Origin of the sequence: Faecalimonas umbilicata, from assembly GCF_004346095.1 — a bacterium.
Lineage (GTDB): Bacteria > Bacillota > Clostridia > Lachnospirales > Lachnospiraceae > Faecalimonas > Faecalimonas umbilicata.
Genome location: NZ_SLZV01000021.1, coordinates 1 through 57,671, shown reverse-complemented (window position 1 = coordinate 57,671; position 57,671 = coordinate 1). Strand labels below are relative to the sequence as shown.

The following is a 57,671-nucleotide window of genomic DNA, read 5'->3' as shown; positions in this document are numbered from 1 at the left end:
TGGAATCCTGATCGCGGGAGATATCTATGATAAGGCAGTGCCGTCGGCAGAGGCGGTAAAAGTATTTGACACTTTTTTAAGTGAACTGGCTGACCGGGGGCTTTCCGTCTTTTTGATCAGTGGAAATCACGATTCGTCTGAGCGGATTCATTTTGCAAGCCGGATTTTGCAGAAAGAAAATATTTTTATCAAGGGGATTTTTGACGGGAAACTGGAGCCGGTAGAACTCAACAAGGATGGGCAGAAAGTTTCTGTTTATTTACTTCCTTATATAAAGCCGTTTGATGTGCGTCCGTATTATCCGGAGGAAGAGATTGACAGTTATGACCGGGCGGTGCGAACAGTCCTTTCTCATGTAGATATCAACCCGGAGGCTGTGAATATCCTTGTCGCTCATCAGTTTATTACCGGGGCAGTTTCTTCTGAGTCGGAGACTGTGATGGTTGGAGGGCTTGACAATATCGGTGCCGATGCATTTGATCTGTTTGACTATGTGGCTCTTGGACATCTTCACCGGGCACAAAAAGTAAAACGGGAGACTATCCGGTACTGCGGGACATTATTCCCGTATTCATTTGATAAAAATGAGGGCGAAAAATCAGTGACAATGCTCACAATCGAACAAGGAAAAGAGATTGTGGTGGATACACTTGCAATCCATCCACACCATGGACTTTGTACAGTATCTGGATCATTGCAGGAGGTTCTTGGTGGAGAAGGGTGCGAAGAGTATGTGAAGGTAGTACTGACTGACGGGGAAGATCAAGTGGATGTAGTACCAAGACTTCGAGTGAAATATCCGAATCTGCTGACAGTAGAATTTGAAGGAAGGACACGTGCCGCTTTAGAAGGGATCAAAAATGCAGAGCAGATTGCAGACCGCTCGCCGATGGAGTTGTTTGCGGAGTTTTTTGAAGAGCGAAGCGGGGAGAAGCTGGCGGAAGAAGACCGGACGCTTGTGGAGCAGATGATGAGAGAACTTTTAGAGGGAGGAGAGAGCTGATAATGAGACCGATCACACTGACGATGAATGCATTTGGAACTTATCTGGAAGAGACGACGATTCCGTTTGAGCAGTTTGGGACGAGCGGACTTGTTTTGATCACGGGAGATACCGGTGCGGGGAAGACAACGATTTTTGATGCTATTTCCTATGCGCTTTATGGGGAGACCAGCAGCGGAAATAAAAGGCGGAAGCCAGAGATGCTGCGAAGTGATTATGCAGATGCGAAAAACAAAACGTATGTGAGCCTGACATTTGAACACCAGAATGAGCAATATACGATCACGCGCTCTCCTGCATATTTTCGGGATGGATATGCGACAAAGACTGCTGCCACGGTGGAGATGCTACTTCCGGATGGAACTCGGTTAAAGACGGCAAAAGATATCGATGGGGAGACAAAGGGAGGAACTATCCTATTTCCTGGGAAGATACGAGAATTGCTTGGAATCTCACTAGAACAGTTCAGACAAATTGCCATGCTTGCACAGGGAGATTTTTTGAAATTGCTACATGCAGAGACAAAAGAGCGGGAAAAGATTTTCCGGACTATTTTTAATACACAGATTTTCTTTGATCTTCAGGAAAAGATTTCTGCAACTTACCTTGATAGGAAACGGAGATACGAAAGCCTCCGACAAGGGGCAGAGGAGCAATTAGGAGAAATACGGCTTTCGGAGGAAGAAACTTACGAGAAGAAGCAGCCAGAGGCAGAAGAATGTTGGGAGCGCTTAAAAAGGAATGTGAAGGAAAGAAGACTGGAAGTGCTAGACGAGATTATTCGTGATCTGAAAGTAGTCAATGCCGTTGATGTAGCAGAATTAAAAAAACTTCGTGCTGCGGAAGAACGTATGAGAGAGCATCTGACAAAACTGCAGGATTATGACAGAGAAAAAGAACGCCAGAGGAGAAATCAAGAAGACTGTGAGAAGTTTTTTCAAGAGAGGGAGCGTCTGACCGTGCAGGTACAGTCTGCACAGGAAGCTTATCAGCAAGCGGCAGGTATCGATCAGACACCATGGATCGCAGAGAAAGATCAGATTCAGAAGCAGCTGGAGATCCATGGAAAATTAGAAATGATTAGAAGCAACTGTAAAAAAAGCGAGGCAGACTGGAAGAACAAGGAAGCACAGATCCGGCAGGAAAAACTATCAGCGGAAAAGATGGCAGAAGAAAAGAAGAAGATTATAGAACAGTTGAAATTGTGGGAAACACTTCCAATCCGTCAGGAACAAAACAGACAGCGCAGAGAGCAGTGGAAGGCGCAGGAAGAAATTTTAAAACGCCTTCGATACATGCAGGAAGAAATCTACAAGAAGGAGACAGAGTTAGGAAAAATTCGCAAACGATTGCTAGGAGAACTTTGCAGGAAAGATGAGGCAAATCAGAAGTACAATGAATTGGATACGAAGAGCAGGGCGCATATGGCGGGAATTTTTGCAGCAGAATTGATAGATGGAAGTCCTTGCCCTGTTTGTGGTTCTATTTCTCATCCATCTCCGGCAGGAAAGGTGAGTGGTGTGCCGACTGCGGAGGAAGTGAAGCGGGCGCAGAAAGAACTTGAGCGGGCAAAGGAAGCCTGCGATCATACACAAGAACAGATTCAGAGAACAGAGGCGGCTGTGGAAACCGAGAAAAATCATCTGAGACAGCGTTTGAGTGAATTGTCAAAAGCATCGTGGGAGACGAAAAGATTTGAAGAGATTGCGGATTATCTAGAGCAGCTTACTGAAAAAATCACAAACCGGATAGAAGAGTTAGCGAAGGAACATGAGGAATTAGAGAAGCAAAAAGAAAAACAAGAGGCATGGAACGCACAGCTGGAAATGATTGAAGCAAGGCAAAAGGGACAGGAAGAGAGACAAAAACAGCTGCAGGAAGACAGAGAGCGGCTGCTTGGAAAGTATTTGTCTGATAAAAGTACACTGGAAGTGATGGAAAAGCAGGTGACATCCGCGAAAGAGCAGTTGGAGTCCCAGCTTACTGTGTGTATCAAAACGCTGGAGAAAATCCGAAGAGATACCGAAGCTGCACAGAAGCAGTATTTGGCATCGAAAGAATTGGCGGATAAGACAGAAGGACAACTTCGGGCAGCGAAAGAAGAAGGAGATCGTCTGCAAAATCTCTTGGAGGAACAGGAGAAAGAGCTCTTCCGGTTGGAAATCTTATCCGGAACAGAACAGGAAGGGGAGAGAGCAGAGAAGGAAGCTTTTATGAAGGAAGCTTGTGCACAGTTCCACGAAGCGTATGAGGTTTACTTACTTCGGTCCGATAAAAATGCGGAGTGTGTCCGCAAACTGGAAAAGCGGGAAAAAGAGCTGGGACAGGCGGAGACAGAGTTTGTCCAGATCCGTCGGATCCATGCAGCGGCAAATGGAAATTACAAATTTGAGACGTACATTCAAGGGGTATATTTTGACCAGATCATTGCGCAGGCAAATAAGCGGCTGACCATGATGATGCATCAGCAGTTTGAGTTGAAACGCGGAGAAAAAACTGTGGGAAACAGAGGGTTGGATCTGTTTGTTTATGATTACCGAACTGCGAAAAACCGAGATGTGCGGACACTGTCCGGCGGAGAGTCATTTGTAGCATCTCTGGCGATGGCGTTGGGATTGTCTGATATTGTGCAGCAGCATAATGGAGGGGTGAAGCTGGAAACTATGTTTATTGATGAAGGGTTCGGTTCTCTGGATGCGGATACACTGGAGCAGGCAATTCGCACTTTGAATCAAATGTCAAAAGGAAAGTGCCTGATCGGTATTATTTCCCATGTGGAAGAACTTAGAAAGCGCATTGATAAAAAAATTTATATTCATAAAACAAACCAGGGAAGTCAGGCGGAACTGGTAGTGTAGGAGGAAACATGCAGAAAGAAACAGAACAGAAAAAAAGAAAACAGATGGAAAGGTTTGATATGCTCGGAAAACATCCTGGGAGAGCGCTGATATTTTTTGCGGTGCCTATGATCCTGGGAAATCTGCTCCAGCAGTTTTACAATATGGCGGACTCTGTGATTGTCGGCAGATTTGTCGGGGAAGATGCACTTGCAGCCGTTGGCGCCTCGTACTCATTGACGACCGTGTTTATTATGATCGCCATTGGAGGCGGGGTAGGAGCCTCAGTCATTATTTCCCAATATCTCGGGGCGAAGGAATATACGAAGATGCAGACTGCAATTTCTACCGCACTTTTGACATTTCTTGCAATCAGTGTGATACTTGCAGGGTTTGGACTGTTTGCGAACAGGGCGATTTTGTCTTCGTTAAAGACGCCGGCAAACATTTTGGAAGATGCTGTGTTGTATCTGAATATTTATTTTATGGGGCTTCCATTTTTATTTATGTACAACGTACTTTCGTCAATCTTCAATGCGCTGGGAAAATCAAATATCCCGCTGTATTTGTTGATGTTTTCTACAGTACTGAACATTGCGTTGGATCTTGTGGCGGTAATTGTATTCCAGAAGGGAGTCGCGGGAGTGGCAGTGGCAACCGTGTTTGCCCAGGGAATTGCCTCGGTGCTTTCCTTTTGGATCCTGCTCTGCAGACTGAAAGAATATGAGGGGGAGGATACTCCGAAAAAATACGACGTGGAAATTCTTGGAAATATGGTAAAAATAGCAATTCCTTCCATTATTCAGCAGTCAATCGTATCTATCGGAATGTTACTTGTGCAGTCAGTTGTGAATGGATTTGGATCATCCGTTGTGGCAGGATATTCTGCGGGGATGAGGATTGAGTCCATCTGCATTGTGCCGATGATTGCAATGGGAAATGCTATTTCTACTTTTACTGCCCAAAATATCGGCGCAGGACAGACCGATCATGTAAAGAAAGGATATCGGACGGCACACGGGATTGTATTTGCATTTGCAGTAGTAATCTGTGTGACATTACTTCTGCTGAAAAAGCAGATTATTTCCATGTTTGTGGGAGGCAATGAAAGCTCTCTTGCATTTCAGACAGGAAGTTCGTATCTGTCTTTTATCGCATATTTCTTTGTATGTATTGGGCTGAAAGCGCTGACGGATGGGGTGCTGCGAGGTGCAGGAGATGTGGTTGTATTTACACTTGCTAATCTCTGCAATCTTGCAGTCCGTGTGAGTATTGCCTTTATTTGTGCGCCGCTCTGGGGCGTTCAGGCAGTGTGGTATGCGGTTCCGCTTGGATGGATGACAAACTACATCATATCCTTTGCGAGATATCTGACTGGAAAATGGGAGAGAAAGAGGTTGATCTGACGCTAGACAAGAACAGAAAGGAAAAGTGGTTATGAGACAGGAAAAATTTAAGATGGAACGGCAAGGACTTGTGGAAGAAGGTCAGAAAGTGAAAGTGACGGAGAGGGTCAATGGAAGCCTGTACAGCTATGTAGTGGAGCCGGCGGTGGCAATGTCTGGTATTTACAGAAGCAATGCCAGGATTCAATCCAGAGAAGGGATTATCCGGGAAATTCAGCAAAATGACAGAGGATTTTATCTTCTCGTAGAATTTGAGGAATAGATGACAAGTGGAAAAACCTGTGCTATAATAAATTTTGTTGTAAAAATGTCGCTAGATATGTATTAGGAGGAAATCAAAATGGTAGCAAGAAAAGCAGCAAGAAAAATGAACAATAAGAACAATACAGAACAGAGAAAAGCGACTGCAAAAAAAGCAACGGAAGCTGCAGTACAGAGTGCAGAAGAAGTTGTGATGGCAACAGAGGAAGAGACAGTAGAGGAAAAAGCAGTTGAGACAGTAGAGAAAAAAGATGCCGTGGAAGAAAAGAAGACAGAAGAGAAGAAAGTAGTAAAAAAAGCAGCTCCGAAAAAGGAGATGAAGACTTCTGTAGTAGTAGAATACAAGGGAAAACAGGTAGAAGAAAAAGAGATGATCGCGGCAGTGAAAAAAGCGTGGACAAAATCTGGACGTCGGATCGGTGAGATCAAGACAATGACACTTTATGCAAAACCAGAGGAAAATGCGGTGTACTACGTGATCAATGGAATCGATACAGGAGCAGTTCCTTTTTAGAATGTGGGACGTATCTGCAAAGTGATTTAGCAGATATGTCCTTTTTAACAGAAAACAATTAGATAAAAACTATAAAAATAGAAAAAATAGAAAATAAGTTCAAAAAATCTGAAAAAAGCATTGACAAATCTGAAAAGTATGTTATTATATAGTCATAAACATAACAAGTATAAATAAGAAACAGAAAGGAAATTGAAAGACCTGTCATTATTTTTATTTCTTATGTGGAACGGATATAACTTTAACGGACGGAGTTATATAATAGTAGAAGCAAAGATGCTTGCACAATCTAAGATAAGGAGGTACGGACCACCAGAAAGAGTAAGAAAATCTGACAAATGATAAAAAGTTGGATGTATACCCGAAAGAAGATCAGAAAGTCAGACACAAAAGAACGGAAGCTATGTATCAGTTGAGATTCAGATTTTTGGATGGTGTGCTGTATGAATAGAAGATTTGTATGACGCATTATCGGAAGAAAAGAAGGATTAAGACTACACAGTATTCAGAAAATGAGGTAAAATGAATGATTGAAGAATCAAAGTAAGAGTAGGTATTGATTAGCAAAATGATTGATACCTACTCTTACTATGTAAAAATGAGAGCAGGAGAAGGAACGATGATAAAAGCAGTTATATTTGATATGGATGGCGTATTGATCAATACGGAAAAATATCTTGTGAAATATTGGTGTCAGGCAGCGGAAGAATTGGGAATGCCGATGAAGAGAGAGCATGCATTGATGATTCGCAGTTTTTCGGGAAAATTTGCAGAGCCGTGGTTAAAAGGAATATATGGGGAGACATTTGATTACGTTGCTGTGAGGGAGAGAAGAAAAGAGATCATGGCGGAGCATTTGGCAAAGAATGGGGTGGAGATCAAGCCGGGAGTCAAAGAGACTTTGAACTATTTAAGGGAAAAAGGATACAAACTCGCAGTGGCAACTGCGACGGACCGAGAACGGGCAGAAGCATATCTGGATGAAATTGGAATTACAGAAATGTTTGACCGGATTGTCTGTGCCAACATGGTAGAGAACGGGAAGCCAATGCCGGATATTTATCTGTATGCTTGCGATCAGATCGGGGTGAAAGCAGAAGCATGTGTGGCTGTGGAAGATTCCCCTAATGGAGTGAAATCGGCGTATGGGGCAGGCTGCCGGGTAGTTATGATACCGGATCTGACACTTCCGGATGAAGAGACAAAAGGTTATCTTTGGAAACAAGTAGAAAAAATGAATGATTTGCAGCAGATTTTATAAAGACAAATCTACACATTTACTAAAATTTTACATCGATTTAACTTGTAATTGACAGTGTGAAATTAATTATGATACTCTTGAATTACAGAAGTCATAGAGAATCATAGAGAGTCAGTGACAGGGAGGCAGTGCCATGAAGAAAAGAACAAAAGCTGTTTTGACAATTTTCTTTTTGTCATTGCTTTTTTTTGTGGAAATAAATGTAGAGGCGAGAAGTGTCAGAAACATGTCGGCATATCCGGCAAAGCATGGTCAGTCTTTTGTACAGAGTGTGTGGATGGAGCAGAAGGAAGTCTTTGATGTCAGCTTGTACCGGGCGGTACTCCGTACCAAAGATATGAAACAGAAGAAAAGCAATGAAGGAAGTTTTTTACAACAATATATACCATTACAACAATGGCTCACAGGAGTTCTTTTATGGTCCATGTGCAGTGTCTGGGTGATTCCCGATATTATAGGGGTTCAGAAGAGAAAAGTCTGGTATCATCAGACGCGGATGGAGATCATACATTTGGGAGATGGAAAAAGCAGGATTCCGATGAATAGATAGGAAAAGAGATTTGCAGGCATTTTAGAAATGTCTGGAGAAAAGAAATGAGATATATTCGGAGGAAACAAAAGAAATGAGAATGGAAGATATTTTAATGTTGCTTGGAGGTTTGGCGCTGTTTCTATACGGAATGCAGATGATGAGTAACGGGCTCGAGACGGCAGCGGGCAATAAGATGAAAAGTATTTTGGAGAAGCTGACATCCAATAGGATCAAAGGTGTTGTAGTTGGGGCTGTGATCACAGCCGTGATTCAGTCTTCATCTGCTACAACTGTTATGGTGGTAGGATTTGTCAATTCGGGGCTGATGACACTGAATCAGGCAGTCTGGGTGATCATGGGAGCAAATATCGGTACAACGATCACAGGACAGCTGATCGCACTTGACATCGGAGCAATCGCACCGCTGATCGCATTTGGAGGTGTCGCAGCGATTACATTTGTGAAGAATGAACGAGTACGCCATATTAGTGAGATTTTTGCCGGACTTGGAGTGTTGTTCATCGGTATGGGAATGATGGGAGATGCAATGCAGCCGCTCCAGCAGTCCGAGACATTTGTCAACTTTATGACAAAAGCAAGTAATCCGGTTGTAGGTATTTTAGTAGGAGCAATCTTTACGGCGGTCATCCAGTCTTCCTCTGCTTCGGTAGGAATTTTACAGGCATTGGCAGGGACAGGTGTGATTCCGCTATCAAGTGCTGTTTATGTATTATTTGGACAGAATATCGGAACTTGTATTACAGCAGTTCTGGCATCTATCGGTACAAAGACAAATGCAAAGCGCGCGACCGTGATCCATTTGATGTTCAATATTTTTGGTTCGATCTTATTTACATTTATCAGTATGCTGACACCGTTTGTGTCATGGGTGGAGGCACTTTCGCCGGGCAACACGGTAGCGCAGATTGCAAATGTTCATACAATCTTTAATATTGTGACAACACTGATCTTACTTCCAGTTGGAACTTATATGGCAAAATTGGCAGTATTGATCCTTCCAGAGGGAAAAGAAGAGACAATAGAAGAACGAGGACTTAAACATATCAAAGTATTTGAAAACAGCTATTCAGTAGGAAATGAGGCTCTTGCACTCGCAGAATTGGAGCAGGAAGTGGATCGGATGCGCGGGATGGTTGCTCAAAATATCGAGGAAAGTTACGATGCAGTCTTGACTGGAAATTTAGGAGCATGGGATTCTTTAAAAGAGAGAGAAGAGTATATTGATTATCTGAATGCAGAAATTTCAAAATACATTGTTCGCCAGATGTCCGGAGAAAAGTCGGTTGCAGGATCTAAGAGTATGAGCAGTTACTATATTATTGTAGGCAATATTGAGCGGATCGGAGATCATGCAATGAATATTTTAGGATATGCAAAGAATCTGAACGAATGGGGAATCCAGCTGTCACAAGAAGCTTTGGAGGAAGTAAGACAGATGAAGAAAATTTGCGAGAAAGCGTTGGCAGATATCAGTATGCACAATGGAAGCAGAAAGGAATTTCTTGAGAAGGCTGCGCGGAATGAGCAAAAGATCGATGATCTTGAAGAAATGTACCTTAAGAAACAGATTGAGAGAATGAAGTCAGGATCCTGCAATGCAGAGGCAGGAATTCTGTTCTCGGAACTGTTGACAGACTTTGAAAGAATCGGCGATCATGTGTTGAATATTGCGGAACAGTATCAGCATATGGCGCGATAGAGTGAAGTTGTGATCAATTAGGATGCGAGTGAGGAACATAACATTCAACCAATAAAAATATTAATAAGAATCAGGATAAATTGGGAAAAGACAGAACAGTTTATCCTGATTTTTTAGTTTTTTAATCTTTCTAATATTTTTGTTCTATCATTGAACTTTACAGAAAAAAGGGTATAATAAAAGTAGATAGTAAGACAAGGAGGCAGGCTTATGAAGATTGATATGCATTGTCACGTAAAAGAAGGTTCTGTGGATAGTAAGGTAAGTCTGGAAGAATATATTACCCTGTTGAAAGAGAAAGGTTTTGACGGGATGTTGATCACAGATCACAACACATACAAGGGGTACCGATACTGGAAGGAACATATCAAAGGGAAAAAACATACAGATTTTGTTGTCCTGAAAGGAATTGAATATGATACAAGTGATGCGGGACATATTATTGTAATCATGCCGGAAGGAGTTAAGATGCGGATGCTGGAGATGAGAGGACTTCCGGCAGCAGTCTTGATTGATTTTGTACATCGAAATGGTGGAATTTTAGGACCGGCACACCCGTGCGGAGGAAAATATTTGAGTTTTACGAATACGAAACGATATTTTAAGAATCCGGAACTGATCAAGAGATTTGATTTTATGGAAGCGTTTAATGCGTGCGAATCGGTGGAGTCGAATGAGGGAGCACTGCGGCTTTCGCAGAAGTATCAGAAGCCGGGAATCGGAGGCAGTGATGCCCACAAGCCAGAATGTGTCGGAAAAGGAGCGACCATTCTTCCGGAGAGGGTTACTTGTGAGACAGAGCTGATTTCTTTGATCCGTAAGAAAGGTCCTTTAGAAGCAGGTGGAACACTCTATAATAAGACGACAAAAGAAAAGATGGGAAAGGCTGGAAAACTTCTCACGTATTCTTTTTGGATTTATAACAAAGGCGGAGGGCTTTTGAAATATTATAAAAGAAAAGTAAAAGGAAAAGAGGAGAATCCGATCGATCCGATCGATCCGATCGAGCTCCATTATTTGAATAAATAAAGCTTTTGTTCAGAAAGTCAGATCAATCGTTTGCAAGGAGGGACGATGAAGTTTTTTAATCAAATGATCATCACAGGGATGCTGACAAAAATTGCAGTCACAGATTGGAAAGAACAGAAGATTTTCAATCAGGATGTCACAATATTGTTCTGTTATTGTCTCATGCAGTTATTCTTTTGCCTGAATCAAGGTGAATGGGGAAGACTTCTTTTTTATGTGATTTCCGGAGTGTGTTCTGCCAGTGGGGTGCTTGTGCTGATTACGATTTTAAGGCCTGGAGCCTTTGGAGGAGGAGATATCAAATTAATGGCAGCAGTGGGAAGTTTGCTGGGGCCTGTAAAAAGCCTGTATTCCCTGACTGCTGCCATTATTTTATGTGGGATCTATATTCTTGCCGGGATGGCAAGTGGTAAGATCAAACGAAATTCAGTTGTTGCATTTGGACCATTTCTCTGTGCTGGAATCTTATACCATCTGTGGAGCATGCCCATCTGATCTTATCAGATGGACTGTCATTTCAACTACACCTATCTAGAAAATTTCCATATTTTTGAAAAATTAAAATAACAGTCCGATATGGTATACGAGGAAACTCATAACCCATGCGACAGCAAACTGGAAGAAAATGATCAGTGCTGTCAGTTTTTTGCTCTCTACTTCCCGGTTGATCGTTGCGATGGTAGCAGTACACGGGATATAAAGAAGGCAAAATACCATTAGTGCATAGGCATTTGCTGCCCCGAATCCAAGAGCGCCGAGTGTTGCAACCATGGTACTCATACCATCTGTAGTTGTAATGTTTTGTACCCCGAATAAAACGCTGCAGCTTGATACAACGACTTCTTTTGCTGCAATTCCTGCAATCAGGGCAACGACAATCTGCCAGTATCCGAGTCCGACTGGTGCAAAGAGAGGAACAGCTGCTTTCCCGATGATAGATCCAAAGCTGTTTGAAATATCTGTCACATATCCGGAAGGACCAAAGTTTAATAATCCCCATAAGATAACGGAAGCAACAAAGATGACTGTTCCGGCTTTCGTGAGGTAGTCCTTTACTTTCTCCCAGACATAGATTGCGATTGTTCTGGCATTTGGAGACTTATATTCCGGAAGTTCGATCAAAAGTGCATGTTCGGCTTTGCTTCCATCTAATTTGGATAAGACAAAAGCAGTAGTGATCGCAACGATGATTCCGAGCAGATACATAGAGTAAGATACAAGCATTGCATGTTTTGGAAAGAACATCTGCGAAAACAATACATAGATTGGAAGTCTTGCACTGCACGACATAAACGGTGTGATCAAAATAGTTTTTAACCGGTCCTTGCGGTGTTCCAGTGCACGGGAGGCCATGACGGCAGGAACAGAACATCCAAATCCGAGCAGAAGCGGAATGAAAGCACGTCCGGAAAGTCCGAGATGTCCCATAATATCATCCATGACGAAGGCGACACGAGCCATGTAGCCGCTGTCTTCCAAAAAGGCAAGCGCGAGAAACAGGATGAAAATGTTTGGCAGGAAAGTCAGAATTCCGCCGACACCGGAGATGATACCATCTACAACCAGGGAAATCATCATGTCGCCTACATGTAGGGAGGTAAGTCCGCTTGTCACTGCTGCCGAGAAGGATTCCAAAAAGATTTCAAAATATCCTTTGAGCCAGTCGCCGACGGTAAAGGTCAGCAGAAAGACAAGTGCCATAATTCCGAGAAAGAGTGGAAGTCCCCAGATCCTGTGTGTGAGAAAGTGGTCTAATTTCTCGGTAAAAGCTTCTTTTTCTGATTTGTTGACCAGTATCTCCTGAATGATCTCCTCGATAAAATCGTATTTTTGATTGATGATCTCCTGTTCATAGCTGCGGTCGATGATCTTCTCAAGATCTGGAAGAGGAAAGGCCGCTGTGACAGATTCATCTTTCTCAAGCAGCTTGATTGCATGCCATCGAGGGTTTTCAAGCGTTGGGTAGGAGCAGGCGAGTGCATCCATGATCACATCAATCTTATCTTCAAGGGCATCCGAATAGACCATCGCATATTCTGTATGATGATTGTGTTCATGACGGCTCTGTTTGTCGTGATGATGATGAATCAGAGGATTCTGGATCGCATGGTCTGCATGATGGGATACTGCGTGCATCAGAACAGAGAGCCCGCTTTTTTTTCGTGCAGAAACCGGAATGGCAGGAATGCCGAGCATTTCCGGAAGTCTGTGCAGATCAATTTCCATTCCACGTTCTTCGACAATGTCCATCATGTTCAGCGCAAGAATGACCGGTTTCCCAAGCTCGATCAGCTGAAGCGTCAAATACAGGTTGCGCTCGAGACACGAGGCATCTACTACGTCCACAATGACGTCAATCTCATCGCTCATGATGCATTCGCGTGAAACTTTTTCTTCCATTGTATAGGAAGTTAGACTGTAAATTCCCGGGAGATCTACCAGTTTGAACTGTTCTCCTTCATAAGTTGTGTAGCCTTCTTTTTTCTCGACCGTGACGCCAGGCCAGTTTGCCACCTTGAGGTTCGCCCCGGTAAAGGCGTTAAAAAGTGTGGTTTTCCCACAGTTTGGGTTGCCGATGAATCCGACATTGATCGTTTTACTCATGGGAAGCTGCCTCCTTTACTGTGATATGGTCTGCAATCCGCTTTCCGACAGCAAATCTTGTGCCGCGGAACTTTACAGTCATGGAGCCACGTTTTTGATTATTTAAAATAGTGATGCGGGTTCCGGGGGTCAGACCAAGTGCTTCCAGCCGACGTTCCAGTGGAAGTTCCAGATCCATCGCCTCTACAATGTAAGTCGTGTTATCTTTTCCTTGTTTTAACTGCATAGGATCATGTTTCTCCTTTTGTAATTGTGTTAATGATAATGATTATTCATTATCATTATAATAAAGAACCGGGGAAAGTACAAGAATTTCTGAATGGAAATTGCAAAAAGATATTTACAGAGAAGAAGTTCCTCTATATAATGAAATTTATCTTTAAGGCAGAATGCTGCTGAACGTGTGAGATGGTAAGCAGCAGAAGGAAAAGAAAGGGTGAGAGTATGTCGGTTTATTTTATCTTGCTATATTTTTTTGTATATGGATTTCTTGGGTGGTGTACGGAAGTTGCATTTGCAGGCGTTAAGGAAGGAAAGTTTGTCAACAGAGGATTTCTAAATGGTCCGATCTGTCCGATTTATGGAGTAGGGGTGGCTGTTGTTGTGTCCTGTCTGGATGGGCTCAAAGACAATCTGATCCTGCTATATATTTCTTCCGTTGTACTTGTGACAGCGTTGGAGTGGTTTACCGGATTTATTTTGGATAAACTGTTTCATAATAAGTGGTGGGATTATTCTTCCATGCCACTGAATCTGAATGGATATGTGTGTCTTTTGTTTTCTTTGATCTGGGGTGTGGCATGTGTACTGATCGTGAAGATTTTACATCCGTTGATCCATAAAGCACTGGACTTTTTGCCGGAATTTGTGGGCTGGACATGCATTGTGTTGTTTGGGGTGACTTTGTTTGTAGATTTGTATGTGACAGTGACAGATATTTTGAAGATGAATCGAAAGCTGGCCAAGATGAATGAAATTGCCACAGAACTTCATCGGATCTCAGATGAGATTGGGGAAAATATTTACGAAGATGTCACAGAGGCATTGGAACTGAAAGAAGAGATGGCGGACCGTCTGAAAGAGCGGGCAGCAGAGTTCCATGAGAGAAGAAAGGATCTTTCAGAAGATATGCGGGAGCAGATCATTGAACTGCGCAAACATTATCGGGAGTTGATTTTGAGAAATCCGGCGCATATGAAGCGAATCATCCGGGCATTCCCGAAGCTGGAGTCTAGAAAGTACAAAGATGCATTGGAAGACCTTCGTGAGTACATTCGGAAAAATGGAAAGAAGAAATAGAATAGAAAGAGAAAGAAGGATTTTGCAGATCTTCATTGAGAAGATTTTGCAAAATCCTTTTTTTGAATGAATAGGAACGGTGTTTTGCTGCGTTGCTAAGAGAAATTCTGCCTTTTTAATTTTTTCATGGTAGAAATGTAAAGAGGAACGAGGATGATATTTGCTGCGATCCATGCTGCCGGATTCGCAAAACAGATGGCAGTGTAACCGAAAGCGGATGACAAGAATGCAACGATTGTCCGGGCAAGCATTTCAAAAAGCCCAGCTCCCATAGCAATCACACTGTGTCCAAGTCCCTGTAGCGTATTTCTGAAAATCAGCAGGGAAGCAAGCGGAAAGAAAGTACAGCTGTTAAAGAACAGAAGCTTCTGGATGCATTCTGTGATATACGGAGTCATATCACTCTGCTTCATAAAGAGCAGAGACATCGGCAGACAGACAAGATTGATCAGAATCATCAGCACGATAGAGCAGACGACAGAGAAAATCATAGAAATTTTCACGCCATTTTGAATTCGGTCAATTTTGCCGGCTCCGAGGTTTTGACCGGAGTAGGTCGCAAGTGTTGCGCCAAGAGCTTCAAACGGCTGTGTAAAGATCATCAAGATCTTCATAGCAGCATTGACTGCCACAACGGCATCGGCGCCGAGCAGGTTTACTGCACTCTGGAGGACAACACTTCCGATTGCTGTGATAGAAAACTGCAGTCCCATTGGGATTCCGATGATCGTGGACTGACGGATGGAATGGAGGTCAATTTCCCATTCTTCTTTTTGGAATGTGAGGATGTCGTACTTCTTTTTCAGATAGACGATGCAGAGAATACCGGATAATGCCTGAGAAATCACGGTTGCGATCGCGGTTCCGGAAACGCCCATATGAAAGATACAGACAAAAATCAAATCCAGAATGACATTCATAAATGCGGAAAACAACAAAAAGTACAGTGGAATTTTGCTGTCGCCCAGTGCACGAGAAATATTGGCAGGTACATTATAAAGAAGCGTGGCAGGAATCCCGAGAAAAATGATAAAGATGTAAGTGTAAGCATCCTTATAAATACTGTCCGGTGTCTGCATCAAGCGTAAAAGTGCTCCTGTAGAGCAGGCGATGACGATAGTCAGCCCAATGCCGAGCACGATAGAAATTTGCACTGCGGCAGCGATCTTTCTGCGCATGTCCGATAATTTATTTGCACCATAGCGTTGTGCAACGGGGATGCAGAGACCGCTGCTTAACCCGAGCACAAATCCGATAATGAGAAAGTTTAACGAACCTGTGGAGCCTACTGCGGCAAAGGCATCCTTTCCGACAAAACGGCCGACGATAATACTGTCTGCCATATTATAGAGCTGTTGAAATACATTCCCGATGAAAATCGGAAATGCAAAAATTAAAATACGTTGAAAAATATTTCCGGTTGTCAGATCTTTTTCCATAAAAATTTCCTTTCTGAATGATATGATTGGTATTGCAAGTGATAGAATAGAACAAAGTTTTCATTTTGTACATGTAAAATAACGCATAGTTCTTGTAAAATAGCGATATTTTAGATATCCTTGGAAATAGAAAATCATATGGAGAAAAGTTGAAAGGAGCATGATATATATGTATTTTTGCCTGAACACAGATCAGATTCCGAAGATATCATACATGAACAAAACCGATATGCAGGAAGGCTGGATACATTTTCTGCGGACAGCAGAGGAATATATTTTGTATTTTGTCAGACGTGGGACGATGTACTTAAGAGAGGGAGACAGAAAGTATGAAATCCGGGAAGGAGAATATATTTTATTGCAGCCCGGTATGACTCATGTTGGTTACAGAGAATCAGAATGTTCCTATTATTATATTCATTTTGGGGCGGAAACGTTACAGGAACTTTCCTGTACGGAAGAAGGAAAAATCAGAGAAGTATTATCAGAAAACCGCAAGTTGTTCTATCAATGCGATCCGCTTGGATATGAATTTTATGAAAAATCAAAATTGATTTTTCCGAAGACCATGCGGATAGAAAGTCCGGGGATCCGGCAGAAGATCCAGAGGCTGATCGAGGAGGCAATCGATGCATTTGTCTATCGGAAAGAACATTTTAAGTTGATTTGTTCCTGCAAATTGATCGAGGTACTTACTGAAGTGGGCGCATACTATTCGCATACGGTATTCAATGAAAGAGAAGATGACCCGATTCAAGTGCAGCACAGAGAGAAAGTTCAGTTGATCCTAAATTTTCTATATGGCGCTTATGGACAGAAGATTACCGGGAAGCGGATTTCGAATTTGTGCAGTATGAGTTTTGACTATCTAAATCGAATGTTTAAAAAGCAGACGGGAATTACAATTTTTGAGTATCTGAACCGAATACGGATCAACAAAGCAAAGGAGCTTCTGCTCACAGGAACGATGAAATCCAGTGAGATTGCGGCGGCAGTCGGATATTGTGATGAATATCATTTCAGTAAAGCATTTAAAAAGGCTGCCGGAGTATCTCCGCGGAAATACCTGGAGGGAAATCATGTCTTGACATCCGAAAAGAAAGAAGATATATTGTATTAAAACAATAATACAAATGAAGTAAGAGTGACAGAGAGTGCATGGGAGACTAGAGAGAAAGGGTGGAAAAGAAAGTATGTTGCGGATCGAACATTTTTCAAAAAGATATAAAGGTGGAAAAAAGGCGGTGGATGATCTGAATCTTTTTGTGGAGGCAGGAGATATTTATGGATTCATCGGACATAACGGAGCCGGGAAAAGTACCACGATCAAATCGGTGGCAGGTGTGCTGGAGTTTGAGGAGGGAACGATCACGATTGACGGGATAGACATCAAAGAGAATCCGGTTGCTTGCAAAAAGTGTATGGCATACATTCCGGACAATCCGGATCTTTACGAACATCTGACAGGAATTCAGTATCTGAACTTTATCGGGGATATTTTTGAGGTGGAAGCGTCTGTGAGAAAAGAGCGGATTCAGAGGTATGGGGATCAGTTTGCATTGACGGGTGCGCTCGGAGATCCGGTGGCATCCTATTCTCATGGAATGAAGCAGAAACTGGCAATTATCTCGGCGTTGATTCATGAGCCAAAGTTAATGATTTTGGATGAACCATTTGTTGGGCTGGATCCGAAGGCAACGCTGCTTTTGAAAAACACGATGCATGAGATGTGTCGAAGAGGAGCGGCTATTTTTTTCTCCACCCATGTACTGGATGTGGCGGAGAAACTCTGCAACAAGGTTGCGATCATCAAAGATGGAAAACTGGTTGTTTCTGGAGAGATGGAGTCGATCCTGAAAGATGCATCCCTCGAACATCTCTTTATGGAGGTGACGGAGCATGAGAAGTAAATGTCTTCTGTTAGTGAAAATACAGATTCAGAATCTAGGCCTAAAAAAGAAGTGGGGAGTAAAACAGATCTTTCTGGCAGCGATATATGTGATACTTCTTGCAATGCTGGCATCTTATTCCTTTGGTTTGGCGTTTGGACTTGGATTCCTTGGAATGGAAGAACTGGTTCCCGGATGTGCGGTCATACTGCCGGGGATCGTGACATTTTTTTTCTCAATGCTGAAGACGAACGGGATATTGTTTGCTTATAAGGATTATGAGATGCTGATGTCCCTTCCAGTGCCGACACGGACAGTCATCGCGAGCCGTTTTCTCCTCATGTATCTGTTTCATCTGGGGATGACAGCATTTGTGCTTGTACCGATGGGGATTGGATATTTTCTTTGGGCAGAGAGCTCTGTCATGGCAGTTCTGATATGGATTACCGGAATCTTTTTGATTCCTCTGATTCCGACAGCGGCAGCGACACTTGTAGGAGCCGGAATTATATTTATTTCAGCGAGATTTCGCCGTGCAAATGCAGTGTCCACAGTTCTTACAGTATTGCTTACTATGTCAGTACTGATTGCCTCTTTTGGAAGTACAGCTGTGATTCCAGAGGAAGGATTTACACCAGAACAGATTGGAATGATCGGTAAAGCACTGAGAGACAGTATCTATCAAATGTATCCCCCGGCGAATTGGTTCTTCAGAGGCGTGACAGGGGCGGGGCTGATGGATTTCTTTCTGTTTGCTGCTTTGTCAGTGGGAGTGTATCTGATTTTTGTTGTGCTTGTATCAAAAAATTACAAAAAAATGAATACCGCATTGATGACACATCGGACAAAGGGGAATTATCAAGTAGAGAAAATTACAGCAAAACATCCGGTGACGGCGATCTGCCAAAAGGAGATAAGACGGTTTTTTGGTTCTACCATTTACTGTGTGAATATGGGAATCGGTGTGCTCATGAGTCTGATGTTGGCAGTGGCGTCATTCTTTGTGTCAGATGCAGATCTAAAGCGGATGCTCGGAGTGCAGATTCCAGAACAGATGTTGAAGGGAATCCTCCCACTGATTCTTGGGGCATTGATCATGATGACATGTACGACAAGTGTTTCCCTGTCCCTGGAAGGGAAAAATCTGTGGATTCTCAAATCACTTCCAATTACGAAGGAAGAAATCTATAAAGGAAAAATGTTGTTCAATTTGTTGCTTCAGATTCCGACAGCACTGATTAGTTCTGCACTTCTCGCAGTACGGTTTCGTGTTACGGGAATGACACTTATCACACTGTTTGTCTATCCGGTGGCGGCAGCTTTTGCGGGGACCGTGTGGGGATTGTTTATCAATTTGAAGCTGCCGGTTTATAACTGGACAAATGAGACAACCGTAGTCAAGCAGAGTGCAGCTTCCTTTTTTGCCTTGATTTTTGGAATCATTGTGAGCATTCCGTTTATGGGACTCATATTTTTTGTGGGAGATGTTTCGGTGGGAGTTCTTGGAGTGGCAGAAGCAGGGGTGCTGCTCCTGATTGCAGCGGGACTTTGGAGTTATTGCAGGAGAGTGGAATTTTAACACTCTCCTTTTTGCTTGACATTTAGTTTTCAGGGAAATAAGATAGAGGAAAGGCAATGAATGGAAAGGATAGAAGGAAACATGTTATATACCGTGCCGCATTATTATAGAAAGTTTCAGTGTACCGCATCTGCGTGTACAGACACTTGCTGTGCCGGATGGCAGATTATGATCGATGACAAGTCACTTAGAAAATATAAAAAGATACCAGGCGCATTTGGAAACCGTATGAAAAATTCTGTGGACTGGAAGGAAGGCGCTTTTTTACAATATAAGGGAAGGTGCGCTTTTTTAAATGAGGAAAATCTGTGTGATCTGTACGCGGAGAAGGGAGAACAGATGCTTTGCCGGACTTGCAGAATGTATCCCCGCCATATCGAGGAATATGAGGGGATCCGAGAAATCTCTCTTTCCCTCTCATGTGTGGAAGCGGCAAAGATTATACTTGGCGGCAAAGAACCGATTCGTTTTTTGAACAAAGAAGATGACAGAGAAGAAACGTATGAATCCTTTGACTTTTTCTTATTTACAAAACTGATGGATGTTCGGGAGGCGATGATCGGTATTCTCCAAGATCGGAAGGAGTCAATGGAAGTTCGGATCGGGAAGGTGCTGGCGATCGCCCATGATGTACAGCGAAGAATCCGGGGAGAAGCTCTTTTTGAGATTGATCAGCTGCTTGAGCGTTATCAAAAGGAGAAGAATCGTGAGAGGTTCAGAGAAAAATTAGAGAAAATTAGACCAAAAAGCAGATCACGTTATGAGATAATGAGTCAGATGTTCCAAGTCTTTGGAAAACTGGAAGTATTAAAGGCGGATTGGAAGCCTTATATAGAATCTGTGGAGCAGAAGCTGTTTGGACAAGGTGAGGCATTTTATCAGGAAGCATTTGCGCGGTTTGAAAGAGAAGTTTGTAAAGAAGAGCGTTGGGAAATTTATCTGGAACAGCTGATGGTATATTTTCTCTTCACATATTTCTGCGGAGCTGTTTATGATGAGATGGCATACGAGAAGGCGAAATTCGCAGTTGCCAGCACACTGTTGATTCAGGAGATGGTGTTTGCCTCCTTCCTTTCACATGGGAAATTTCCACAGGTGGAAGAGGTGGCAGAGATTGCACACAGGTATGCCAAGGAAGTGGAGCACTCAGATACGAATTTAAAACGGTTGGAAGAACTTTTTCAGAAAGAAAAATCGTTCCATCTGTTATCGCTTCTGGCGGTAGTATAGATCGAGAAGTAAAGCAGAATAAAAAAGGGGTTAGAAGTAAATGGCGACATTGACAAAGGAGATGAAGATTTTTTCCTATCAGACAAGTCCGGTTGTGGGTTGGGAAGGCGAGTACGGTGGATTTTCCCTGGAACTTTTTGGAAATGGAAATCTGAGATATTGTACTTATAAATTGTTTGATGATATTCAGCTGATGCAGATGTTTAAGGTGGATCGAGATACTGTATACGGAATTTATGAACTGATCCAGGAGACGAAAGAAGAAATTGGGGAGATACCGAGGAATCTTGATAATGGTTCTCATGAAGGTTGGATCAATGAGTTTCATTTTATTGGGCAGGAAAAGATCGTGGCTCGAAATATTAAGACATCACTGCCGAAACTTACGATGTTCACAAAGCGTTCTTATTACGAAAAATATAGGGAGAACATGGCAAATGAGAACAGTGTGTTGCGGATCTTTCATGAAATTTGCCGTCTGTTGCGTACCCAGGGGGTGCGTCTGTCTCTGGGACAGTGCAAAATTGATCAAGATTTTAAGCTGAAGGTGACATGGTAAGAAAGTGAAAAGCAGGACATACAAAGGAGGAGAGGCGTATGAAATGGATTCGCAGAATACTGGTAGGGATGCTTCTGATCATTGTCTGTGCAGGGGGATTTGTTGCCGGGAAGGGATATCGGATGTATCAGGAGGCGCTGGAAGAGAAGAGTCTTGTGCAGATCCGGAAGGAAACAGTGGAAGATGAAAATTTCGTATCGGCAGAGCAGCTCCCGGATATTTACAAGAAAGCAGTTGTGTCAGTGGAAGATAAACGGTTTTACAGACATAAAGGAATTGATCCTATTGGAATTGCGCGGGCATTCTATCACAATATCCGTGCGAGAAAGCTTTTGGAGGGAGGAAGCACGATTACTCAACAGGTGGCAAAAAATTTCTATTTTGACATGGATCAAACAGTTGAGCGGAAGATTGCCGAGATATTTATGGCAATTGCGATGGAAAAAGAATTTACAAAAGAGGAGATTTTAGAACTATATGTAAATCATATTTACTTTGGGGATGGATATGACTGTGTAAGAGAGGCAAGTCTTGGATATTTTCAAAAAGAACCCGGACAGATGAATGACTATGAGAGTACGTTGCTGGCGGGAATCCCAAATGCACCATCAGTTTATGCGCCGACTAAAAATCCGGAACTTGCCAAACAGAGACAGCAGCAAGTGTTAGAGACGATGGTAAAAAATGAGATGCTCACGGAGGAAGAGAAAAATGAGATTCTGGCGCAGGCAGAATAGAGAAAAGCGTTTGTAGAAAAGGGATTGACAATTAAATACTACAAATGTAATATAAAAGAAAGGAAAGCGGAGCGCTTTCTTATCTTTTTACGACAAAATATTACAAATGTAAGAATAGCAACCGTATAGGGTCAAAGGAGCTGGTGGCGATGATTTGTTCTGAAAAGACAGTGGAAAAAGAAAGGGGAGATAGAAATGGAGACAGGACAAGGAAAAAAGAGAAAGAAGCGGTGTGTGTGCAAGTGTGTTTTACTGTTTTTGACAATACTTCTTCTGTCTGTCTGCGTGCAGGGATGTGATCGCACAGATGAGAAGGCAAAAGTAGAAGTGTCCGGGGAGATTACGAAATCAGAGCAGGAGATTCTGCTTGCGGAAGCAGAAACAGCGGCAAAAGATTATCAGAAGATTTATAAGGAAAAGCCGGAGATTTCTTTGAAAGAGATGGTAGAAAAAATGGGGAAACGGGGGTATATTATAATAGATGAAAATAATCAGACCAATTTGCAGAATCCGAAGAAGCTAAGAAAGTTCTGCGAAGAGATAGCATCCGGCAGAGAGGGAACCGTACGGTTTTACCGAGCGCTGGAAAGAAACGGAATCCGGCAGACCGATCTGACTTTTGATGGAACAAACCTGATCATAACGAATGTTGTCCTAAGCAGAGAGAAAGAAGATCAGTTTATCTCGTATATGGAGCGTTATGCAGCAAAGGAGTGGAAGGTAACCGAGAAAGGATATTTAATCTATAAGAAATATCGTCCGGCAGGTTATGATGGAGAGGATGCAGTCGATGCAGTTCGGATGGAACCGATTCCGGATGAGTTAAGAGAAGTGTGTAAACGTTATGTTCCACAAAGTGGGTACTACAACGGAGGGTTATTTTTTGAGGAGTGGAATGAGAAGAATTATGACAGACTGGATTTTCGGTCGTTGTTTGAAGAGTTTTACCGGATACAGAATGGAAATTATCCGGCAGATGATGCATATCCGGAGGGAATTCCGGCGCAGGAATTTGAGTCGGTAGTGCAGAGTTACCTTTCGGTTCCGGTAGAAATTCTTCGGGGAAGGCAGGAGTATCAGAAAGAAAAGAACTGTTATAAACGGGAAGAAATGTTGTATCGAAGATATAATATTACAAATGTGCCGGTGCCGGAGGTGACAGCTTATAAGGAAAATCCAGATGGAACATTGACCATAACGGTGGAGGCGGTCTGGAAAGAACGGATGACAGATTGTGCGTTCATACATGAAGTGACCGTAAGGCAACGAGGGGAGAGAAGTTTCCAGTATATTGGAAATAGGATCATTCAGTCGGAGGAGAATATGCTTCCAACTTATATGGAAGAGGCTGAGAAAAAGTAGAAGGGAGTATTCATGTCAGAGAAGAGAACACAAAATAAGGGTACAAAAAAACAACAAGAGATACAGAATTACAAAAGGAAAGAGAAAAGCTTCAATTGGGTGTGGCTCGGGATTTCTGTGCTTTTGGTTATTGGAGTGATCGCAACCGGAGTGATGTTGAATGTTGCAGACATCCGACAGACTCCGAAGATGGTTATGAAAGAATATTTTGAATTACTTTCCAAAGGAAAGTATGAAGAGATGTATACGTTTGTCAGTGACACAAGCGGAATAGAAAAGAAAGCTTTCCTTGAGAAAAACAAAAATATTTATGAAGGAATCCAGATGAGTGGACTTCAAGTGAAGTTTGACAAGGAGAAGAAAAAGAAGGACAAAGAGAAGACAGCTGTAGTATCTTATCAGACGAAGATGGAAACGGTGGCAGGAGAAAAAGCATTTTACAATGAAGCAAGTCTGGTCAAAGAAAAAGGCGGTGACTGGAAACTTGTATGGGAACCGTCATTGATTTTCCCGGAATTGAGGGAAGATGACAGAATTGTCGTGTCCACGGTTTCGGCACGCAGGGGAAATATATTGGATCGGAATGGAAATGGGCTTGCAGTCAATGGAACGATACTTCAAGTCGGTGTGGTCCCGGGAAAGATGGATGAGGATAAGACGGGAGCGATTGAAAAAATTGCAGCAGAAATGGATATGACAGAGGAAGAGATAGAAACAAAGCTCAGCGCTGCGTGGGTGACAGATGACGTGTTTGTGCCATTAAAGTCGATGGCAAAAGGGAATGAAGAAAAAGAACAGCGTCTGCTGGGAATCAAAGGAGTTATGATCTCTGAGATGGAAGGAAGAGTCTATCCTCTTGGAGCGGCAGGAGGACATCTGACTGGCTATGTGCAGCCGATCAGTGCAGAGGAACTGGAAGAAAAACAGTCGGAAGGGTATCATGAAAATAGTGTGATTGGAAAATCAGGTTTGGAACTTGCCTATGAGAAAACACTAAAGGGTTCCGATGGCTATGAAATCTACACAGCAGATCAGAATGGCAAGACGAAGATTCTTTTAGCTGCGAAGGAAAAAGAAGATGGACAAGATGTGGTGGTGACTATCGATGCTGCAATCCAGCAGAAAGCGTACGAACAGTTTCAAGGAGATCCTGCAATGGCTGTTTCCATAAATCCAAAAACAGGGGAAGTGATGGCACTTGTGAGCACGCCGGCATATGACCCGAATGAGTTTGTCTATGGAATTTCCGATCGGAGATGGACAGAATTAAATGAAGATCCAAACCGACCGCTTTTGAACCGATTCTATGCGGCTCTTGTGCCAGGATCTACGTTTAAACCGATCACGGCAGCAATTGGCATGGATGCAAGGAAGCTTGATCCAAATGAAAACAAAGGATATGTGGGGCTAAGCTGGCAGAAAGATGCAAGTTGGGGAGAATATATGGTTACAACACTGACCGATTATGGAAGCGAGGTCAACTTGCAGAATGCGCTTGTCTATTCAGATAATATTTACTTTGCACGTACAGCGCTTGATATTGGGGCGGATACGATGATCGAGGGCATGCGCCGGGCAGGATTTGAAGAAGAACTGCCATTTGATATCGGTGCACAAGTATCTACATTTGGAACAGACAGTAAGATTTCTTCTGAAATTCAGCTGGCAGATACAGGATATGGACAGGGAGAATTACTTGTCAATCCAATTCATCTTGCGTCCATTTACTCTGCGTTTGTCAATGAGGGAAATATGATTCTTCCGGTACTGCAGATGGAGGAAGGACAGCAAGCAGAGTATTGGAAAAAAGATGTATTTACGGAGGAGACGGCAAAACAGATTCAGAGTGATCTTGTGCAGGTTATTGAGAATCCGACTGGAACTGGAGCAGGCGGAAGAATCGAGGGAGTTTCCCTGCTTGGAAAGACCGGAACAGCCGAGACAAAAGGAAGTCAGGAGGATGCAGGAGCTCTTGAATATGGATGGTTTGCATGTGAAACGACAGATGGGGAAGAGCGGCCGCTGTCTGTAATCGGAATGGTGGAAGATGTACAGAAAAAAGGTGGAAGTAATTATGTTGTGTCAAAAGTCAATGCCATCATGGAGTTGTATTATGCAAATTGATCAAAAAGAGCATGATTTTTTGTGAATTCCCATAATTTTACAAAAAATATTGACAGATACTGTCGACAGTTTTATAATAAAAACAGCGTTAAATAAGAAAAAGAAGGAGGTAAAACTATGAACGCAAAGAGAACAATAAATTTAATGGATTGTACAACAATATACAGCAACCGTTTGGAACGTTTACCTCAGGAGAATCTTTTTTAGAGTAAAGTAAGAATAGAAAGATTGTGCTTTCTTTTTGTGCAAAAGCTGTGGTATGCGTGCCACAGCTTTCTTTTTTCAGGAATTTTCTGGAAAAGAAGCGTTTCTGGGTGGATATCTTTGGAGAGATATCTGTTCTGGGAGAATCTTGCAGAAAACATAGAAGAAGCACATCTTATAGAAGAAGTTTGATCCGCAATAGGGAAAATCAGGATGTGCACCAGGCATGTCCTTTTTTTGTGGGAAATTTCATCTTTTAATCAAAAATTTCAGTAGATTCCTGGCGGAGCACAGAAGTGTGGCGCTTTGGAAGAGAAAAGATTCTTAGGAGCGAAAAAGGTCTGTTGTATAAGAGAGGAAAGGAGAACGGGGAAACTTATGAAAAAAATATCAAAATATCTGTTGGAAAAGTGGTATGTGTATGCGTTTGCAATCGGCTGCCTGGTTATCAAGGTCAGTCTTGACATGCTGTCTCCACAGATTACAAAGCGTATGATTGATGATGTGATTGGAAAGGGACAGAAGGAAATTTTTCCAATGCTACTTTTTGGAGTCTTTTTCATCGGAGTAGGAAGATGTGTTTTTGGATATCTTCAAGAATTTACTTTTGACCGGGTGGGATCGGAGATCGCGATGGATATTAGAAGAAGGCTGTTTGATCATATCCAGTCGTTGTCCATGCGGTATTTTAACAATACAAATACTGGAGAACTGATGTCGAGGGTCAAAGATGATGTAGATAAAATATGGGGATCACTGACTTATATCAGCATGTTGCTCGTAGAAGTCATCTTTCATACCAGTGTGATTTTGGTTTGTATGTATCGCCTTGACAGAGGTTTGTTTCTTATTCCGGTGATCGCAATGCCAATGGTAGCGCTGTTTGCAATTATGATGGAAAAGAAGCTTGGAAATGTGTATGAGGAGATTAGTGAGGAAAATGCTGCTCTGAATACGGTGGCGGAAGAAAATCTTGCCGGAGTGCGTACCGTCAAAGCATTTGCAAGGGAGAAATTCGAGATCAGAAAATTTTTATCTCACAACAAGCGTTATTACGAACTGAATATGAAGCAGTCTAAAGTGCTGGTTCGATACCAGCCGTTATTTCAGGCAATCACAAAGCTGCTTCCAGTTATTGTTATTATTTTTGGTGGACACCGTGTGATTGAGGGAAAAATCACACTGGGAACGCTCGGGGCATTTGTGGAATATTCAATGAACATCGTCTGGCCGATGGAGATGTTAGGATGGCTGTTCAATGACTTTGCGGCGGCAGTTGCATCCAATGAAAAGCTGAAGAAGATTTACCGACAATATCCGGAAATTACAGAGCCTAAGAGCCCGGAAAGACTGGAGAATGTAAAGGGGAATATCACATTTGAACATGTTTCTTTGGAACTTGACGGACATTCCATTTTGCGAGACATATCCTTTGATCTGCCGGCAGGAAAGACGCTCGGGATTATGGGAGAAACCGGTGCGGGAAAGACTTCTGTCATCCATGTACTCCAGCGGTTTTATGATGTCACGGGAGGAAAGATCCTTTTGGATGGGAAGGATATTCGAAAACTTCCGCTTCATCAACTGAGAAGAAGCATTGCGCTCGTTATGCAGGATGTCTTTTTGTTTTCAGATACGGTGGAAGAAAATGTACGGTTTGGAAAGCGGGGAGAAGTTTTGCGGGAAGAAGTGGTTGCCTCTCTTGATTGTGCGGAGGCAAAAAATTTCGTAGAGCGTATGGAAAGCCGGTATGACACGCTGATCGGTGAGCGCGGGGTAGGGCTTTCCGGTGGACAGAAACAGAGAATCAGCATTGCCCGGGCGATTGCAAAACGTGCGCCGATCCTCGTATTAGATGATTCGACTTCTGCACTCGATATGGATACCGAGCGTCAAATCCAAGAGAACCTACGGAATGTGACAGATGTGACAAAGATTATCATCGGACACCGGGTTTCTTCAGTGCGAGATGCAGATGAAATTCTGATTTTGCAGGATGGAAAAGTGGCAGAGCGGGGAACGCATGAAACATTATGGGAGAAAAAGGGAATTTATTATCAGACCTGTCAGATACAGGGGGAAGTTATTTAAAGGAAGGAGAGAAAAACGATGGCGGTAAATGCAACGAGAACAGATGAGCAGGTCCAGACAGTGTCAAAGAGAAGGACACTGGCGCGGATGTTCTATTATCTGCTCGCATATAAAAAGCAGGTCGTGGCAGTGCTGACGATTATGCTTGTATCAGTTGTGATCACACTGATCAATCCGCTGATCATCCAACAGGCGATTGACGTTTATATTGCAGGAGAAGACTGGCATGGGTTAAAAAGGCTTGGTATTGTGGCAGTTCTTTTGAACCTGACACTTGTCCTGCTTGTGAAAATGCGTATGTATATTATGGCGAAGGTGTCAAATGAGGTGCTTCTCACAATCCGTGAAGAATTGTATACGCATATCCAGACACTGAGTTTTCAGTTTTTTGACAGCAGACCGACCGGGAAGATTCTTGCAAGGATCATAGGGGATGTCAATTCTTTGAAGGAGGTGCTGTCAAACAGTGTCACGACACTGATTCCGGATTTTATCACAATCTTGTCGGTGGTCGGGATCATGTTTGTCAAAAACTGGAAGCTGGCAGCGGCAGCGCTCTCCAGTTTGCCGCTTATGATCCTCGGAGTTGCCTTTGTGCAGAGCAAATCCCATATACGGTGGCAGATCCACCGAAAAAAAGGATCGAATATGAATGCATTTGTCCATGAAGATCTTTCAGGGATGTATGTTGTGCAGAGCTTCGGGGCGGAGCAGGAAACGAAACAGATTTTTGAAGAATTATTACAGGAGCATAAGGACTCCTTTGTAGATGCAGTGCGCTATGCAGATGCGTTTGGTCCAATTGTAGATTTCTGTTGGGGACTTGGAACAATGGTACTATACTTTTTCGGGGTTAATATGATTCTTGACGGAATGCTGCAGGTCGGAACGCTGATCGCATTTGGAACATACATTTCAATGTTCTGGCGACCGGTCATGAACCTCAGTAATTTCTATAATCAGCTTGTGACAAATATTGCAGGAGCAGAGCGTATTTTTGAGATTCTTGACACGAAGCCGGACCTGACTGACGGAGAGACAGCTTGCGAGATGCCGGAGATCACAGGTGCTGTCAGCTTTCGGCATGTAACCTTTTCCTATGAGAAAGAAAAGGAAGTATTAAAGGATGTCAGCTTTGAGATTGAGCCTGGTCAGACAGTGGCGCTGATCGGACCGACCGGAGCAGGAAAATCAACGATTGTCAATCTGATCTGCCGCTTTTATGATATTCAGCACGGGCAGGTCTGTATTGATGGCAGGGATGTAAAGAGTGTGACGATTGAAAGTCTTAGAAGTCAGATGGGAATTATGACACAAGATGTCTTCTTGTTTTCGGGAACAATTCGGGAAAATATCCGATATGGAAGGTTAGAAGCCAGTGAGGAAGAAATCATCCGGGCAGCAAAGGCAGTCCATGCCCATGAATTCATCATGAAGATGGAGAAGGGATATGATACAGAGTTAAAAGAGCGCGGCGCAGGACTCTCAGCGGGACAAAGACAGCTTCTCGCATTTGCAAGAACGATGCTGTCAGAGCCTAAAATACTCATACTGGATGAGGCGACATCTAGTATTGACACACATACAGAACTTCTTGTGCAGAAAGGAATTGAAGCGTTATTAAAGGGAAGAACCTCCTTCGTGATCGCACACCGGTTATCGACGATCCAAAATGCCGATCGCATTTTCAGGGTAGACAATGGCGGAATTTTGGAGTTAAATAGTTTTGAGGAAATTGAAAAGTGATGTCTGTTTCAAGGAAGTAAGACGGCGGACAGGAAAATGAGCATGTAAGGAGGAGAAAGATGAAGCATGATACATCGCAGATGATTAAGAGAGAGGAGCATCTTCCGGTCATTTTGATCGGAGAGGGTCTGCTTGTCGGGATGATTGGAGGCCTGATCGTCCTTGCCTACCGCATTGCATTGAAGTATGCCGGGAAGTGGATGGATGAGATCATCACCTTTGCGGGACAGTCTCCGATGCGGATGGCAGGGTGGCTGCTTGTCTTAATGGTGTTGGCAGTTCTTGTAGGATTGCTTGTCCGGTGGGAGCCGATGATCTCAGGGAGCGGGATCCCACAGCTGGAAGGAGAGATGGCGGGAAAATTATCGCAGAAATGGTGGCGTGTGCTGCCGGCAAAATTTGCAGGAGGATTTCTGTCACTGCTGGCGGGATTATCGCTTGGAAGGGAAGGCCCGTCGATCCAGCTTGGAGCAATGACGGGAAAAGGGATTTCAAAACTGTTAAAGCGGGATCGGACGGAAGAAAAGTTTCTGTTGACCTGTGGGGCGAGCGCCGGGCTGTCGGCGGCATTTCATGCGCCTCTTGCGGGGGTGATGTTCTCACTTGAAGAAGTGCATAAAAATTTCTCGGTATCTGTGCTGATTTCGGTGATGACCGCATCGATTACTGCAGATTATATTTCTTCTCAGTTTATCGGGATAGAACCGGTATTTCAGTTTGATATCGGAAATGTACTTCCACAGAATTATTATTGGATGATCGTTGTGCTTGGAGTGATTCTTGGATGCTTCGGTGCATTTTACAATTGGTTTACGCTGACGGTGCAGGCAATGTATAAAAAAGTCTCATGGTTAAATGAAGTGACACGACTGCTGATTCCATTTACGCTTGCCGGAATTTTTGCATTTACAGTGCCGGAATTACTTGGAAGCGGACATGAACTGATCGATCTGATGACGGATCATAAGCTATTGCTTGGGGGAGCAATCTTTTTGCTCGCAGCGAAATTTGTGTTCTCGGCAATCTGCTTCGGTTCCGGGGCGCCGGGAGGGATTTTCTTTCCACTGCTTGTGCTTGGAGCACTGACTGGGGGAATCTTTGGAATGATCGGTGTCAATTACTTTGGAATGGACCCGGATTATATCAATAATTTTGTCTTACTTGCAATGGCAGGCTATTTCACCGCGATCGTGCGTGCGCCGCTGACCGGAATCATCCTGATCTTTGAGATGACTGGGTCAGTGAGCCAGATGCTGTCACTCTCGATCATCTCGATCGTGGCATATATTGTGGCGACGTTATTAAAGTCTGATCCGATTTACGAAAGCCTTCTGGAACGCCTGCTCGCGGGCAGAGGAGAACGGAAAGAAGAAGGAAGCAGGGAGAAAGTACTGATGCGGCAGTCTGTGATGTTTGGCTCAGCGGCAGCGGATCATGAGGTTGGAGAAATCCAGTGGCCGGATCACTGCCTGCTTGTGTCGATTCAAAGAAGCGGAAGAGAGATTATTCCGAGAGGAAACACAATGATCAGAGCAGGAGATGTTCTTGTGACGATGACAGAAGAACAATATGCGGGAGAGATGCATGATGAAGTTCGGGAAATCTGTGAAGAGTAGCAACAGCTTCAAAATAGTGTAGAAGAAACTTCCTTTTTATGTTATGATAAATTGATAGGTCTAAAAATAGATTTTGGAAGACCTTGCAGAGCAAACAAAAGAAGAGGAAGAAAACAATGGGAATCATAGAATTATTTTTGATCGCGGTAGGTCTTTCCATGGATGCGTTTGCAGTGTCAGTCTGCAAAGGATTGGCGATGAAGAAATGTACATGGACAAAGGCTGGCATTGTCGGACTTTATTTTGGTATATTTCAGGCGGGGATGCCGCTTTTGGGATATGCATTGGGTGTGCAGTTCAGCCATGTGATCACTTCGATCGATCACTGGATTGCATTTGTACTTCTTGGGATCATCGGTCTGAACATGATCAAAGAATCGCGGGAAGACGGCGAAGAGTGCGGGATGGAAGAAGATTCTCTTAAGGTGAAGGAGATGCTTGTGCTTGCGGTTGCGACCAGCATTGATGCGCTCGCAGTAGGGATCACATTTGCATTCTTGCAGGTGGACATCATTCCGGCAGTTGCATTTATCGGAGTGACAACATTTTTACTGTCCGTAGGCGGGGTGAAGATTGGGAATGTATTTGGTGCAAAATATAAGTCCAAAGCGGAACTGGCAGGAGGATTGATCCTGATTTTAATGGGAATAAAGATTCTTCTGGAGCACCTGGGGATTTTCTAATACAGTAAAGTAAAAATAGGCAGAACAGAGAAGATAAGGAATCTGTTATTGGGAGAAGATGCAGATTAGATTTTTTAAAGAGGTGAATGATTATGAGATGGAACAAATTCAGATTAAAGACAACAACAGAGGCAGAAGACCTTGTCAGCAGTATGTTGATGGATCTGGGAATTGAAGGTGTGGAGATTGAGGATAAAGTGCCGCTTACACAGGCTGATAAAGAGCAGATGTTTGTAGACATCCTGCCGCAGATCGAGAGTGATGATGGGATTGCTTACCTCAGCTTCTACCTTGAGGAGGAAGTGGATAAAGAGGAGATGCTTGCAAAGGTCAGAGATGAGTTTGAAGCGATGCGTGCCTATGCGAATGTAGGAGAAGGGACGATCGAAGAGTCTCAGACAGAAGATCTGGATTGGGTAAATAACTGGAAGCAGTATTTTCATCAGTTCTATGTCGATGACATTTTAATTATTCCATCCTGGGAAGAGGTAAAACCGGAAGACGAGGATAAGATGATCATTCATATCGATCCGGGAACAGCATTTGGAACAGGAATGCACGAGACGACACAGCTTTGTATTCGTCAGCTGAAGAAACATGTGACAAAGGAGACAAGAATTCTTGATGTAGGATGTGGAAGCGGAATTCTTGGCATGCTTGCCTTAAAATTTGGCGCAGCTTATTCTGTGGGGACAGATCTTGATCCGTGTGCAATCGATGCTACTTATGAAAACATGGAAGTCAATGGAATTACTAGAGACCAGTATGAAGTCATGATTGGCAATATTATTGATGACAAGGAAGTGCAGGATAAAGTCGGCTATGATAAGTATGACATTGTTGTGGCAAATATTCTTGCGGATGTTCTTGTGCCACTGACACCAGTGATCTTAAATCAGCTGAAAAAAGGTGGTATCTATATTACAAGCGGAATCATCGATGACAAGGAAGATACTGTTGTAGAGGCAGTGAAGGCAGCGGGGCTGGAAGTGCTGGAAGTGACCTATCAAGGAGAGTGGGTATCTGTTACCGCAAGAAAAAATTTCTAAGAAAGAGGATAGAAGAACATGCAGCATTTTTTTGTAGTGCCAGATCAAGTGAGGGATGGATACATTGAGATTACCGGGTCGGACGTCAATCATATGAAGAATGTACTTCGTATGAAGACGGGAGAGCAGTTGGAAATCAGTGATGGCAACAATAAGAAGTATCTCTGTGAGATCGAATCACTGGAGGCAGACAAGGTAATGGCTCGGATTTTGGAGGAACGGGAAGCGGAAAATGAACTTCCATCAAAACTTTATCTGTTTCAGGGGCTCCCAAAGAGCGATAAGATGGAGTTGATCATCCAGAAAGCGGTAGAACTTGGGGCATGGGAAGTGATTCCGGTTGCGACAAAGAGGGCAGTGGTAAAGCTGGATCAGAAAAAGGCGGCAAAGAAGAGAGAACGGTGGAGCGGGATCTCAGAGAGCGCTGCAAAACAGGCTGGGAGAAATGTGATCCCGGAAATAAAACAAGTGATGAACTTTCAGGAAGCGCTTTCTTATGCGAAAAGCCTTGATGTTCTTCTGATCCCATATGAATTGGCGGAGGGAATGCAGGCTACAAAAGAGCGGATCCAAGCGATACAGCCGGGGCAGTCGGTTGGGATTTTTATTGGTCCGGAAGGCGGATTTGAGCAAGAAGAGGTGAAGCTTGCCATGGAGGCAGGAGCATATCCGATCACGCTTGGAAGGCGGATCCTTCGCACAGAGACGGCGGGGATGACGATGTTGTCTGTGCTGATGTATCATCTGGAACAGGAATGACATAATCTGATAGTAAAAGAAAACAGGAGAAAACTATGGAAATATATCTGGACAATTCGGCGACAACAAAGTGTTATGAATGTGTGCGGGACATTGTTGGAAAAGTAATGTGTGAAGATTACGGAAATCCATCTTCTATGCACAGAAAAGGAGTCGAGGCAGAACAATATATCAAGGAAGCAAAGGAAATCATTGCAAAGGCGATGAAAGTGCAGGAAAAAGAAATCTTTTTTACTTCCGGAGGAACTGAGAGCGATAACCTTGCGCTGATCGGTGCTGCAAGGGCAAATCATCGGGCAGGGAGACATCTGATCACTTCGTCCATCGAGCATCCGGCAATTTTAAATACGATGCATTATCTTGAAGAAGAAGGATTTCGCGTGACGTATCTTCCGGTGGATGCAGAAGGAAAGGTGAAGCTTTCCGCACTGCAGGAAGCGCTCTGTGAGGAGACAATCCTCGTATCGATCATGTATGTGAATAATGAGATGGGAGCGGTTCAACCAATTGAGGAAGCAGCGCGTATCATTAAGGGGTACAACAATAAAATTTTATTTCATGTGGATGCAGTTCAAGGATTTGGAAAATATCGGATTTATCCAAAGCGGATCGGGGTTGATATGATGTCTGTGAGCGGACATAAAATCCACGGACCGAAAGGAATCGGAGCGCTTTATATCAACGAGAAGGTGAAGATCCATCCGATTATTTTCGGAGGAGAACAGCAGAAAAATATTCGTTCCGGCACGGAGAATGTTCCGGGGATTGCTGGACTTGGAAGAGCCGTCAAAGAGATTTATACGGATTTGGATGAAAAGACCGCAAAGATGCGTGCGCTAAAAAATCGGTTCATTGAAGGAATCCAGAAAATCGATGACGTAGTGATCCATGGAGTGACAGATGAGACGAGTGCGCCGCATATTATCAGTGTCGGTGTAGCTGGAATCCGAAGTGAAGTGCTGCTTCATACGTTGGAAGACAAAGGAATCTATGTATCCTCCGGTTCTGCCTGTGCATCAAATCATCCGGCAATCAGCGGTGTGCTGAAAGGAATCGGTGTGAAGAAAGAATACCTCGATGCGACGCTTCGATTCAGTCTTTCCGAATTTACAACCGAAGAGGAAATTGACTATACACTGGAAACATTATATAATTGTGTACCGATGCTGAGAAGGTATACAAGACATTGATATAATATGCAAAAGAAAGGATAAGAAAAATGATATTTCATGCATTTTTGATAAAATACGGAGAAATCGGGATCAAAGGGAAAAACAGATATCTTTTTGAGGATGCCTTGATTCGTCAGATGCGCTATGCGCTGAAAGATGTGGATGGAACTTTTGATATCCACAAATCCCAGGGGAGAATCTATGTAGAATGTGAAGGAGAGTATGACTACGAGGAGACTGTCGCAAGTTTAAAGAGAGTTTTTGGAATCGTGGGAATCTGTCCGGTAGTCCATGTGGAAGACCAGGGATTTGAACAATTAAAAAAAGATGTTGTAGATTATATGGATCAGATGTATCCGAATAAAAATACAACATTTAAAGTAGAGGCAAGAAGAGGCAAGAAGAGTTATCCGAAGAATTCTATGGAGATCAACTGCGATCTTGGAGAGGCTATTTTAGAGGCATTTCCAGAAATCAAGGTAGATGTGCACAAGCCAGAGATCAAGCTGAATATTGAAATCCGCGAACAGATCTACATTTATTCAGAAATCATTCCGGGACCAGGTGGAATGCCGGTGGGAACAAACGGAAAGGCGATGCTTCTGCTCTCCGGTGGGATTGACAGCCCGGTAGCAGGTTATATGATTTCCAAGAGAGGAGTCGGGCTGGAGGCAACTTATTTCCATGCACCACCGTATACAAGTGAGCGTGCAAAGCAGAAAGTGATCGATCTTGCGAAATTAGTGGCAAAGTATTCAGGACCGATTAAACTGCACATTGTCAACTTTACAGACATTCAGCTGTATATTTATGATAAGTGTCCACATGATGAGCTGACGATTATTATGCGCCGTTATATGATGAAGATTGCAGAACATTTTGCAAAAGAGAGCGGATGCCTTGGGTTGATCACAGGGGAGAGTATCGGACAGGTGGCGAGCCAGACGATGCAGAGTCTGGCAGCAACCAATGATGTATGTACACTGCCGGTATACCGTCCGGTGATTGGATTTGACAAGCAGGAAATCGTGGAGATTGCAGAGAAAATCGATACTTACGAGACATCTATTCTTCCGTTTGAGGATTGTTGTACGATCTTTGTCGCAAAACACCCGGTGACAAAACCGAATATCAATGTGATCCGCAGATCAGAAGAAAATCTTGCAGAAAAGATTGATGAACTGTTTGAGGCAGCTGTGAACACTGTGGAGACGATTGTTGTAAAATAGTAAAAAAATAGATATGTTCCTGACCGGAGCCGGCCGGAACATATCTATATTTTCTTACAGACATTCCGGAGAATATCTGTATACTTCTTTATCAAAGTCGTAGGTGACTGTTGAAAACTTATACTAAGTATGGAGCAAGCGCTTCTAAAATAGTATCAAGGTCTTTTTCAGCGTGGATGTTTAAGTCGATCGGTTTTGATAAGTCTAAGCTGAAAATACCCATGATAGATTTTGCGTCAATCACATATCTTCCGGATACTAAGTCGAAATCGTGATCAAATTTTGTGATTTCGTTTACGAAAGATTTTACTTTGTCGATTGAATTTAATGAAATTTGTACTGTTTTCATTGAATAATCCTCCTTGAATTTTGTTCTACCCTTATCTTAAAGTTTGGGGGTATAAAAGTCAAGAAACAAAGTGCCAAAGAAATGGAGAAATTTTCGTGATTTTGGATAACAATTACATAGAAGCAGAAAAAGAAAGGGAAAAAAGATGAAAAAAGCAGCATTACATAATCTTGGATGTAAAGTCAATGCATACGAGACAGAGGCGATGCAGGAACTGTTGGAACAGAATGGCTATGAGATTGTTCCGTTTCAGGAAGGGGCGGATATCTATATTATCAACACATGTACGGTGACCAATATGGCTGACAGAAAGTCAAGACAGATGATCCACCGGGCAAAAAAGATGAATCCGGATGCAATCGTTGTGGCGGCGGGATGTTATGTGCAGGCGCAGGAAAACAGCGATAAGATCGATGAATGTATTGATATTGTCATCGGAAATAATAAGAAGCAGAATTTGATCGAGATTCTTGAGGAGTATGAGCAGAAACGAAAAGAAGCAGACGGTGTGTTTGTGCAGCAGGAAGTCATTGATATCAATCACACGAAAGAATACGAAGAACTCCATCTGACCAAGACTGCAGAACACACACGGGCATACATTAAAGTACAGGACGGCTGTAACCAGTTTTGTACATACTGCATCATCCCATACATGAGAGGTCGTGTCAGAAGCAGAAGAAAAGAAGAAGTTGTGGAAGAAGTGAGTGCACTTGCGGCCAATGGCTATAAGGAAGTTGTGCTCACAGGAATTCATCTGAGTTCTTACGGAGTTGACTTTGAAGAAAAGGAAACGTTACTTTCGCTGATCCAGGCGGTTCATGCAATCGAAGGAATCGAGAGAATCCGACTCGGATCGTTGGAGCCCCGCATTATCACAGAAGAATTTGCGTCGGCGCTGTCTGCACTTCCAAAAATCTGTCCGCATTTTCATCTGTCATTGCAAAGTGGCTGCGAGGAGACTTTAAAGCGGATGAACCGAAGATATTCCGCAGAAGAATATTTTGAAAAATGCATGCTGCTCCGTAAATATTTTGAAAATCCGGCATTGACTACAGATATAATCGTCGGATTCCCGGGAGAGACCGAAGAAGAATTTGAAGAGTCAAGGGCATTTGTAGAAAAAGTAAATTTTTATGAGACGCATATTTTTAAATATTCAAAGCGTCAGGGAACAAAGGCTGCGGTAATGCCGAATCAAGTGCCGGAGCCGGAGAAGACAAAAAGGAGTAACACGTTACTTGCATTGGATGAACGGAACCGGAAAGCTTATGAGGAGCAATTTGCGGGCAAAGAGACAGAAATTCTTGTAGAGGAACAGATGGAGAAAGACGGAAAGACATATTGGATCGGACATACGAAGGAATATATCCGGCTGGCAATCTTGTCTGATGAAAACTTATCTGGTAGATTATTAAGAGTGACTGTCGGAAAAGATGCATGGACAGTGGATGCATTGTAAAAGTAGAAAACTTTATTTTGAGAATCATTTTAAAAATCCTTCACAAAATATTCATTGTATTTTTGGTACATTTATATTAGAATAGAAATGTATGAAACGGAGGAAGAAAAGATGAAAGATTTGAGCAATACACAGTTCTTTCATGTGGAGACCGGACCACAGATCAAGGCGAAAGACATTCTTGAGATCGTGTATGGGGCACTGAAAGAAAAAGGATACAACCCGGTAAATCAGATCGTAGGGTATATTATGTCAGGAGATCCGACTTACATCACAAGTCACAATGGCGCGAGAAGTCTGATCATGAAGATGGAGCGGGACGAGCTTGTAGAGGAGATGCTGAAAGCGTATATCGAGCATCACGGATGGGAATAATATCGTATGAGGATTATGGGACTGGATTATGGGTCTAAGACGGTGGGGGTCGCAATCAGTGACCCTTTAGGTCTTACTGCCCAAGGAATTGAAACAATCTGCAGGAAGGAAGAGAACAAGCTAAGAAAGACACTGGCTCGTATTGAGGCGCTTGTGCAGGAATACCAGGTCGAGGAGATTGTTCTTGGCTTCCCAAAGAATATGAACAACACTGTCGGTGACCGGGCAGAGAAGTCGCTGGAATTCAAGGAGATGCTTGAGCGGAGAACAGCACTTCCGGTTACGATGTGGGATGAGCGCCTGACAACCGTCGAGGCAGAACGGACATTGATCGAAAATAACGTACGAAGAGAAGACCGCAAGAAATATGTAGATAAGATCGCGGCAGTTTTTATCTTGCAGGGATATCTGGATTCTGTTTATTTCAGACAGAAGTCAGACGAGGATATGGAAGAAGTGTAGGAGTTTTTATGGAAAAGATTACATTTACATTTGAAGGAGAAGATCAGGCAGTAGAATTTTTTGTGTTAGAACAGACAAAATTAGGCGGTGTGACATATATTCTTGTTACAGATTCTGAAGAAGATGATGCAGAATGTCTGATCTTGAAGGATTTAAGTAAAGTAGAAGAGGATGAAAGTGTATATGAAGTTGTGGAAGATGATACAGAACTTCTTGCAGTTTCAAAAGTATTTGAAGAATTATTAGAAGACGTTGATATTGAAATGTAGTTTAGATACATTTGAGTATAGAACTTTGCAGATGAGGTGGCATATGACATTAAACCAGGAAGCGTTTAAGAAAATATTAAAAGAGCAGGGACTGAAAGTGACAAACCAGAGACTGCTTGTACTTGAGGTGCTTGAAAAACATCGTGGTGAGCATATGACAGCGGAGGACATTTATGAACTGGTGAAAGTTGACTATCCTGAAATTGGATTGGCGACCGTATACCGGACGGTACAGTTGTTACTGGAATTGCAATTGGTGGATCGGATTAATCTGGATGATGGATGTGTCAGATATGAAATCGGAACCCTGATCGAAGGCGAGGAAGGAAAGCATCATCATCATCATTTGATATGTAAAAGTTGTGGAAAGGTATGGTCTTTTGAAGATGATCTCTTAGAGGAGCTGGAAAGTTATATTGAGAGGAAAACGGATTTCCATGTTCTGGACCACGAGTTGAAATTCTACGGACAATGTAAAGAATGTGCAGAAAGAGAAAGTGCAGAGAAAAGAAAGTAGAATGAAACATGGAGGTGTAGCTTTTGAAAAGAGAGAGCAATTCAAAATTAAAGATCATTCCGCTCGGAGGACTTGAGCAGATCGGAATGAACATTACTGCCTTTGAATATGAGGACAGTATTATTGTAGTAGACTGTGGACTGGCATTTCCGGAGGATGATATGCTAGGGATCGACCTTGTGATTCCGGATATCACTTATTTGAAGGATAATATCCAAAAGGTGAAAGGATTTGTCATTACCCACGGACATGAGGATCACATCGGAGCATTATCTTATGTATTAAAAGAGATGAATCTTCCAATCTATGCGACAAAGCTTACGATGGGAATCATTGAAAACAAATTAAAGGAGCACAACCTGCTCCGCTGTACAAGAAGAAAGGTTGTGCGTCACGGACAGTCGATCAATCTGGGGCAGTTCCGGATTGAATTCATTAAGACAAATCACAGTATCGCAGATGCTTCTGCGCTTGCAATTTATTCGCCGGCAGGAATCGTTGTGCATACAGGTGACTTTAAAGTCGATTACACTCCGGTATTTGGAGATGCGATCGATCTTCAGAGATTTGCTGAGATCGGAAAGAAAGGTGTGCTTGCGCTGATGTCAGACAGTACGAATGCAGAGCGCCCGGGATTTACGATGTCAGAGCGGACAGTTGGAAAGACTTTTGACCAGATTTTTGCAGAACATAGAAATACAAGGATTATTATTGCTACTTTCGCATCGAATGTAGACCGTGTACAGCAGATCATTAACTCTGCCTATAAGTATGACAGAAAAGTTGTCGTGGAAGGACGGAGCATGGTCAACATTATTTCCACAGCATCAGAGCTTGGGTATCTGAATGTGCCGGACAAGACATTGATCGAGATCGATCAGCTGAAGAATTATCCGGATGAGAAGACGGTTCTGATCACAACAGGAAGCCAGGGAGAGTCTATGGCGGCATTATCCCGTATGGCAGCAGATATTCATAAGAAGGTCAGCATCAAGCCGGGAGATACAGTTATTTTCAGTTCAAACCCAATCCCGGGAAATGAAAAGGCAGTGTCAAGGGTGATCAATGAACTTTCCCAGAAGGGTGCAGATGTTATTTTCCAGGATGCACACGTATCCGGGCATGCCTGTCAGGAAGAGTTGAAATTGATCTATTCTCTTGTGAAACCAAAATATGCGATCCCGGTTCATGGAGAATATCGTCATTTGAAGGCAAATGCAGGAATTGCGACAGCGCTTGGCATTCCGAAGGAAAATGTATTCATCCTCAAATCCGGAGAGGTACTGGCGCTGGATAATCAAAGTGCAAAGGTTGTAGACAAAGTACAGACGGGAGCAATCCTTGTAGACGGACTCGGTGTTGGCGATGTTGGAAATATTGTATTACGTGATCGTCAGCATTTGGCAGAAGATGGTATACTGATCGTAGTCCTGACACTGGAGAAGGGAACCAATCAGCTCCTTGCAGGGCCGGACATTGTTTCGAGAGGATTTGTCTATGTAAGGGAGTCCGAAGGGCTGATGGAAGAGGCAAGACAGGTACTTTCCGATGCGCTTGAGAACTGTTTGAGAAACAATCGCAATGCAGACTGGAGCAGAATTAAATTAGTGATCCGCGATACGATGAATGATTTTATCTGGAAGCGGACTAAGAGACGTCCGATGATCCTTCCGATCATTATGGATGTATAGAAGGAAAGAAGGGCGGAGGATTTTGGTTCTCCGCCTTATTTTCTGAGGTTTTGCAATTCAGAAACAGAGGAGAAGGCATATGATTGTAGATGAAAGAATGGTGACGTTCATTAATTCTCTTGACACAGAAAACACAGCGATTTTGGAGCAGATCGAGCAGGAGGCACTGGATACTTATGTACCGATCATCCGGAAGGAGATGCAGAGCTTTCTGAAAGTACTGCTTGCGATGCAGAAACCGAGGCGGATTTTAGAGGTTGGAACGGCTGTCGGATTTTCTGCAATTCTGATGAGTGAATATGTGACAGAGGAATGTGAGATCACAACAATTGAAAAATATGAGAAACGGATTCCGATTGCCCGTGAAAATTTCAGGCGGGCAGGAAAAGAAAAACAGATCACACTTCTGGAAGGAGATGCGATGGAAGTGATGCAGTCCTTAAAAGAGCCGTATGATTTTATTTTTATGGATGCGGCAAAAGGACAGTATATTTATTATCTGCCGGAAGTGATGCGTCTTTTGAATCCGGGAGGCGTCCTCGTATCGGATAATGTGCTTCAGGAAGGAGATATCATTGAATCTCGCTTCGCAGTGGAGCGCAGGAATCGGACGATCCACAGCCGAATGAGGGAATATCTGTATGCATTAAAGCATGATGACAGACTGCTGACGTCTATAGTTCCGATCGGGGACGGAGCAACAGTCAGTGTAAAGATTGGAGAAAAATAGAAAAGAAACAAGTTGTACAGAAAGGAAAAATATATGGCAAGACATCCAGAATTATTGATTCCGGCGAGCAGCCTGGAAGTATTAAAGACAGCTGTTATGTTTGGAGCTGATGCGGTTTACATTGGAGGAGAGGCGTTCGGACTTCGAGCGAAAGCGAAAAACTTTTCCATGGAGGAAATGCAGGAGGGAATCGCATTTGCACATGAACACGATGTAAAAGTATATGTAACTGCCAATATTCTCGCGCATAATGCGGATCTTTCAGGGGTACGAGAATATTTTAAAGAGTTAAAAGAGATTAAACCAGACGCATTGATCATTGCCGACCCTGGTGTATTTGAGATCGCAAAGGAAATCTGTCCGGAGATTGAGCGTCACATCAGTACGCAGGCAAATAATACAAACTATGCGACTTATAATTTCTGGCATAAGCTGGGGGCATCTCGTGTCGTATCAGCAAGGGAATTGTCTTTGGAGGAAATTAGAGAGATTCGGGCAAATATTCCGGATGAGCTGGAAATTGAGACATTTGTCCATGGGGCGATGTGCATTTCTTATTCCGGAAGATGCCTGCTCAGCAACTATTTCACCGGAAGAGATGCAAACCGGGGAGCATGTACCCATCCATGCAGATGGAAATATTCTGTGGTTGAGGAGACCAGACCAGGAGAATATATGCCGGTGTATGAGAATGAGAGAGGAACTTATATTTTTAACTCCAAGGACCTCTGTATGATCCAGCATATCCCGGAAATTTTAGAGTCGGGCATTGACAGTCTGAAGATCGAGGGACGTATGAAGACCGCACTCTATGTAGCAACGGTTGCAAGAACATACCGCAAGGCGATTGACGACTATCAGAAGGATCCGGCACTCTATGAGAAAAATATGCCATGGTATCTGGAACAGATCTCTAATTGTACTTATCGGCAGTTTACGACAGGATTTTTCTTTGGAAAGCCGGATGAGACAACACAGATCTATGACAGCAATACTTATGTGAAAGAGTATACCTATCTTGGAATCGTAGGGGAAGAGCGTGATGGCACTTACCGTATCGAACAGAGAAATAAGTTTTCTGTCGGAGAGACGATCGAAGTGATGAAACCGAATGGCGAAAATATTAGTGTGGAAGTGAAGCGGATCTTAGATGAGGATGGCAATGAGCAGGAGAGTGCTCCGCATCCAAAACAAGTATTGTATGTAGATCTGGGAATGCCGTTAGAGCAGTATGATATTTTAAGAAGACAGGAAGCGAAAGAAGTATAATGTGATGAGGAAACCGAAAGCGGCAAGCATTTTCAGTGAAAATGAGCCTTTGCTTTCGGTTTCTTAGTATTCTGTCAAGATTCCGGAAAGAAGATGCGCAATTTTTCCACGGCGCTTTTTTCAATGCGTGATACGTAAGAGCGGGAAATTCCAAGCCTTTTTGCGATTTCACGCTGCGTGTATTCTTCCTCATTGTAAAGTCCGTAGCGCATTTTCAGAACGAGCCGTTCCCGGTCAGATAATTCGGATTCTACTTTTTCGTATAAAGTGCGTACATCGTCTTTGAGATTGATTTTCTCGTGGATATCTTCATCTGTTGTCTCCATGACATCAAACAGCTGGATCTCATTACCTTCCCGGTCAGTACCGATCGGTTCGTAGAGAGAGATTTCCCGGGAGGATTTTTTTCTAGAGCGAAGCATCATCAGAATTTCATTTTCAATACAGCGGGCTGCATAAGTGGAAAGTCGATTTCCTTTTTCGGGATTAAAGGTGATGACTGCTTTGATCAGTCCTACGGTTCCGATGGAGATCAGATCTTCATTGTCTTCCTCCGGACGTTGATATTTTTTGACAATATGTGCTACAAGCCGGAGATTGTGTTCGATCAGGATGTGTTTTGCTTCAAGGTCGCCCTCTGTGTATTTTTGCATGTAATATTGTTCCTCAGCAGAAGTGAGGGGAGTTGGAAATGATTTCAAGATAAGCACCTCTAAGCATATTTAATATAGCTTATGTGCTGGAGAGAAGATTTGTGCTTTTCCACATGAAAACAGAGAAAAAAGCATCAAAATGTCTGTTTACTATCAAAGGAGAACGTGCTATCATATACTTATGTCTGACAAAGTGAAGGGCGGCAGCTGCCGCAAAAATTATATGAATGGCGGGATTGTATGGGCAGATTATTTGACACAGACAATATTGTCTGGAGATTTTTAGGAAGGGTAGCCGATTTGGTCATCCTCAATTTTTTATTCCTTTTATGCAGCATTCCGATCGTGACGATCGGTGCTTCGTGGACGGCGCTGTATTCTGTAACATTGAAGGCGGTAAAGAACGAAGAAAGTTATATTGCCAAAGGATTTCTAAAAGGATTTAAAGAGAATTTCAAACAGAGTACGATCGCATGGTTAGTGATACTTTTCGTTGGAACAGTGCTTTTTGTAGACATCAGGTTTGCGATGGGACTGGAAGGCGGATTTGGAAAAGCATTTGGGGTGACCATTTATGCAATGTCTTTTGTTTATCTGATGATTGCAATGTATATTTTCCCTTATATTGCACGATTTCACGCGACAATGAAGCAGATTTTCAAAAATGCTCTGTTGATAGGTATCGGCAGTTTTCCGTTCACATTACTTCTTTTTGGAGTCAATATTTTAGTACTGTTTGTGACGTTTTTCAGTGCACGGGCAATGATCACAGCACTTGCATTTTGGTTCATGACTGGATTTTCGTTTCTGGCATTTGTCACATCGTATATTTACCGGAAGATCTTTTCAAAATATGAGCGTGTGGAAGAACCCGAAGCAGAGACAGAAGAAGCATAACAAATTTTACGAATATTTGTAAAAAGCAGAGAAAAGAAGATAAGAAAATGATACGTTCCGGCAGAAAGTGTTTCTGCACGGGACGTATTTGCGTTAGAGAGAAAATGCAAGCGATTGCATGGAAAACTGCAATTATTCATAAAAATATTATAACCCTTATGTAGCATAAACAAAAAAGATATGTTATAGTAAAGAAAATCATTCTGAAGACATCTCTTTCAGAATTATTCCGGCGTTTCTGCCAGAAAATCAACGATCAAAAATAGTATGGAAACACAAGAAAAAAGAAAGAAAATCGCATGTGCGGTTCTTATTTTTGTACAGAAATAAAAGAGGCTAAGAGAAGATACGCAGTGCGATTTGGGAAGGAGTGGTATCGGCTTTGTTTAGCACAGTTTTATCAGCATCTCTGCAGGGAATGCAGGCAGAGTTTATCCATGTGGAGGCAGATGTGGGAAATGGACTTCCATTTTTTCATATGGTAGGTCATCTTGCATCGGAAGTAAAAGAGTCGGCGGAGCGTGTTCGCACGGCAGTAAAAAACAGCGGCATACAGATTCCGCCAAGAAAGGTAGTGATCAATCTTTCTCCGGCAAATGTAAGAAAAAGAGGAGCGGCATTTGACCTCCCAATCGCGGCAGCAGTGCTTGCGGCCAATGGGGTGATCAGTCAGAAAACGCTTGTAAATGTACTTATAATCGGAGAGTTAAGCCTCGATGGTGGTGTGAAAAAAGTTCCCGGGATTCTCCCGATTCTTCTGGAAGCAAAAGAACATGGATGCGTCCGCTGCATGATTCCAAAGGAGAATGAACAGGAAGGGAGAAGTATCACAGGGATGGAAGTGATCGGTGTGTCAAAATTGACAGAACTGATTGAAGTTGCAAAAAAAATAGAACAGGAGGGTGAGGAAATTGTCTGGAAAAATCATAAAGTGTCAGGAGAGCGGAATATAGAAGTTGAGGATAGATGTCAGGGTTCAGAGGATTTTAGCGAGATCAAAGGGCAGACATTTGTAAAGCGGGCGGCAGAAATCGCAGTTGCAGGAGAACATAATCTTTTGCTGATCGGACCGCCAGGTTCCGGAAAAACGATGGTAGCAAAACGGATTCCGACCATCTTTCCTCCGCTTTCGATGGAGGAATGCATAGAGATTTCGAAAGTGTATAGTGTTGCAGGATTTTTGGATGAAAAACAGCCTCTGATTTTAGCTCGTCCATTTCGTGCGGTACATCACACGGTCACAAAGGCTGCGCTTGTAGGAGGAGGTTTGCATCCTGTTCCGGGAGAATTGAGCTTAAGTCATGGTGGATGTCTGTTTTTGGATGAGGCGGCAGAATTTCGAAAAGATGTGCTGGAGGCGTTAAGAGAACCGTTGGAAGAACAGAAGATTCATATTGTCAGAAATGGAGGAAGTTATATATTTCCGGCAGATACGATTGTAGTGGCGGCAATGAATCCGTGTCCATGCGGACAGTTTCCGGATTACAATCGATGTAGGTGCAGTGAACAGGAAATCCGCAATTATTTAGGCAGAATCAGCGGACCACTGCTTGATCGGATCGATCTTTGCGTAGATGTACCGAAGGTGAGGTATGAGAGCCTGATCCAAACCGATGAGGAGGAGACATCCGATATTATCCGTGCGCGAGTATGTGCAGCGCGAGAGATTCAAAAGAAACGATATGAGGGGCAGAAGAAGCAGACAAATGGAAGAGTATCCGTCAAAACACTGATGGAGCATTGTGAATTGGATCCGGAGGGAAAAGAAAAGATGAAAAGAAGTTTTGAGACGCTTCAGTTGACTGCCCGCTCCTACTATAAAGTACTTCGGGTAGCAAGGACGATCGCAGATCTGGAAGGCAGTGAAAAGATTGAATCGACCCATTTGGATGAAGCGTTGATTTACCGTACAATGGATCAGAAATATTGGAGATAAGGGTGGAGGAATAATGTGGAAAAACAAAGAGAGAATCAGATAGAACAAGATGAACTATTCCGTTTTTGGTTTGCGGGATTAAAGGGAATCGGAAACAGGGAAAAAATACAGCTGACAAAGGAATTTCCTCAAAAAAAAACGCTATATTATATAGAAGAAACAGCACTGAAGAAGAGGTTAAAAGAGAAGTGGACGGAGGGAAAGGCGGAGACGATCACGCAGATCATACAAGAAGGAAAACGGCGATGGAGCAAAGAAATTGTTGCAGAATGGCAAAAAAAAGGGATTGCGCTTGTCACATATGAACAGGAAAAATACCCGGACAGATTAAGGAACATTTCTTCACCGCCTTATGCGCTCTATGTGATGGGAAAACTTCCGGAAAAGGGAAGAAGGACTGCGGCAATTGTCGGCGCCAGAAACTGTACGTATTATGGGGAAACTTATGCAAGAAAGATTGGAAAAATATTGAGTGAAGCGGGGATTTCTGTGATCAGTGGGATGGCAAGAGGAATCGACGCAGCAGGTCAAAGAGGGGCAATCCACGGAAGCGGAGGAACATTTGGTATTCTTGGAAGCGGTGTGGATATTTGCTATCCAAAAGAGAATCGAGGACTCTATGAAGATTTAAAAAAATATGGAGGAATTTTGTCAGAACAACAACCGGGGAGTCCGCCGCTTGCACAGTATTTTCCGGCGAGAAACCGGTTGATCAGTGGGTTGGCAGATGTGGTGATCATCATTGAGGCGAGAGAACGGAGCGGGTCGCTGATTACAGCTGATATGGCGCTGGAGCAGGGGAAAGATGTATATGCACTTCCGGGCAGTGTGGACAGCCAATTGAGCAGAGGCTGCAACCGTCTGATCAAGCAGGGAGCGGGGATTATTTTATCACCGGAAGAGCTTTTAGAGGAACTGAATATTTGTGGAAATTTTGTGAAGAATTTGACAGAAACAAAAATAATACTTGAAACTGAACAGAATATAGTGTATAGTTGTCTCGATTTGAACCCGAAGAGTATCGGCCAGATACTGGCGGAAACAAAGCTGTCGATTCCAGAGCTGATGAGGCAGCTTGTTTCTTTGGAAATGAATGGAAAGATCAAAGAAATTTCCAAAGGATACTATGTGAGAGGAAATTGGTAGAAAGAAAAGAAATCGAAATAAAGGGACAGAAATAAAGGAGTAGTTTATGGCACGTTATCTTGTGATTGTAGAATCGCCTGCAAAAGTTAAGACAATTAAAAAATTTCTGGGAAGTAATTATGTTGTGACAGCATCCCAGGGACATGTGAGAGATCTGCCAAAGAGCCAGCTTGGAATTGATGTAGAAAATGATTTTGAGCCTAAATACATTACAATCCGCGGGAAAGGAGATATTCTTGCGAATCTTAGAAAAGAAGTGAAGAAGGCAGATAAAATTTATCTCGCAACTGACCCTGACCGTGAGGGAGAGGCAATTTCGTGGCATTTGTATGTAGCACTGAAGCTGGAAGGAAAGAAAGTGTACCGTATCAGCTTCAATGAGATCACGAAGAATGCGGTGAAGGCGTCTATCAAAGATGCGCGGGAGATCAATATGAACCTGGTTGATGCACAGCAGGCAAGGCGTGCGTTAGACCGGATGGTAGGGTACAAGATCAGTCCGCTGCTTTGGGCGAAAGTAAAGAGGGGATTAAGTGCAGGGAGAGTACAGTCTGTGGCGCTTCGCATTATTGCTGATCGTGAAGAAGAAATTGATGCATTTATTCCGGAAGAATACTGGACACTTGATGCAACGATCCATGTTGAAGGTGAGAAAAAGCCGCTTGTGGCAAGTTTCTACGGGAAAGATAAGAAAAAAATGACCATTCATTCGAAAGAAGAGATGGATCAGATTGTCCGTGAAATTGAGCACGAAAAATTCTTTGTAGATGAAGTGAAAGTAAGTGAGCGTCTGAAGAAAGCGCCACTTCCGTTTACGACAAGTACACTGCAGCAGGAAGCGTCAAAGGTACTGAACTTTGCTACGCAGAAGACGATGCGGATTGCGCAGCAATTGTACGAGGGAGTTGATATCAAAGGCAGTGGTACGATTGGTATTATCACATACCTCCGTACGGATTCCACAAGAATTTCGGATGAGGCAGATGCAGCGGCAAGAGAATATATCCGAGAAGTTTATGGAGAAAATTTTGTGGCAGAGGGAGAAAAGAAGAAAGCTTCTGAGAAAAAGATTCAGGATGCCCACGAGGCGATTCGACCGACAGATCTTAGCAGGACACCGGCTTCTGTGAAAGAATCTCTGACAAGAGATCAGTTTCGTTTGTATCAGTTGATCTGGAAGCGGTTTGCAGCAAGCAGGATGCAGCCGGCGAAATTTGAATCTACTTCTGTAAAAATTGGCGCGGGAGCATATCAATTTTCAGTATCAACTTCAAAAGTTGTGTTTGAAGGATTCCGCATCGCTTATGTGGAGTCAGACGAAGAAAAGATGGCGAGCAATCTGCTTGTGAAAGGATTGGATCAAGATTCTGTTCTGACAAAAGAAGCGTTGGAAGAAAAACAGCATTTTACACAGCCGCCGGCACACTATACAGAAGCAGCACTGGTAAAGACACTGGAAGAACTGGGGATTGGACGGCCGAGTACGTATGCACCGACAATCTCTACAATCATCGCAAGACGATATGTTTCGAAAGAAAATAAGAACCTCTATCTGACCGAACTTGGAGAAGTTGTAAATAACATGATGAAACAATCATTCCCAAGTATTGTTGATGTGAACTTTACTGCCAATATGGAAGGGCTGCTTGATATGGTTGAGGAAGGAAAAGTGGAATGGAAGTCTGTGATCCGCAACTTCTATCCGGATCTTGATGAGGCTGTAAAAGTAGCAGAGAAAGAATTGGAGAGTGTTAAGATCGAGGATGAGGTGACTGACGTTATCTGTGAGGAATGCGGAAGAAATATGGTGATCAAGTATGGTCCACATGGAAGATTCCTTGCATGCCCGGGATTCCCGGAATGCAGAAATACAAAGCCTTATTTGGAAAAAATCGGTGTCCCATGTCCGCTCTGTGGAAAAGAAGTTGTACTGCGCAAAACAAAAAAAGGTCGGAAGTATTATGGATGTGAGGACAATCCGGAATGCGAATTTATGTCATGGCAGAAGCCATCTAAGGAAAAATGTCCGGAATGTGGCGGATATATGATCGAAAAAGGAAATAAGCTTGTCTGTGCAGATGAAAAATGTGGATATGTCAGAAATAACAAAAAGAATTAGAAAAAATCCGTTGAATTTTTTGAAAATGCGTGATAATATAGACGTGTGAAAAGAGTTTTGACGTTTTGTGGATATATTTGCTACAATAAACAAAAGCAGTAAAATAGACAGACGATGGACGTCGTGAACGGAGGCGAATAAATGAGCGTACAGTTATTAGACAAGACAAGAAAAATTAATAAACTTCTGCACAATAACAATTCAAGCAAAGTTGTATTCAATGACATTTGTGAAGTGTTGACAGAGATTCTTAATTCTAACGTATTTGTTGTGAGTAAAAAAGGAAAAGTGCTTGGAATCAGTAAATGCGAAGGAGTCGATGAAATACAGGAGCTGATTACAAATGAGGTCGGAGGACACATTGATGAGATGTTAAATGAGAGATTGTTAAGCATTCTTTCTACAAAGGAAAATGTGAATCTTCAGACACTTGGATTTTCACCAGAACATGTAAGAAATTATCAGGCGATCATCACGCCGATCAATATTGCAGATGAAAGACTGGGAACGTTGTTCATCTATAAGAGAGATTCTTTATACGAGATCGATGATATTATTCTGAGTGAGTATGGAACAACTGTTGTAGGATTAGAGATGCTTCGCGCGGTCAATGAAGAAAGTGCAGAAGAGGTCAGAAAAGAGCAGATTGTCAAGTCGGCGATCAGCACTCTTTCCTTCTCGGAGATGGAGGCGATCATCCATATCTTTGATGAACTGGAGGGAACAGAAGGAATTCTTGTGGCAAGTAAAATTGCGGACCGTGTAGGAATTACCCGTTCTGTGATCGTAAATGCACTTCGTAAGTTTGAGAGCGCAGGAGTGATCGAATCTCGTTCTTCCGGTATGAAAGGAACTTATATTCGTGTCATCAACGATTTTGTTTTCAAAGAACTGGAAAATTTGAAAAAAGATACAAAGCATAGAGAATAAGAAAAAAGGGTATCAGAGGCAGAACTGATACCCTTTCGCTGATTGTGACAGGAAAGGGGCAAAGATAATGTTTGAAAATTGCAGAGCGAAAATATCGATGGAAGAACTGATCGGAACAAAGGAAGAAAAAAGTGAGAACAGCTATGAAGGAATCATTTTGATGTATGATCCGAAGACAGAGTGCATATATTTGAATCTGGAGGAGACAGATCTTTCAAAAATTTCGCTGGATGTATCGTATCGCTGCACGGTTTTTTTGGGAGAAGAGGCAGAAGAATGCGTTGGAAGAGTGAGAGAGAGATTCCTTGGAAAAAGCGGAAATATTCTGATTCTTCAAATTGAAAATGGATTTTATAAAATAAATATAAACTGAGTTGACAAATGAAAAACATAGTGCTATTTTATTAGTAAAGCAAATTAGCACTCGAATAAAATGAGTGCTAATAAAGGCGGCGCAGACACCCCGTACAGATAGACTGTGTGGGGCGGAAAGCTTTTGAGGCTTTCGCACAGACCTTGAAATTGCGGTAGTATAAGGAGGAATTTACATGAAATTAGTACCATTAGGTGACAGAGTCGTATTGAAACAATTAGTCGCAGAAGAAACAACAAAATCCGGAATCGTATTACCGGGACAGTCAAAGGAGAAACCACAGCAGGCGGAAGTTGTAGCGGTAGGACCTGGCGGAACAGTTGATGGGAAAGAAGTTACGATGAACGTGGCTGTCGGAAATCAGGTGATTTATTCAAAATACGCCGGTACAGAAGTTTCCTTAGAAGATGAGGAATACATTATTGTAAAACAGAGTGATATTCTTGCAATCATCGAATAGGAATAAAACAACAGAAAGAGAATAGAAAGGTGACATCAGGTCATCGAAGAAGATAGAGAGACAGAATTTAAGGAGGACATCAGTCATGGCAAAAGAAATTAAATATGGCGCAGAGGCCAGAAGTGCTTTGGAATCAGGTGTAAATCAATTAGCAAATACAGTACGTGTGACATTAGGACCGAAGGGAAGAAATGTAGTTCTGGATAAATCATTCGGTGCTCCGCTGATCACAAATGATGGTGTGACGATCGCAAAAGAGATTGAACTGGAAGATGCTTTTGAGAATATGGGAGCACAGCTGATCCGTGAAGTGGCAGCAAAGACAAACGATGTTGCCGGAGACGGAACAACGACAGCGACTGTATTGGCACAGGCCATGGTCAATGAAGGAATGAAGAACCTGGCAGCAGGTGCAAATCCAATCGTACTTCGCAAGGGTATGAAGAAAGCAACAGATGTTGCAGTGGAAGCAGTTGCAGGCATGAGCAGTAAAGTAGAAAGCAAAGAAAGAATCGCAAATGTAGCTGCAATCTCCGCAGGAGATATAGAAGTTGGAGAGATGGTTGCAGATGCAATGGAGAAAGTATCCAATGATGGTGTCATTACGATTGAAGAGTCTAAGACAATGAAAACAGAGTTGGACCTTGTAGAAGGTATGCAGTTTGATCGTGGATATATTTCTGCATATATGGCGACAGATATGGATAAGATGGAAGCAAATCTGGAAGATCCATATATTCTGATCACAGATAAAAAGATTGCGAACATTCAGGAATTACTTCCATTGTTAGAGCAGGTTGTGCAGGCAGGAGCAAAACTTCTGATCGTTGCAGAGGATATCGAAGGAGAAGCGCTGACAACATTGATCGTCAATAAATTGCGTGGTACATTCCAGGTAGTTGGAGTAAAGGCACCGGGTTATGGAGACAGAAGAAAAGCTATGTTAGAAGATATTGCGATTCTGACAGGCGGACAGGTGATCTCAGAAGAATTGGGATTAGATTTAAAAGAGACTACACTGGATATGCTGGGACGTGCAAAATCTGTAAAAGTTCAGAAAGAAAATACAGTGATCGTAGATGGACTTGGAGAGAAGGAAGCAATCAACGCACGTGTTGCACAGATTAAGGCACAGATTGAAGAGACAACATCTGAGTTCGATAAAGAAAAACTTCAGGAAAGACTCGCAAAACTTGCTGGTGGTGTTGCAGTAATCCGTGTAGGTGCAGCGACAGAAACTGAGATGAAAGAAGCAAAACTTCGTATGGAAGATGCGCTTTCAGCAGCAAGAGCAGCAGTGGAAGAAGGAATTGTAGCAGGTGGTGGATCTGCATATATCCATGCATCCAAAGAAGTTACTAAGCTTGCAGAAACATTAGAAGGAGACGAGAAGACAGGTGCAAATATTATCTTAAAAGCACTGGAAGCTCCGTTATTCCACATTGCGGCAAATGCAGGTTTGGAAGGTTCTGTCATCATCAATAAAGTAAGAGAACAGCAGCCGGGAATCGGATTTGATGCTTATAACGAAGAATATGTTGATATGGTAAAAGCAGGAATTTTGGATCCGGCAAAAGTGACAAGAAGTGCATTACAGAATGCGACAAGTGTTGCATCTACACTTCTTACAACAGAGTCTGTTGTGGCAAATATAAAAGAAGATGTTCCTCCTATGCCGGCGGGCGGACCAGGAATGGGTATGATGTAAATTTTGAAAGGACAGATGAGTACCGGAGAATAGGCCGGTACTCATCTTTTTTTCTTTACTGTTTTTTAGAATGTGATATAATAAAAATATATGTAAAAAATGGAGGTACAGCAAAGATGAGTGATTTTTACACAGAACAACTTGTCAAGAGAAAGGCATCAATGGGTACAATGGTGGCAAAAGCTGCATTGATCGCGCTTACAGTGGTATCGCTTTTATCGTTTTTTCTGTTTCCGCTGGGGATTCTTTTCTTTGGAATTATGATAGTGGCAGATATTTTTTTGTTCCGGCAGTTAGACCTGGAATTTGAATATTTATATGTCAACGGGGATCTTGATATCGATAAGATCATGGCGAAGCAGAAGAGAAAGAGAGTGTTTCAAACAAATGTCAGCGAACTGGAAGTGATTGCGCCTACAGGGTCAGCAGAACTGAATGCATTTCAGAATATCAAGGCACATAATTTCAGCACGATGAATCCGGATCATAAGACATACACAATGGTGGTAGTAAAGAACGGACAGAAGGAGAAGATTATTTTTGAACCAAATCAGACAATTCTGGAAGGAATGCGAATGCTGGCGCCAAGAAAGGTAATTCTCTAAATAAAAAACAATTTATAGCTTGACATTGTGCCAGGTTTTTTGTAATATAACAATACCTTATAAAACGACAAAAGTTATTTATAGTATTAATAAGTTATGCTTATAAGTGCTGTAAAGATGAAATGTTACTAAGAAAATGGGATAAACAAAAGAAAGAGAGGAAGCAAAATCATGGGAAAAATTATTGGAGAAGGTATTACATTTGATGACGTGCTGTTAGTGCCGGCTTATTCAGAAGTAATCCCGAATCAGGTTGATCTGTCTACAAATCTGACGAAGAAAATTAAATTAAACATACCGATGATGAGTGCCGGAATGGATACGGTTACAGAACATCGTATGGCGATTGCAATGGCTCGTCAGGGTGGAATCGGAATTATTCACAAGAACATGTCAATTGAAGAACAGGCAGAAGAAGTCGACAAAGTAAAGCGTTCTGAAAATGGAGTTATCACAGATCCATTTTATTTGTCACCGGAACATACACTTGCGGATGCAAATGATCTGATGGCGAAATTCCGTATTTCCGGAGTTCCAATTACAGAAGGAAAAAAATTAGTAGGAATTATTACAAACCGTGATTTAAAATTCGAAGAGGATTTTACAAAGAAGATCAAAGAATCTATGACATCCGAAGGTCTGATTACAGCTCCGGAAGGCATCACTTTGGAAGAGGCAAAAAAGATCCTTGCAAAGGCGAGAAAAGAAAAGCTTCCGATCGTGGATAAAGACTTCAATCTGAAAGGGCTTATCACAATCAAAGATATCGAGAAACAGATCAAATACCCACTTTCAGCGAAGGACGAGCAGGGACGTCTTCTCTGTGGAGCTGCAGTTGGAATTACAGCAAACTGTCTGGAACGAGTAGATGCACTCGTGAAAGCAAAGGTAGACGTTGTTGTTATGGATTCTGCACATGGACATTCTGCAAATGTAATCAGAACAGTTCGCATGGTCAAAGAAAAATATCCGGATTTACAGGTAATCGCAGGAAATGTTGCAACAGGAGAGGCTACAAGAGCATTGATTGAGGCAGGCGTTGACGCAGTGAAGGTTGGTATCGGACCTGGATCTATCTGTACAACACGTATTGTTGCAGGAATTGGTGTTCCGCAGATTACAGCAGTGATGGATTGCTATGAAGTTGCAAAAGAATATGGCATTCCGGTCATCGCTGATGGAGGTATCAAATATTCAGGAGATATGACAAAAGCAGTTGCGGCAGGAGCAAATGTATGTATGATGGGAAGTATCTTCGCAGGATGTGATGAGAGCCCAGGAACATTTGAATTATTCCAGGGAAGAAAATACAAAGTATACCGTGGAATGGGATCGATCGCAGCAATGGAAAATGGAAGCAAAGACCGTTACTTCCAGGCAGATGCGAAGAAACTTGTTCCAGAAGGTGTAGAAGGACGTGTGGCGTATAAAGGAACTGTAGAAGATACCGTATTCCAGCTCATGGGTGGTCTTCGTGCCGGAATGGGATATTGCGGGGCAAAGACAATCGAAGAACTGAAAGAAAGTGGAAGATTTGTGAAGATTTCTGCTGCTTCCTTAAAGGAAAGTCATCCGCATGATATTCATATTACAAAAGAAGCACCAAACTACAGTGTGGACGAATAGAAAATAAAGAGAGGACTGCCAGACGGCGGTCCTTTTGCGACATTTTAAGAAAAACTTCATTCTTTTAGGGAAATCTTGTGCTAGAATAGATAGAGATAAGAGAATCAAAAGGATAAAAGAGCATGAGATACAGAAAAAGAGATTATTATGGAAGAGGAAGAAAAAGAAAGCACATAGTAGTTGCAGCAGGAATTATTATTGTTTTTGCTTTGAGTATAGTGTTAGGTCTGATGAAAGCGTGCGGAATCGGGTTTTTCGGAAGGGCAGAACAGCTTAGCCAAGAGGAAATTGAAGAGCGGAAACCAGATATTGATGTTCAGCTGCTCGCAGTCAATGAATATTCCAGACCAGGGACGGAAGTGGAAAAAATCAGAGGGATTGTGATCCATTATACGGCAAATCCGGGTTCTACAGCACAGAATAACCGAGATTATTTTGAGGGACTGAAAGATAGCCATGAAACGAGTGTAAGCAGCCATTTTGTTGTCGGATTGGAAGGAGAGATTATCCAGTGTGTTCCGACGTGGGAGATGGCATATGCGTCTAATTCAAGAAATGTCGATACAGTTTCCATTGAATGCTGTCATCCCGATGAAACTGGTAAATTTAACAGGAAGACATATCGTTCCGTTGTAGAACTGACTGCATGGCTTTGCCAGAAGTTTGGACTGACGGAAGAGGATGTGATCCGTCATTATGATGTGACAGGAAAAGCATGTCCGCTTTACTATGTTGAACATGAGAAAAAATGGGAAGAATTTAAAAAAGATGTAAAAAAAGCAATGCGATAAAATAGAAAAAAGACAGGGTACGGGGAGGAAAAAGATGTTCGATATGTTTTTTCCGGATGAATATGTGGCATCCACATATGTGATTCCGTTTGAAGAATTATATGAAAAAGGGTACAGAGGTGTATTATTTGATATCGATAATACGTTAGTGCCGCACGGTGCGCCGGCAGATGAGCGGGCCAAAAAGCTGTTTGCAAGACTGAAGGAGATTGGATTTTCTTGTTGTCTGATTTCAAATAATCAGGAACCAAGGGTGAAGATGTTTAATGAGGAAATCCAGGTGCCTTATATTTACAATGCCCACAAGCCGTCCACAAAGAATTATCGAAAAGCAATGGAACTGATGGGGACAGATGAAAAGAATTCTTTGTTTGTGGGGGATCAGTTATTTACCGATGTATTTGGTGCAAAGCGTGCAGGAATGCACAACATTTTAGTGAAGCCGATGCATCCGAAAGAAGAGATTCAGATTGTTTTGAAACGGTATCTGGAGCGGATTGTGCTTCATTTTTACAAGAAAAAGCAGAATAAGCCAACTCTTAAGTAAAAAAAGGTTGAAAATACTCGCGAAGTATTATAAAATGGTAAACAGTCAAATGAATGAGAATTGCTTTCATGGGCATAATTTAAGGAGGATTACAGATGATTTCAGCAGGAGATTTTAAAAACGGTGTAACAGTTGAAATTGAAGGAAATATTTTCCAGATTATGGAGTTTCAGCATGTAAAACCAGGTAAAGGTGCGGCGTTTGTTAGAACAAAATTAAAAAATATTATCAGTGGGGGTGTGGTAGAGAAGACATTCAGACCTACTGAGAAATTCCCAAAAGCTCACATCGAGAGAAAAGACATGCAGTACTTATATACAGATGGTGAATTATATCATTTCATGGATGTCGAGAATTACGAGCAGATCGCGTTAAATGAGGATGCGATTGGAGATTCTCTGAAATTCGTAAAAGAAAATGAAATGGTAAAAATCTGTTCTCACAAAGGAAATGTATTTGCAGTAGAGCCGCCGTTATTTGTAGAGCTTCAGATCACAGATACAGAGCCTGGATTCAAAGGAGATACAGCACAGGGAGCTACAAAGCCAGCTGTTGTTGAGACAGGTGCTACAGTATACGTTCCATTGTTCGTAGAGCAGGGAGATGTATTAAAGATTGATACTCGTACAGGAGAGTATTTATCAAGAGTTTAATTTAAATAAGATTGACAGTGGCTTAACGACCACAGAAGACCAGATAAGACTGTTGCAGATATGTGACAGTCTTATTTTTGTGTGCGCCTTGCGGCGCACGTCGCTAATGGATGAAAGTTCCTAATCCGCCCTAGTAGTGGGAAGGATACAGCCAAGACCAAGGGTGTCC

General features: G+C 42.6%; 53 protein-coding genes (1 of these 53 running past the window's edge). 48 read left to right on the top strand and 5 right to left on the bottom strand.

Going from position 1 to position 57,671, the window contains the following annotated elements:
• From EDD74_RS10355 to EDD74_RS10310, 10 genes are all read left to right on the top strand, one after another.
• A protein-coding gene (locus EDD74_RS10355) for an exonuclease SbcCD subunit D (RefSeq protein ID WP_116441811.1) crosses the window boundary here: on the top strand, positions 1 to 1,003 show its 3' portion. Its footprint begins 122 nt before the window's first position; the window shows 1,003 of its 1,125 coding nt (coding positions 123-1,125); the start codon falls outside the window, past its left edge; its stop codon occupies positions 1,001 to 1,003.
• 2 nt (positions 1,004 to 1,005) lie between these two features.
• Complete coding sequence (locus EDD74_RS10350; RefSeq protein ID WP_116441812.1) at positions 1,006 to 3,861, top strand: AAA family ATPase; 2,856 nt, start codon at positions 1,006 to 1,008, stop codon at positions 3,859 to 3,861.
• Between the two features lie 8 nt (positions 3,862 to 3,869).
• A complete protein-coding gene (locus tag EDD74_RS10345) occupies positions 3,870 to 5,246 on the top strand; it encodes an MATE family efflux transporter (protein ID WP_116441813.1) in 1,377 nt (458 codons plus the stop codon).
• A 31-nt stretch (positions 5,247 to 5,277) separates the two neighbouring features.
• Entirely contained in the window at positions 5,278 to 5,508 is a 231-nt protein-coding gene (locus EDD74_RS10340; protein ID WP_008976307.1) for a hypothetical protein, read from the top strand.
• A gap of 78 nt (positions 5,509 to 5,586) precedes the next feature.
• Positions 5,587 to 6,021, top strand: a complete 435-nt coding sequence (locus EDD74_RS10335) for a DUF6465 family protein (protein WP_008976306.1) — start codon at positions 5,587 to 5,589, stop codon at positions 6,019 to 6,021.
• A gap of 619 nt (positions 6,022 to 6,640) precedes the next feature.
• The gene (locus tag EDD74_RS10330) at positions 6,641 to 7,282 is read left to right on the top strand and encodes an HAD family hydrolase (protein WP_016440144.1); all 642 of its coding nucleotides are present in this window, start codon (positions 6,641 to 6,643) and stop codon (positions 7,280 to 7,282) included.
• A gap of 133 nt (positions 7,283 to 7,415) precedes the next feature.
• Complete coding sequence (locus EDD74_RS10325) at positions 7,416 to 7,832, top strand: hypothetical protein (protein ID WP_116441814.1); 417 nt, start codon at positions 7,416 to 7,418, stop codon at positions 7,830 to 7,832.
• 73 nt (positions 7,833 to 7,905) lie between these two features.
• Entirely contained in the window at positions 7,906 to 9,534 is a 1,629-nt protein-coding gene (locus EDD74_RS10320; protein WP_116441815.1) for a Na/Pi cotransporter family protein, read from the top strand.
• A 210-nt stretch (positions 9,535 to 9,744) separates the two neighbouring features.
• Entirely contained in the window at positions 9,745 to 10,563 is an 819-nt protein-coding gene (locus EDD74_RS10315) for a PHP domain-containing protein (RefSeq protein WP_008976302.1), read from the top strand.
• A gap of 45 nt (positions 10,564 to 10,608) precedes the next feature.
• Complete coding sequence (locus EDD74_RS10310) at positions 10,609 to 11,058, top strand: prepilin peptidase (RefSeq protein ID WP_116441816.1); 450 nt, start codon at positions 10,609 to 10,611, stop codon at positions 11,056 to 11,058.
• 63 nt (positions 11,059 to 11,121) lie between these two features.
• Here the strand turns inward: EDD74_RS10310 and feoB are convergent, their stop codons facing one another.
• Positions 11,122 to 13,167 (bottom strand): ferrous iron transport protein B, encoded by a 2,046-nt coding sequence (feoB, locus tag EDD74_RS10305; RefSeq protein WP_008976300.1) that lies wholly within the window; start codon positions 13,165 to 13,167, stop codon positions 11,122 to 11,124.
• The gene (locus EDD74_RS10300) at positions 13,160 to 13,393 is read right to left on the bottom strand and encodes a FeoA family protein (RefSeq protein WP_008976299.1); all 234 of its coding nucleotides are present in this window, start codon (positions 13,391 to 13,393) and stop codon (positions 13,160 to 13,162) included. The genes feoB and EDD74_RS10300 overlap by 8 nt, the downstream gene beginning before the upstream one ends.
• Positions 13,394 to 13,611: 218 nt before the next feature.
• Here EDD74_RS10300 and EDD74_RS10295 point away from each other — a divergent pair, with 218 nt between their 5' ends.
• Entirely contained in the window at positions 13,612 to 14,466 is an 855-nt protein-coding gene (locus EDD74_RS10295; RefSeq protein WP_008976298.1) for a putative ABC transporter permease, read from the top strand.
• Between the two features lie 95 nt (positions 14,467 to 14,561).
• Here the strand turns inward: EDD74_RS10295 and EDD74_RS10290 are convergent, their stop codons facing one another.
• Positions 14,562 to 15,905 (bottom strand): MATE family efflux transporter, encoded by a 1,344-nt coding sequence (locus EDD74_RS10290; RefSeq protein WP_008976297.1) that lies wholly within the window; start codon positions 15,903 to 15,905, stop codon positions 14,562 to 14,564.
• Between the two features lie 169 nt (positions 15,906 to 16,074).
• Between EDD74_RS10290 and EDD74_RS10285 the strand changes: the two genes are divergently transcribed.
• The 16 genes from EDD74_RS10285 to thiI all read left to right on the top strand — a co-directional run bounded on the left by EDD74_RS10285 (position 16,075) and on the right by thiI (position 35,934).
• On the top strand, positions 16,075 to 17,025 hold the full coding sequence (locus tag EDD74_RS10285; RefSeq protein WP_116441817.1) for an AraC family transcriptional regulator: 951 nt from the start codon (positions 16,075 to 16,077) through the stop codon (positions 17,023 to 17,025).
• Positions 17,026 to 17,098: 73 nt separating this feature from the next.
• Complete coding sequence (locus EDD74_RS10280; protein ID WP_116442491.1) at positions 17,099 to 17,815, top strand: ABC transporter ATP-binding protein; 717 nt, start codon at positions 17,099 to 17,101, stop codon at positions 17,813 to 17,815.
• Complete coding sequence (locus tag EDD74_RS10275; RefSeq protein WP_116441818.1) at positions 17,805 to 19,373, top strand: putative ABC transporter permease subunit; 1,569 nt, start codon at positions 17,805 to 17,807, stop codon at positions 19,371 to 19,373. The genes EDD74_RS10280 and EDD74_RS10275 overlap by 11 nt, the downstream gene beginning before the upstream one ends.
• Before the next feature lie 60 nt (positions 19,374 to 19,433).
• Positions 19,434 to 20,603, top strand: coding sequence for a flagellin lysine-N-methylase (fliB, locus tag EDD74_RS10270; protein WP_116441819.1), 1,170 nt, complete (start codon positions 19,434 to 19,436; stop codon positions 20,601 to 20,603).
• Between the two features lie 40 nt (positions 20,604 to 20,643).
• Positions 20,644 to 21,162: a hypothetical protein gene (locus EDD74_RS10265; RefSeq protein ID WP_008976292.1), complete on the top strand. Its 519-nt coding sequence runs from the start codon at positions 20,644 to 20,646 to the stop codon at positions 21,160 to 21,162.
• 38 nt (positions 21,163 to 21,200) lie between these two features.
• Entirely contained in the window at positions 21,201 to 21,899 is a 699-nt protein-coding gene (locus EDD74_RS10260) for a transglycosylase domain-containing protein (RefSeq protein WP_116441820.1), read from the top strand.
• Between the two features lie 195 nt (positions 21,900 to 22,094).
• Positions 22,095 to 23,261 carry a DUF6070 family protein gene (locus tag EDD74_RS10255; protein WP_116441821.1) on the top strand — a complete coding sequence of 389 codons (1,167 nt, stop codon included), beginning with the start codon at positions 22,095 to 22,097 and terminating at the stop codon, positions 23,259 to 23,261.
• A 12-nt stretch (positions 23,262 to 23,273) separates the two neighbouring features.
• Positions 23,274 to 25,385: a penicillin-binding transpeptidase domain-containing protein gene (locus tag EDD74_RS10250; RefSeq protein ID WP_116441822.1), complete on the top strand. Its 2,112-nt coding sequence runs from the start codon at positions 23,274 to 23,276 to the stop codon at positions 25,383 to 25,385.
• 582 nt (positions 25,386 to 25,967) lie between these two features.
• Positions 25,968 to 27,680, top strand: a complete 1,713-nt coding sequence (locus EDD74_RS10245) for an ABC transporter ATP-binding protein (RefSeq protein WP_116441823.1) — start codon at positions 25,968 to 25,970, stop codon at positions 27,678 to 27,680.
• Between the two features lie 18 nt (positions 27,681 to 27,698).
• Positions 27,699 to 29,426, top strand: a complete 1,728-nt coding sequence (locus tag EDD74_RS10240) for an ABC transporter ATP-binding protein (RefSeq protein WP_116441824.1) — start codon at positions 27,699 to 27,701, stop codon at positions 29,424 to 29,426.
• Between the two features lie 59 nt (positions 29,427 to 29,485).
• Entirely contained in the window at positions 29,486 to 31,042 is a 1,557-nt protein-coding gene (locus EDD74_RS10235; protein ID WP_116441825.1) for a ClC family H(+)/Cl(-) exchange transporter, read from the top strand.
• A 116-nt stretch (positions 31,043 to 31,158) separates the two neighbouring features.
• Positions 31,159 to 31,725 carry a manganese efflux pump MntP gene (locus EDD74_RS10230; RefSeq protein WP_008976285.1) on the top strand — a complete coding sequence of 189 codons (567 nt, stop codon included), beginning with the start codon at positions 31,159 to 31,161 and terminating at the stop codon, positions 31,723 to 31,725.
• 92 nt (positions 31,726 to 31,817) lie between these two features.
• The gene (gene prmA / locus EDD74_RS10225) at positions 31,818 to 32,774 is read left to right on the top strand and encodes a 50S ribosomal protein L11 methyltransferase (protein WP_116441826.1); all 957 of its coding nucleotides are present in this window, start codon (positions 31,818 to 31,820) and stop codon (positions 32,772 to 32,774) included.
• Between the two features lie 18 nt (positions 32,775 to 32,792).
• Complete coding sequence (locus EDD74_RS10220) at positions 32,793 to 33,533, top strand: 16S rRNA (uracil(1498)-N(3))-methyltransferase (RefSeq protein ID WP_116441827.1); 741 nt, start codon at positions 32,793 to 32,795, stop codon at positions 33,531 to 33,533.
• Between the two features lie 35 nt (positions 33,534 to 33,568).
• A complete protein-coding gene (locus EDD74_RS10215; RefSeq protein WP_016439261.1) occupies positions 33,569 to 34,723 on the top strand; it encodes a cysteine desulfurase family protein in 1,155 nt (384 codons plus the stop codon).
• A 29-nt stretch (positions 34,724 to 34,752) separates the two neighbouring features.
• Positions 34,753 to 35,934, top strand: a complete 1,182-nt coding sequence (gene thiI / locus EDD74_RS10210) for a tRNA uracil 4-sulfurtransferase ThiI (protein ID WP_116441828.1) — start codon at positions 34,753 to 34,755, stop codon at positions 35,932 to 35,934.
• 118 nt (positions 35,935 to 36,052) lie between these two features.
• Here thiI and EDD74_RS10205 read toward each other — a convergent pair whose 3' ends face one another.
• Positions 36,053 to 36,283: an HPr family phosphocarrier protein gene (locus EDD74_RS10205; protein ID WP_008976280.1), complete on the bottom strand. Its 231-nt coding sequence runs from the start codon at positions 36,281 to 36,283 to the stop codon at positions 36,053 to 36,055.
• A gap of 145 nt (positions 36,284 to 36,428) precedes the next feature.
• Here EDD74_RS10205 and mtaB point away from each other — a divergent pair, with 145 nt between their 5' ends.
• The 8 genes from mtaB (at position 36,429) to EDD74_RS10165 (ending at position 43,058) form a co-directional block, all read left to right on the top strand.
• Positions 36,429 to 37,745 carry a tRNA (N(6)-L-threonylcarbamoyladenosine(37)-C(2))-methylthiotransferase MtaB gene (mtaB, locus tag EDD74_RS10200; RefSeq protein WP_008976279.1) on the top strand — a complete coding sequence of 439 codons (1,317 nt, stop codon included), beginning with the start codon at positions 36,429 to 36,431 and terminating at the stop codon, positions 37,743 to 37,745.
• Between the two features lie 111 nt (positions 37,746 to 37,856).
• Positions 37,857 to 38,120 carry an IreB family regulatory phosphoprotein gene (locus EDD74_RS10195; RefSeq protein ID WP_009262785.1) on the top strand — a complete coding sequence of 88 codons (264 nt, stop codon included), beginning with the start codon at positions 37,857 to 37,859 and terminating at the stop codon, positions 38,118 to 38,120.
• Between the two features lie 6 nt (positions 38,121 to 38,126).
• Positions 38,127 to 38,582: a Holliday junction resolvase RuvX gene (ruvX, locus tag EDD74_RS10190; protein ID WP_009262784.1), complete on the top strand. Its 456-nt coding sequence runs from the start codon at positions 38,127 to 38,129 to the stop codon at positions 38,580 to 38,582.
• Between the two features lie 8 nt (positions 38,583 to 38,590).
• On the top strand, positions 38,591 to 38,851 hold the full coding sequence (locus tag EDD74_RS10185; protein ID WP_008976276.1) for a DUF1292 domain-containing protein: 261 nt from the start codon (positions 38,591 to 38,593) through the stop codon (positions 38,849 to 38,851).
• 43 nt (positions 38,852 to 38,894) lie between these two features.
• Positions 38,895 to 39,368 carry a Fur family transcriptional regulator gene (locus EDD74_RS10180; protein ID WP_116441829.1) on the top strand — a complete coding sequence of 158 codons (474 nt, stop codon included), beginning with the start codon at positions 38,895 to 38,897 and terminating at the stop codon, positions 39,366 to 39,368.
• Positions 39,369 to 39,391: 23 nt separating this feature from the next.
• Complete coding sequence (locus EDD74_RS10175) at positions 39,392 to 41,059, top strand: ribonuclease J (protein WP_008976274.1); 1,668 nt, start codon at positions 39,392 to 39,394, stop codon at positions 41,057 to 41,059.
• A gap of 79 nt (positions 41,060 to 41,138) precedes the next feature.
• On the top strand, positions 41,139 to 41,789 hold the full coding sequence (locus tag EDD74_RS10170) for an O-methyltransferase (protein ID WP_008976273.1): 651 nt from the start codon (positions 41,139 to 41,141) through the stop codon (positions 41,787 to 41,789).
• A 33-nt stretch (positions 41,790 to 41,822) separates the two neighbouring features.
• On the top strand, positions 41,823 to 43,058 hold the full coding sequence (locus EDD74_RS10165; protein ID WP_116441830.1) for a peptidase U32 family protein: 1,236 nt from the start codon (positions 41,823 to 41,825) through the stop codon (positions 43,056 to 43,058).
• Between the two features lie 74 nt (positions 43,059 to 43,132).
• Here EDD74_RS10165 and sigK read toward each other — a convergent pair whose 3' ends face one another.
• Positions 43,133 to 43,759, bottom strand: a complete 627-nt coding sequence (sigK, locus tag EDD74_RS10160) for an RNA polymerase sporulation sigma factor SigK (protein WP_116441831.1) — start codon at positions 43,757 to 43,759, stop codon at positions 43,133 to 43,135.
• Positions 43,760 to 43,951: 192 nt separating this feature from the next.
• Here sigK and EDD74_RS10155 point away from each other — a divergent pair, with 192 nt between their 5' ends.
• The 13 genes from EDD74_RS10155 to efp all read left to right on the top strand — a co-directional run bounded on the left by EDD74_RS10155 (position 43,952) and on the right by efp (position 57,502).
• A complete protein-coding gene (locus tag EDD74_RS10155; protein WP_116441832.1) occupies positions 43,952 to 44,608 on the top strand; it encodes a YesL family protein in 657 nt (218 codons plus the stop codon).
• A gap of 382 nt (positions 44,609 to 44,990) precedes the next feature.
• The gene (locus tag EDD74_RS10150; RefSeq protein ID WP_116441833.1) at positions 44,991 to 46,544 is read left to right on the top strand and encodes a YifB family Mg chelatase-like AAA ATPase; all 1,554 of its coding nucleotides are present in this window, start codon (positions 44,991 to 44,993) and stop codon (positions 46,542 to 46,544) included.
• Between the two features lie 15 nt (positions 46,545 to 46,559).
• Positions 46,560 to 47,690, top strand: a complete 1,131-nt coding sequence (gene dprA, locus EDD74_RS10145; protein WP_009262779.1) for a DNA-processing protein DprA — start codon at positions 46,560 to 46,562, stop codon at positions 47,688 to 47,690.
• A gap of 46 nt (positions 47,691 to 47,736) precedes the next feature.
• On the top strand, positions 47,737 to 49,809 hold the full coding sequence (gene topA / locus EDD74_RS10140; RefSeq protein ID WP_008976266.1) for a type I DNA topoisomerase: 2,073 nt from the start codon (positions 47,737 to 47,739) through the stop codon (positions 49,807 to 49,809).
• A gap of 141 nt (positions 49,810 to 49,950) precedes the next feature.
• Positions 49,951 to 50,739 carry a GTP-sensing pleiotropic transcriptional regulator CodY gene (gene codY, locus EDD74_RS10135; RefSeq protein ID WP_008976265.1) on the top strand — a complete coding sequence of 263 codons (789 nt, stop codon included), beginning with the start codon at positions 49,951 to 49,953 and terminating at the stop codon, positions 50,737 to 50,739.
• Positions 50,740 to 50,806: 67 nt separating this feature from the next.
• Positions 50,807 to 51,112: a hypothetical protein gene (locus EDD74_RS10130; RefSeq protein WP_242990140.1), complete on the top strand. Its 306-nt coding sequence runs from the start codon at positions 50,807 to 50,809 to the stop codon at positions 51,110 to 51,112.
• 175 nt (positions 51,113 to 51,287) lie between these two features.
• Positions 51,288 to 51,572 carry a co-chaperone GroES gene (locus tag EDD74_RS10125; protein ID WP_008976263.1) on the top strand — a complete coding sequence of 95 codons (285 nt, stop codon included), beginning with the start codon at positions 51,288 to 51,290 and terminating at the stop codon, positions 51,570 to 51,572.
• An 85-nt stretch (positions 51,573 to 51,657) separates the two neighbouring features.
• A complete protein-coding gene (gene groL, locus EDD74_RS10120) occupies positions 51,658 to 53,280 on the top strand; it encodes a chaperonin GroEL (protein WP_008976262.1) in 1,623 nt (540 codons plus the stop codon).
• 116 nt (positions 53,281 to 53,396) lie between these two features.
• Complete coding sequence (locus tag EDD74_RS10115; protein ID WP_008976261.1) at positions 53,397 to 53,885, top strand: DUF6106 family protein; 489 nt, start codon at positions 53,397 to 53,399, stop codon at positions 53,883 to 53,885.
• A gap of 171 nt (positions 53,886 to 54,056) precedes the next feature.
• Complete coding sequence (guaB, locus tag EDD74_RS10110) at positions 54,057 to 55,511, top strand: IMP dehydrogenase (RefSeq protein ID WP_008976260.1); 1,455 nt, start codon at positions 54,057 to 54,059, stop codon at positions 55,509 to 55,511.
• 122 nt (positions 55,512 to 55,633) lie between these two features.
• Positions 55,634 to 56,302, top strand: coding sequence for a peptidoglycan recognition protein family protein (locus EDD74_RS10105; RefSeq protein ID WP_116441834.1), 669 nt, complete (start codon positions 55,634 to 55,636; stop codon positions 56,300 to 56,302).
• 34 nt (positions 56,303 to 56,336) lie between these two features.
• Positions 56,337 to 56,849, top strand: coding sequence for a YqeG family HAD IIIA-type phosphatase (locus EDD74_RS10100; protein ID WP_008976258.1), 513 nt, complete (start codon positions 56,337 to 56,339; stop codon positions 56,847 to 56,849).
• Between the two features lie 95 nt (positions 56,850 to 56,944).
• Complete coding sequence (gene efp / locus EDD74_RS10095) at positions 56,945 to 57,502, top strand: elongation factor P (protein WP_008976257.1); 558 nt, start codon at positions 56,945 to 56,947, stop codon at positions 57,500 to 57,502.
• Positions 57,503 to 57,671: the final 169 nt, after the last annotated feature.

Coding starts and splice junctions, on each gene's coding strand:
- EDD74_RS10350 (WP_116441812.1), top strand. CDS start 1,006: ATGAGACCGATCACACTGACGATGAATGCATTTGGAACTTATCTGGAA.
- EDD74_RS10345 (WP_116441813.1), top strand. CDS start 3,870: ATGCAGAAAGAAACAGAACAGAAAAAAAGAAAACAGATGGAAAGGTTT.
- EDD74_RS10340 (WP_008976307.1), top strand. CDS start 5,278: ATGAGACAGGAAAAATTTAAGATGGAACGGCAAGGACTTGTGGAAGAA.
- EDD74_RS10335 (WP_008976306.1), top strand. CDS start 5,587: ATGGTAGCAAGAAAAGCAGCAAGAAAAATGAACAATAAGAACAATACA.
- EDD74_RS10330 (WP_016440144.1), top strand. CDS start 6,641: ATGATAAAAGCAGTTATATTTGATATGGATGGCGTATTGATCAATACG.
- EDD74_RS10325 (WP_116441814.1), top strand. CDS start 7,416: ATGAAGAAAAGAACAAAAGCTGTTTTGACAATTTTCTTTTTGTCATTG.
- EDD74_RS10320 (WP_116441815.1), top strand. CDS start 7,906: ATGAGAATGGAAGATATTTTAATGTTGCTTGGAGGTTTGGCGCTGTTT.
- EDD74_RS10315 (WP_008976302.1), top strand. CDS start 9,745: ATGAAGATTGATATGCATTGTCACGTAAAAGAAGGTTCTGTGGATAGT.
- EDD74_RS10310 (WP_116441816.1), top strand. CDS start 10,609: ATGAAGTTTTTTAATCAAATGATCATCACAGGGATGCTGACAAAAATT.
- feoB (WP_008976300.1), bottom strand. CDS start 13,167: ATGAGTAAAACGATCAATGTCGGATTCATCGGCAACCCAAACTGTGGG.
- EDD74_RS10300 (WP_008976299.1), bottom strand. CDS start 13,393: ATGCAGTTAAAACAAGGAAAAGATAACACGACTTACATTGTAGAGGCG.
- EDD74_RS10295 (WP_008976298.1), top strand. CDS start 13,612: ATGTCGGTTTATTTTATCTTGCTATATTTTTTTGTATATGGATTTCTT.
- EDD74_RS10290 (WP_008976297.1), bottom strand. CDS start 15,905: ATGGAAAAAGATCTGACAACCGGAAATATTTTTCAACGTATTTTAATT.
- EDD74_RS10285 (WP_116441817.1), top strand. CDS start 16,075: ATGTATTTTTGCCTGAACACAGATCAGATTCCGAAGATATCATACATG.
- EDD74_RS10280 (WP_116442491.1), top strand. CDS start 17,099: ATGTTGCGGATCGAACATTTTTCAAAAAGATATAAAGGTGGAAAAAAG.
- EDD74_RS10275 (WP_116441818.1), top strand. CDS start 17,805: ATGAGAAGTAAATGTCTTCTGTTAGTGAAAATACAGATTCAGAATCTA.
- fliB (WP_116441819.1), top strand. CDS start 19,434: ATGGAAAGGATAGAAGGAAACATGTTATATACCGTGCCGCATTATTAT.
- EDD74_RS10265 (WP_008976292.1), top strand. CDS start 20,644: ATGGCGACATTGACAAAGGAGATGAAGATTTTTTCCTATCAGACAAGT.
- EDD74_RS10260 (WP_116441820.1), top strand. CDS start 21,201: ATGAAATGGATTCGCAGAATACTGGTAGGGATGCTTCTGATCATTGTC.
- EDD74_RS10255 (WP_116441821.1), top strand. CDS start 22,095: ATGGAGACAGGACAAGGAAAAAAGAGAAAGAAGCGGTGTGTGTGCAAG.
- EDD74_RS10250 (WP_116441822.1), top strand. CDS start 23,274: ATGTCAGAGAAGAGAACACAAAATAAGGGTACAAAAAAACAACAAGAG.
- EDD74_RS10245 (WP_116441823.1), top strand. CDS start 25,968: ATGAAAAAAATATCAAAATATCTGTTGGAAAAGTGGTATGTGTATGCG.
- EDD74_RS10240 (WP_116441824.1), top strand. CDS start 27,699: ATGGCGGTAAATGCAACGAGAACAGATGAGCAGGTCCAGACAGTGTCA.
- EDD74_RS10235 (WP_116441825.1), top strand. CDS start 29,486: ATGAAGCATGATACATCGCAGATGATTAAGAGAGAGGAGCATCTTCCG.
- EDD74_RS10230 (WP_008976285.1), top strand. CDS start 31,159: ATGGGAATCATAGAATTATTTTTGATCGCGGTAGGTCTTTCCATGGAT.
- prmA (WP_116441826.1), top strand. CDS start 31,818: ATGAGATGGAACAAATTCAGATTAAAGACAACAACAGAGGCAGAAGAC.
- EDD74_RS10220 (WP_116441827.1), top strand. CDS start 32,793: ATGCAGCATTTTTTTGTAGTGCCAGATCAAGTGAGGGATGGATACATT.
- EDD74_RS10215 (WP_016439261.1), top strand. CDS start 33,569: ATGGAAATATATCTGGACAATTCGGCGACAACAAAGTGTTATGAATGT.
- thiI (WP_116441828.1), top strand. CDS start 34,753: ATGATATTTCATGCATTTTTGATAAAATACGGAGAAATCGGGATCAAA.
- EDD74_RS10205 (WP_008976280.1), bottom strand. CDS start 36,283: ATGAAAACAGTACAAATTTCATTAAATTCAATCGACAAAGTAAAATCT.
- mtaB (WP_008976279.1), top strand. CDS start 36,429: ATGAAAAAAGCAGCATTACATAATCTTGGATGTAAAGTCAATGCATAC.
- EDD74_RS10195 (WP_009262785.1), top strand. CDS start 37,857: ATGAAAGATTTGAGCAATACACAGTTCTTTCATGTGGAGACCGGACCA.
- ruvX (WP_009262784.1), top strand. CDS start 38,127: ATGAGGATTATGGGACTGGATTATGGGTCTAAGACGGTGGGGGTCGCA.
- EDD74_RS10185 (WP_008976276.1), top strand. CDS start 38,591: ATGGAAAAGATTACATTTACATTTGAAGGAGAAGATCAGGCAGTAGAA.
- EDD74_RS10180 (WP_116441829.1), top strand. CDS start 38,895: ATGACATTAAACCAGGAAGCGTTTAAGAAAATATTAAAAGAGCAGGGA.
- EDD74_RS10170 (WP_008976273.1), top strand. CDS start 41,139: ATGATTGTAGATGAAAGAATGGTGACGTTCATTAATTCTCTTGACACA.
- EDD74_RS10165 (WP_116441830.1), top strand. CDS start 41,823: ATGGCAAGACATCCAGAATTATTGATTCCGGCGAGCAGCCTGGAAGTA.
- EDD74_RS10155 (WP_116441832.1), top strand. CDS start 43,952: ATGGGCAGATTATTTGACACAGACAATATTGTCTGGAGATTTTTAGGA.
- topA (WP_008976266.1), top strand. CDS start 47,737: ATGGCACGTTATCTTGTGATTGTAGAATCGCCTGCAAAAGTTAAGACA.
- codY (WP_008976265.1), top strand. CDS start 49,951: ATGAGCGTACAGTTATTAGACAAGACAAGAAAAATTAATAAACTTCTG.
- EDD74_RS10130 (WP_242990140.1), top strand. CDS start 50,807: ATGTTTGAAAATTGCAGAGCGAAAATATCGATGGAAGAACTGATCGGA.
- EDD74_RS10125 (WP_008976263.1), top strand. CDS start 51,288: ATGAAATTAGTACCATTAGGTGACAGAGTCGTATTGAAACAATTAGTC.
- groL (WP_008976262.1), top strand. CDS start 51,658: ATGGCAAAAGAAATTAAATATGGCGCAGAGGCCAGAAGTGCTTTGGAA.
- EDD74_RS10115 (WP_008976261.1), top strand. CDS start 53,397: ATGAGTGATTTTTACACAGAACAACTTGTCAAGAGAAAGGCATCAATG.
- guaB (WP_008976260.1), top strand. CDS start 54,057: ATGGGAAAAATTATTGGAGAAGGTATTACATTTGATGACGTGCTGTTA.
- EDD74_RS10105 (WP_116441834.1), top strand. CDS start 55,634: ATGAGATACAGAAAAAGAGATTATTATGGAAGAGGAAGAAAAAGAAAG.
- EDD74_RS10100 (WP_008976258.1), top strand. CDS start 56,337: ATGTTCGATATGTTTTTTCCGGATGAATATGTGGCATCCACATATGTG.
- efp (WP_008976257.1), top strand. CDS start 56,945: ATGATTTCAGCAGGAGATTTTAAAAACGGTGTAACAGTTGAAATTGAA.